This is a genomic window from Bradyrhizobium sp. CCBAU 51765 (assembly GCF_015291725.1).
Classification (GTDB): domain Bacteria; phylum Pseudomonadota; class Alphaproteobacteria; order Rhizobiales; family Xanthobacteraceae; genus Bradyrhizobium; species Bradyrhizobium liaoningense.
Window position 1 is genome coordinate 114,638 of sequence record NZ_CP030038.1, and the last position, 56,589, is coordinate 171,226.

A 56,589-nucleotide genomic window follows, 5' to 3' on the forward strand; every position below is an offset into this window, starting at 1 on the left:
GAGCAACTGTTTGCGGCCGGCTATGCCGCCTGCTTCATCGGCGCGATGAAGTTCGTGGCTTCGCAGGGCGGCCCGAAGGTCCCGGCCGACGCCTCCGTCACCTCCACGGTCGGCATCGGACCGCGCTCCGAGGGCGGCTTCGGCCTCGACATCGATCTGGCCGTCTCGCTGCCGGGCCTTGCCCGCACCGAGGCCGAGGCGCTGGTCGCGAAGGCGCATCAGGTGTGCCCCTACTCCAACGCCACGCGCGGCAATGTCGACGTTCGCCTGACTGTCGTCTGATCGAAAGTGCGAATGGGCTGGCCCCCGGGACCTCCCCGGGCCGGCCCTCGTCGTTTTGCCACGCTGCGGCATTGACGCGCGACGGCGCATGCGGCTCTACGCCGGGAGCCATTGCTGCTCCTGGCAAACCTCGCTAGGCCTGTGACCGAACCTCGACACAGGAGAAGCGAAGGCATGAGTTCTGAAGCCGCCCCAGGTGCCATGAGCGGACTGCGCGTCATCGATCTCACGCGCGTGCTCGGCGGTCCCTATTGCACCCAGATCCTCGCCGACCATGGCGCCGACGTGATCAAGGTCGAGCCGCCTGCGGGCGACGAGGTGCGCGAATGGGGCCCTCCGTTCCACGAGGAGGACGCGGCCTATTTCGTCGGCATCAACCGCAACAAGCGCTCGATCGGCCTCGACCTCGCCTCCGAGGGCGGGCGCGTCGTGCTGCTGAAGATGCTGGAGACCGCCGACGTCCTGATCGAGAATTTCAAGCCGGGCACCCTGGAGAAGTGGGGCATCGGCAACGAGAGCTTGCGCGAAAAATTCCCGCGCCTCGTGCATTGCCGGATCTGCGGTTTCGGTGCCGATGGCCCGCGCGGCGGCAATCCCGGCTATGACGCCATCATCCAGGCCATGACCGGCATGATCGCAGCAACCGGCTCGCCCGAGAGCGGGCCTATGCGGATCGGCGTGCCGCTGGTCGACATCACCACCGGCCTTTATGCGGCGATCGGCATCCTGATGGCGCTGTCGGAGCGGCAGCGCTCCGGCAAGGGCCAGTTCCTGGAGACGACGCTGTACGAGACCGGCCTTGCCATCATGCATCCGCACACCGCGAACTATTTCATGCATGGCAAGCCGCCGTCGCTCACCGGCAACGAGCACCCGAACCTCGTGCCCTACGCGATCTTCCCGACCAAGACCGACAACATCTTCATCGGCGTCGGCAATGACGGCACCTTCCGCAAGCTCGCCAAGGAGATCGGCAAGCCCGAGCTCGGCACCGACCCGCGCTTTGCCCGCAACAAGGACCGTATCGCCAATCGCGAGGCGCTGCGTGCCGAGCTTGCGGCCGTGTTCAGCCAGCACGAGGCCGAGCCGCTGTGCAATCGCCTGCTCGCGGCGGGCCTGCCCGCTGGCCCCGTGCAGAAGATCGACCAGGCATTGACGAACCCGCACACGATCTACCGTGGCGATATTATCGAGAAGGACTGGTACAAGGGCGTGGCGTCACCGATCCGGCTCGATCGCTCAAAGCCGAGCCTGCGCCGCCTGCCGCCGAAATTCAGCCAGCACGCGGCGGAGGTGCTCGGCGAGTTCGGCTACTCCAAGGCCGATATCGACGCGATGGTCGAGATGGGCACGGTCTGCGGCCCCGAGCGCAAGCGCTAGCGTTTCATGGAATAGGCCGCAGCATTGCCGCAAATGCGGTGCGCTCCCCCGCCTGCGGGGAGAGCTGGGGAGAGGGTGCTTCCGCAATGGGACTACCCCAAAGAGGAGAGAGCCCTCACCCGGCGCGCGGGGGACGATGCTTCGCATCGCCCGGAGCGCGCCGACTTCCCCCGCAAGCGGGAGAGGTTAAGGCGCCCGGAGCCGCATCCGTTCTAACCCAACCTCATTCCGCGCTGGCGGCCCCTCTCCTTTTCCTTTTCCGCATCAACCAATGCCGCACTGCGGCGCGTCTACGCATGTGCACCGCGAACGGCCGCGCGCACGTCCTCGCCTATTTTCCGGCTTCCCTTTTCCAGCGCTTGCCGCTTTCGTTTCGGCCGCTTACACAGTCATGTGAACGTCATATGGTGCTGCTAGCGCAAGCGCTTCTTTAGTGACGGGCAAGGGAGGATTCTTGATGGCTCTTCGACATTTTGGTGCGGCTGCCGCATTTGCACTCACGGTCGGCTTGTCGGCTTCGCCGGCGCTGGCTGTGACCGAAATCCAGTGGTGGCACGCGATGACCGGCGCCAACAACGACGTCATCGTCAAGCTCGCCAACGACTTCAACACCGCGCAGAGCGACTACAAGGTGATCCCGACCTACAAGGGCAACTACGCCGATACGATGAACGCCGGCATCGCGGCGTTCCGCGCCGGCAACGCGCCGCACATCATGCAGGTGTTCGAGGTCGGCACCGCCACCATGATGGCCGCGACCGGCGCCGTGAAGCCGGTCTACAAGCTGATGGCCGAGACCGGCGAGAAGTTCGATCCCAAGGCCTATCTGCCCGCGATCACCGGCTATTATTCGACCTCGAAGGGCGAGATGCTGTCCTTCCCCTTCAACTCGTCGTCGACCGTCATGTGGGTCAACCTCGACGAGCTGAAGAAGGCGAATGTCGAGATCCCGAAGACCTGGCCTGAAGTGTTCGACGCCGCCAAGAAGCTGCACGACAACGGCCATCCCACCTGCGGCTTCTCCAACTCCTGGGTCACCTGGGTCAATCTCGAGCAGCTCTCCGCCTGGCACAACGTGCCGCTCGCCAGCAAGGCCAACGGCCTCGACGGTTTCGACACCGTGCTGCAGTTCAACGGGCCGCTCCAGGTCAAGCACCTCGAGAAGCTGGTCGAGCTCCAGAAGGACAAGACCTACGACTATGCCGGCCGCACCAACACCGGCGAAGGCCGCTTCACGTCAGGCGAATGCCCGCTCTACCTGACCTCGTCGGCCTTCTTCGGCAACGTCAAGGCGCAGGCCAAGTTCGCCTTCACCGCGGTGCCGATGCCCTATTATCCCGACGTGAAGGGCGCGCCGCAGAACTCGATCATCGGCGGCGCCTCGCTCTGGATCATGGGCGGCAAGTCGGCGGAAGAATACAAGGGTGTGGCGAAGTTCCTGACGTTCCTCTCCGATACCGATCGCCAAGTCTACATCCACAAGTCCTCGGGCTATCTGCCGATCACCAAGGCGGCCTATGAGAAGGCCAAGGCTGAAGGCTTCTACAAGGACCAGCCCTATCTCGAGACGCCGCTGCTCGAGCTGACCAACAAGGAGCCGACCGAGAACTCGCGCGGCCTGCGCCTCGGCAACATGGTGCAGCTCCGCGACGTCTGGGCCGAAGAGATCGAGCAGGCGCTGGCCGGCAAGAAGACCGCCAAGCAGGCGCTGGATTCGGCCGTCGAGCGCGGCAACACGATGCTGCGGCAGTTCGAAAAGACCGCCGTGAAGTAAGGCGACAAGTGGCAGGCCGGTGAAGCCGGCCTGCCGCTGCTGCGGGCATCATGCAAAAGCAAGCCATTTTCCAATCCAAGCTGTTGCCCTACGCGCTGGTTGCGCCGCAGCTCGCGATCGTCCTGGTTTTCTTCTACTGGCCGGCCTTGCAGGCGGTGATCCAGTCCTTCCTGCTCCAGGACGCCTTCGGCCTCTCGACCAGCTTCGTCTGGTTCGAGAACTATATCGACCTGTTCAAGGAGCCCGCCTATTTCGAGGCGATCCTGCGCACCTTCTTCTTCTCGTTCGCGATCGCGGTGTCGTCGCTGTCGTTTGCGCTGCTGCTCGCCGTGATGGCGGACAAGCCGCTGCGCGGCTCGATGCTCTACCGCACGCTTCTGATCTGGCCCTATGCGGTGGCGCCGCCGGTCGTCGGCGTGCTCTGGATCTTCATGCTGCATCCCTCGCTGGGCGTGCTCTCGCGCTATCTGCGCGCCCTGGGCATCGACTGGAATCCGCTGCTCGACGGCGACCAGGCCGCGGCACTGATCATCCTCGCCGCGGCCTGGAAACAGATCTCCTACAATTTCCTGTTCTTTCTCGCCGGCCTGCAGAGCATTCCCAGAAGCGTGCTCGAGGCCGCCGCGATCGACGGCGCGCGCCCGATGCGGCGGTTCTGGACCGTGACCTTCCCGCTGCTGTCGCCGACCATCTTCTTCCTCCTGGTCGTCAACATCGTCTACGCCTTCTTCGACACGTTCGGCATCATCGACACCATGACCCGGGGCGGCCCCGGCAAGTCGACCGAGACGCTGGTCTACAAAGTCTATACAGACGGCCTGCTCGGCGGAAATCTCGGCAGCTCTGCGGCACAGTCGGTGATCCTGATGTTCATGGTCATCGTGCTGACGGGCATCCAGTTCCGCTTCGTCGAACGCAAGGTGACCTACTGATGGTCGAGGAAGAGGGCTTCCGGCGCTACGTCGCCCACATCATCCTATGGATCGGGATCGCGATCGTCGCCTTCCCGGTCTATCTCGCCTTCATCGCCTCCACCCAGGACAACGCGGTGATCGCCAACGGCCAGATGTCGCTGCTGCCGGGTGGTCATTTCTTCGAGACCTACTACCAGACGATCTTCGTCGGCACGAGCGGCTCGACCCGCGAGCCGGTCGGCAACATGATGCTGAACTCGCTGGTGATGGCGCTCTTGATCGCCGTCGGCAAGATCGCGATCTCGATCATCTCGGCCTATGCGATCGTGTATTTCCGCTTTCCGTTCCGGATGCCGATCTTCTGGCTGATCTTCATCACCCTGATGCTGCCGGTCGAGGTTCGCATCTATCCGACCTACAAGATCGTCGCCGATCTGCACATGCTCGACAGCTATGCCGGCCTGTCGCTGCCGCTGATCGCCTCGGCCACCGCGACGCTGCTGTTCCGCCAGTTCTTCATGACGGTGCCGGACGAGCTGCTGGAGGCCTCACGCATCGACGGCGCAGGTCCCTTCCGCTTCTTCTGGGATACGCTGCTGCCGCTGTCGCGCACCAACATGGCGGCGCTGTTCGTGATCCTGTTCATCCTCGGCTGGAACCAATATCTCTGGCCGCTGCTGATCACCACGCGCGACGACATGCAGACCATCCAGGTCGGCATCCGCAAGATGATCACCACCACCGACGCGCTGACCGAATGGCCGATCGTGATGGCGACCGCCGTGCTGGCCATGCTGCCGCCGGTGTTCGTCGTCGTCGTCATGCAGAAGCTGTTCGTGCGCGGACTGGTCGAGACGGAAAAATGAAGGGGCGAATAGTGAGTAGCGAATGGCGAATGGAAGATAGCGCCTTCGCTTCCTTGCCCTCCCCATTCGCCACCCCCCATTCGCTATTCGCTGGAAAAACCCATGGCTAACGTCACCCTGCGCAACGTCCGCAAGACCTATCCCGGCGGCTTCGAGGCCATCAAGGGCGTCGACGTCGATGTCGGAGACGGGCAGTTCTGCGTGCTGGTCGGACCTAGCGGCTGCGGCAAGTCCACGCTGCTGCGCATGGTCGCGGGGCTGGAGACGGTTACCGGCGGCGAGATCGACATCGGCGGCCGCGTCGTCAACGGAATCGAACCCGCCGACCGCGACATCGCGATGGTGTTCCAGAATTACGCGCTCTATCCGCATATGAGCGTCTACAACAACATGGCCTACGGCCTGCGCAACCGCGGCATGGCGGAAGCCGAGATCAGGACCCGCGTCGACGAGGCCGCGCGCGTGCTCGAGCTCACGTCGATGCTGGAGCGCAAGCCGCGCCAGCTCTCCGGCGGCCAGCGCCAGCGCGTCGCCATGGGCCGCGCCATCGTGCGCCAGCCCAAGGTGTTCCTGTTCGACGAGCCGCTGTCGAACCTCGACGCCAAGCTGCGCATCGCGATGCGGGTCGAGATCCGCAAATTGCAGCGCAGGCTCAACACGACGTCGATCTACGTCACCCACGACCAGCTCGAGGCGATGACGCTCGCCGACATTCTCGTCGTGATGAACGGCGGCCAGGTCGAGCAGGTCGGCAATCCCCTCGCGATCTACGAGAAGCCGGCGACGACCTTCGTCGCCTCCTTCATCGGCGCACCGCCGATGAATTTGATGTCGACGCGGCCCGAGGAGATCCGGTCGCAGCTCGCCGGCAGCGCCGCGGCCGACGCCGGCATCCTCGGCATCCGCCCGGAAGACTTCGTCATCACCGACCAGACCCCGGATGGCGGCGTCGCGCTGCCGCTGACGGTGGAGGCAATCGAGCGCGTCGGTGCCGAAACCTTCGTCTACGGCTCCCGCGAGCAGGAGGAGCAGCGCGTCGCCGCCACCCCCGGCGAGCTGCCGCCCGGCGAGATCATCGTCCGCATTCCCGGAACCGAGGCTCCAGCTATTGGCCAGAAGATCCGCGTCGCGGCAGTGCGCGCCAAGCTGCATCTGTTCAGCGCCGACGGGCGGACGCGGCTCGAGGCCTGAGGGTTCCGCAGAGCCAAACACCAAAGTGCGAAAACAACCCCATGCACAGTAGAACGGGGGTTGTTTTCGTTGGAGAATATTCAGCGACAGAGTCGTCGTGCCAGGAAAAGCCCGGCCGTGACGCTTCGCGACCATCTGAGGGCGCAATGCCCGTCCACAGCCTCCGGCTACGTCCTTGAACCCACAGCAGAACATGCCCATATTGCTGATCAAGGGGTGCCTTGACGGGCCCTGAAACACCAAAGTCGCTTCTGCGAGGACTTTGTAAACTATGTCTCGTGTTCCAACGCTCTCCAGTCCCTTTCTGCTGGGCTTCGACGAGATCGAGCGCGTGCTCGACCGCGTTGTCAAAGGCGCCGACGGCTACCCTCCCTACAATATCGAGAGGTGCAACGGATCGGACGGCCAGCCCGAGCGCTTGCGCATCACGCTGGCGGTTGCCGGATTCACGCGCGACCAACTCGATGTAACCATTGAGGAAAACCAGCTCGTGATCCGCGGGCGGCAGCAGGACGACAAGACCCGGCAATACATCCATCGCGGCATCGCCGCGCGCCACTTCCAGCGCACCTTCGTGCTGGCGGAGGGGATGCTGGTGCTGGGTGCGGATCTGAAGAACGGGCTGTTGTCGATCGATCTGGCCCGGCCAGAACCGGAGAGGATCGTTAAGACAATCGCTATCAATGAGCACGAATAATGGAACGAGTAGCGGACTCGACCGCTTAGTGTTCCAGAGGAGTCGAGACCATGAGTGAAGGTCACGTTGCGTTCGAATACGAAGCCAAGAACGTCTCTCCGGAGACGCTGGCAACCCTGGGCGAAGGCCATATCGCCTATGTGAAGCAGATCCGTTCCGAGGACGTGCCGGACCTGTTCCCCGAGGCGCCGAAGATTGCGCCCGGACTCAAGCTGTTCGCACTCCACGCCGCCGACGGCACGCCGATCATGCTGACCGACAGCCGCGAAGCCGCGGTCGCCAACGCCTGGAGCAACGAGCTGCAAGCGGTGAGCGTGCACTAAAGCGCGCGCGTCGCACGAATAGGGTTTCAAGCGGGCATGCCTTCGCGCGAAGGCGTGCCCGTTTTCATTGAGAGGCGACGTTTTCGCGTCGCCATCGCCAGCCACCGGGAATTCGGCGATGTCCCTGCCCGCGTGCGGGCAGAGCTATCGCATATGATTCGTGGCGACGGTCTGCGCGCGCACCTCGTCCTTCGAGACGGCGCTAACGCGCCTCCTCAGGATGAGGCTAATCAGCGTCAGTGCCCGTTGCTGCCGCACACTCCGACCTCATCCTGAGGAGCCCGCCTCCAGCGGGCGTCTCGAAGGATGGCCGCAGGGAAAACTTTCAAATGCAATTGCCCTGGCGTGCGGGTGTTGATGCTCACACGAGACCGTCATTAATCCGTGATTTGACATTTCTTTCGTGTTTGTCAAATCTGACAAAATGCAGGCCAAGTCCCCTCCCCAGGACCGGATCCTCGACGCCGCCTTGCGCGTATTCCGGCGCCACGGCTTCCGCCGCTCCTCGATCGAGCTGGCGGCGGAGGAGGCCGGGCTGACGCGGCAGGCGCTCTATCATCACTTCGCCTCCAAGGAGGCGCTGTTTCGCGCCGTGCTCGAGCGGATCTACGAGCAGGGGCTCGCCGCCGAAATCGCGGCAGCGACGGCGGCAGAAGACGCAGGCCTCGAGCTTGCCGACATCCTGATCGCCGAGATCGGCGCGCGCATGCAGTCGCTGCTCGCCTCGCTCAAGGACTCACCCCATACCGAGGAGCTGTTTTCCGAGCACCTCGCGCAGGCGCGCGACCTCTACCAGAGCTATTCCAATCGTTTCGCCGACGAGATCGCAACCACGATCGCGCGGGTGTGCCGCAAGCGAAAGCTCACGCTCGAAAGCGGCGTCAGCGTGCGCGAGCTCGCGCGCTGCGTCGACATGGCGATCCACGGCACCAAATCGGCTTTCCCGTCCATGCAACCGCTCGACGCGTTCCTGAAACAGCTCGCGACCATGCTGCGCATGCTGGTCGCCGGCGCGATGGCGCCGTCCGCAAGGAAGTCCCACCGCAAAACGAGAGTTCGCAAATGACCACCACGACCATCAATGGGCGGCCTCTGGTGCTGCCCGACGATCCGGATGCGCTCCTGATCGACGTGATCCGTGATGGCGGCCTCACCGGCACCAAACTCGTCTGCGGTTCCGGCGTCTGCGGCGCCTGCACCGTGCTGCTCGACGGCGCGCCCGTCGTGAGCTGCCTGTTGCCGGCGCAGGCGGCCGCCGGCAAATCGCTGACGACCATCGAGAGCGTCGGAGCAGCCGGATTGCATCCGGTGCAGAAGGCGTTCATGGCGCACGACGCCCTGCAATGCGGCTTCTGCACGCCCGGCTTCGTCGTCGAAGCCACCGCCTTCCACGACAGCTGGCGCGCGACCAAGGGCGCGGCGACACCCTCGCGCGAGGAGATCGCCGCCGCGCTATCGGGACATCTCTGCCGTTGTGGCGCCTACGAAGGCATCTATCGTGCCGTCGCCGAGGCTTGCTCGGGCCGCTTCGACGGCATCGAGCCCATCGCGCCGCGGCTGGAAGCCCGCGACAAGGTGACGGGACTGGCCCGCTACACGGTCGACATCCACCATGACGGCCAGCTCGAAGGCGTCATCCTGCGCGCGCATGTCGCGCATGCGAGGATCACCGGGCTCGACCTGGCGCCGGCGCGCGCCATTACCGGTGTTGCCGCGGTCGTTCCGCTGCTCGACGATGACAACATGGTCCGCTTCGTCGGCGCGCCGATTGCAGCCGTCGCGGCCAAGGATCGTCGCACCGCACTGAAGGCCATCGCCGCGATCCGCTTCAAGCCCGAGCCCTTGCCCGCGGTGATCGGGCTCGATGCAGCGCGACGCGACGATGCGCCAATCGTGTTCGAAAAGAAGGACCGCAAGCGTGCCGGCAACGTGTCCGAAGGCGCCGGCGGCGCTCCGGTGTCGTGGAAGGGCAATGTGCGCGGGCCTTCGGCGCCGTTCTCGCAGAAAGCCAAGCAGGCCAGGAGCTGGCTTGATGAGGCGCGGGCGCAACGCAATCCGCTGCTGGTCGAGGAGACCTTCCGCGTCTCGACGCAACAGCACGCAAGCCTCGAACCACATGCCGCCGTGGCCAGGTTCGATGGCGATCAGCTCATTGTGCACATCTCGACCCAGGCCATTCACGAGAACATGGAGAAGATCGCCAAGCGCTATGGCCTTCCGCACGACAAGGTGCGTGTGATCGCCGATCACGTCGGCGGCGGGTTCGGCTCCAAGGGCAGCGTTGGCCTGGAGACCATCGCCGCGATCGAGCTTGCGCGCGCCGCGAAGGCGCCGGTGCGTGTCGCCTTCGATCGTGAAGAGGAGCTTTCCGTCGCCGGCTATCGTCCGGCCGCCGAGCTGAAGCTGTCCCTGCTGCCCTCGGCGGAAGGCCGCCTCAAGGCTCTATCGCTCACCGCCCATGCCGATACCGGCGCCGCCGTGAACTCGCTGATCGCGGGCCTCGCGCGGCTGATCTATCCGGCCGAGGCAAAGGAGCTCGTCGACTTCGACGTGCTCAGCAATTTGCCACCCGGCGCGCCGTTCCGCGGCCCCGGCGGGCCGCCGATGTCGTTTGCGCTGGAGCAGGCGGTCGACGAAGCGGCGCTGCGCATGAAGATCGATCCGATTCAGCTGCGCAAGCTCTGGGACCCCGATCCCAACCGTCAGCGATTGTACGACTGGGCTTCCGGCCTCGACGTCTGGAAGAACCGCAAGCCGGCGGCATCGCAGACCGGCCGCTACCGGCGCGGCATCGGCGTCGCCACCGGGTACTGGCTCTATCTCTGGCAGACCAACTCCTCGGTCGAACTCGCGGTCGAGGGCGGCCGCATCGTCGCAAGCTGCGCGGTCCAGGATATCGGCACGGGCACGCGCAGCGTGATCGCGAACACCGTCGCCAAGGCGTTCGATCTCGAGCCGCAGGATGTGGACGTGCGCATCGGCCGCTCCAACCTGCCGCGAGGGCCGGGCTCCGGCGGCAGCCGTGTCACCGCCTCGGTGGTTCCGCCGACCTTGCTCGCCATCGACAAGCTGAAAGCGGAAATCACGCGCACCGCGTCCCGCACCCCTGCTCCGGGCTCGAACGCGCCGTGGCGCGAGATGATCGCGGCTTCCCCTGATATCACCGTGTCGGCGAGACGCCAGGAGGACGGCAAGCCGCGGCCCGGCGTCAGGCCCGCGCTGCACGAGGCGGGCATCATGGGCCGCGTGTTCGGCTGGGTGCTGCGTCTGATGAACCACATGGTGGTCGGCGCCGGCGTGCCGAGCTCGGTGCAGGTGATGGAAGTCGAGGTCGATACCTGGCTCGGCCATGTGCGCGTGCTCAACGCCTATACGGGCCTCGCGATCGGCAAGCTCGCGGCGCCGATGCTGGCGCGAAGCCAGGCTGCAGGCGCGGTGATCCAGGGCATCGGCTACGCGCTCTATGAGGCGCGGGAGACCGATCCTTTGAGCGGCCACATCCTGAGCGGCAGCATGGAGGATTACCGCATCCCGGGAATTGCCGACATGCCGAAACTGGACGTGCATTTCGATGAGGCCGGTTTCGAACACGTGCCGGGCGGCAGCGTCGGCATCGGCGAAGTCGCCACCGTGCCGACCTCGCCCGCGATCGCCAACGCCATCCGCGATGCGATCGGCGTGAGACTGACCGAAATTCCGTTCCGGCCCGATCGTCTTGTGGCCGCCCTGAAAGGGAGGGATGCAGCGTGAGTGTCGCCGTCATGACCGCCAGTCTCACGCCTGAATTCCGCGCCGGAGGCACCGATTTCAGCGAACGCCGCCGCAGCGGCGTGTCGCAGGGCATGCTGATCGACATCTCGGCCACCGGCGACAAGATGATCACCTGGGATGCCGACGGAGCCGCCCGGATCGGTGCGCTGACCACCATCGCCACGATCGCGACCGACGCGCGCATCGCCGCTGCCTATCCCGGCATTGCGGCGAGCGCGCAAGGCCTCGCCACGCCGCAGGTGCGCCACGTTGCAACGCTCGGCGGCAATCTCGCGCAGCGATCACGCTGCTGGTATTTCCGCCGGGCCGACATCGATTGCCTGAAAAAGGGCGGCAACACCTGCCCTTCCCGGTCCGGCAATCATCTCTATGGCGTTGCCTTCGATCTCGGCGACTGCGTCGCGCCGCATCCCTCGACCATGGCGGCGGCTCTGCTCGCCTATGATGCGACCATCACCACGGACCGGCGCAGCGGATTGACGGTTGCCGGCCTGCTCGGCGACGGCTCGGTCGCGCACGCCGATCATACGCTCGCAGCCGGCGAGATGATCGAGAGCATTGCGCTTCCTGCCCCGCTCGAGGGCGAGCGCGCTTCCTACAAGCGCGCGATCAGCCGGACCTATGCGGAATGGCCGCTGGTGGAGCTCTGCGCCCGCGTCGTGATCGCCGATGGCAAATTCCAGCTCGTGCGTCTCGCTGCCGGCGGCGTTGCGCCCGTGCCGCTTCGCCTCAGCGCCGTGGAAGCCCAGCTCAGTGGCAAGATTGCCAATGCGGCATCGATCGCAGAAGCGGCGAAAGCGGCGAGCTCGGGTGCCAAACCATTGCCGATGACGGCCTACAAGCTCGACCTTCTGCAAGGGCTGGTGCGCGACATGCTGGAGCGGCTTTCGGGCTAGCCAGTATTTGCGCGTGACGTTTTCCGCCACGTCATTGCGAGGAGCCAGTGACAAGATTGCGGAGCAATTTTGCACTGGTGCGACGAAGCAATCCAGGCTGCTTCCGCGGAGGGAGTCTGGATCGCTTCGCTTCGCTCGCAATGACGGAGTGCGATGCTGCGGCGTGCTCAACTCCCATGTCACGGACGCGCTGCAACGCTCCATAGCGCGTCAAAGACGCGCGTAAACGCGCTTACGGCGTTGCAGCGCAGAGCCGGGGCCCCAGGAAGCCGCGGAACTCGCGAAAGCTTCCTGCTTCACCGCCGCGCCGGAATCAGCGCCCGCAGGATCTCCGGCTTCCAGCTTTGACGCGCGCTGTTGAAGGCCGCGAAATCGTGGTCGAACTGCCAATAGGCCCAGGCCCAGCTGAGCCGCTCCGCATGTCGTGCCATGAACGACAGATATCTGGTGCGAGCTTCGGCGGGGGCGGCTTCGTAGACGCCGAACTCGCCGAGATAGATCGGGCGCTTTTCCCGTTCCGACCAGATGCGCATCTTCTCGAAATCGGCGCGCGCCTTTCGTTCGTCCTCCGGCGTGCCCCAATCGAGCGGCCCCACCCGCGAAAACGTTTCGGACCACGGCGCGCCCTGATGGGTGAAGCGTAGCGGCGCGTAATAGTGAAACGTCACGATCAGGTTCCTGTCGTCCGAGGGCAGCACCAATTCTTCGACCGGCATCTCGTCGACGTTGAGGATGGCGGCAATGACGGTCCGCGTGGGGTTGGTGGCGCGGATGATGCCGAGACACTCGTTCAGCAGGGTGTTCCAGGCGGCGGACGTCATCTGGCCGCCCGGCTCGTTGAGCACCTCGAAGACGAGCGCCGGATATCTTCCGGCATAGCGCTCGGCGATCTGCCTCCAGAAGGCTTTCAGCTTCTCGGCGCATCCGGACACGTCCTGCTGGCAAACATGGGTATCGTGCTCGTCGAGGACGGGGATGAGGTTCCGGGCCAGCACCTCCTCGATCACGGCATCGAGCCGCCTCAAGACGACTTCGTCCAGCAGATTGCCGGGGCCCATGAACTTGAAGCCGAAGAAATTGATCCGGACGTGCGAGAAGCCGGCCTTTCTGATCGCGGTGAGGTTGTCCAGGCGAAACGGCGCGTTCCGGCCTCCCTCCCAGATGCCGTCATAGCCAAGGATGTTGATGCCGCGCCCCAGTTTTGCGGGAGCGGGCGCGGTGCCCTGCCCGGTGGCCTCGGCCTGGGAGCAGATCGCAAGCATGGATATTGCCAGGGCGAGACTGAAAGTTGCCGACCAGCGGGCGCGGATGGCATTCATCCTGCTCCCTCCATCATTGCTGCAGGCGGTGCTGCGAAACCGGCCTGCACACTGCGAAGAAGAATGCGACGAGAAGAACCGACGTGAACATCGTCGAGCGAAGGAACATCGTCTCCGTGAAATTCGATTGAAAGCTCAGGACGACGAATCCGATGATGAGGGCGCAGTGGCGACGATCGATCGACCGGGTGGCGATCAAATACAGGACCTTCTCCGAGAACAGGTAGACGCTCGCGACGAACAGCACGTATCCCAGGAATCCCGTCTCGATCGCCACCGCGATGTAACCGCTGTGATAATTGTCGAGCACCCAGCCATGGTTCTGGTTGAAATAGTCGTAAATCGCAGGACGCGTCCAGAATCCGTTGATGCCGAAGCCCAGCAGCGGCGCATCGTTGAAATGGCTGATGGCGTACTGCCAAATGAAGGTCCGCTCGGTCAAATTGATCGTCGTTTCGCCGAGATGGATGGAATCGTAACCCGTCACGTAGAAATACAGGATCAGCAGGGCGGCCAGGATGCACATGACGAACGGCAGCACCGCGTAGACTCTCATGCAGCGGATCGACCACATCGAGGTAAAGAGCAGTGCTCCCGCGGCAACGGCAACGGCACCGGCGCCACGCGATTCCGAGGCGATGACGCAGGTCGATGCCAATAGGAACATCGCGAGGAAGGCGATCCATCCCTGCCCCGTCATCTTCCGATAGCAGGCAAAGAACATCAGATATGCGCTGATGAATCCGAGCGTCTGCTTCGATTCATAGATTCCTTGCCACTGGCCATTGTGCATCCAGCTCTGGTCCACGCCGATCTCGGGCACGAACACCGCGCACAAGGCCGAGGCCGCGACCAGTATGAAGAGCCCCAGCGCCGTCGACCCGACGATCTCGTCGATGTCGATACGCGTGATGAGGCAGTACGCACCGAAAGTCGTCACCGCGAGTGCCGCGCTCTTCATGAACGCCGCACTGGCGAGGCTGGTCCAGAGAACGGAAACGACGGCAAGAGCATAGAATGCGACCAGCGCGATGAGATCGGGATTGCACTGCACTCTCACACGCGGACGTACGAAGGCACTGGCGTAGATCAGGATGATCCACATCAAGAGCGCTACGGCCTGTTGCAGATAGCTCCACTCTGCGCGAAGCAGCGCGGGATTGAAGACGCCCATCGACGCGATCACGTTGACGGTGATCGAAATGCGGATCACGTTTCTGGCAAGCGTTTCCACGCCGCCCCCGCGCGCTTTCCAGATCGCGCTGTCGTATGCCTCGGAATCCGCCACGGAGTGCAGGCTGGCCATGAGCTGACCTTCCAGAAGCACGGTTAATATTTTGCTTAATGCGGGACGGACTTAGGTTGAAGCGATTGCCACGGGCATGGCTCCGGCGCGGGTGAGGGCTTTCGCCTCCAGGAGATTATCCCATCGGGGAAACACCCTTTCCCCAGCCCTCTCGCAGGCGGGAGAGGGACTGCACCCCCGTCGTTGCAGCAATCAAGCCTCAACTCATCATGTTCAGGCCGCGGTCGCCGGCGGCAGGGCCAGCACCGAATAGATCGCCTCGGCATCGCGCGAGGCGCGGAGCTTCTTGGCAATGTCCTGGTCGCGGAGCAGGCGGGCGATGCGGGCGAGCGCCTTGAGGTGATCGGCGCCGGCGCCTTCGGGGGCAAGCAGCAGGAAGACGAGATCGACCGGCTGGCCGTCCATCGCCTCGAAATCGATCGGGCGGTCGAGGCGCGCGAACAGGCCAAAGATCTTTTCCAGCTTGGGCAGCTTGCCGTGCGGAATGGCGACGCCGTAGCCGACCGCGGTGGTGCCGAGCTTCTCCCGCTGCAGCAGCACCTCGAACACCGAGCGCTCGTTCTGCCCGGTCAGCTCGGCGGCCTTGGCCGCGAGCTCCTGCAAGGCCTGCTTCTTGCTGTTGACCTTCAATGCCGGGAGAATCGCCTCGGGGGCGACCAGATCGGTAATCGGCATGGAGGGTTTCCGAGGTGAATTAAACCGTCAGGTTCCGATTTGGCCAACTTGATAGACCAAGCTGAGCCGGCGTCAATAACATGAAGCAGGAGGCGCACTTAGCCCCGGTCAAGATGTGGGGGGCTTCTACTCCAACGCAATCCCGGTGCCAACTCCCGCGTGTGGCTTTGCCACCGTCAATGTTAAGGGCCGGAATGGTACGGTGCCCAAATCCCGGGCCTAGCCGGGCGATTGGCCGCCCGCTTTCGCTCCCGGCGGGTCAATCCAGCCCACATTGCCGTCCGCCCGGCGGTAAATGATGTTCACCCGGCCTGACGAGCCATGCTGGAATACCATGCAGGGCGCCCCGCTGAGATCGAGTTCCATGACCGCTTCGCTGACCGAGAGCCGCTTCAACGACGTCGTTTGCTCCGCGATAATGACCGGACTGTAGCCGGTGACTTCCTCTTCGCCCTCTCCGGGCGCTTCCAGCACGTAAGCCGTGGCGTCGAGCGCAGCCATCGCTTCGGAGGCGACGTGGGCCTTGCGCGCGGACCGGTCCTTGAGCCGGTTCTTGTAGCGCCGCAGCCGCCTCTCGATCATCAGCAGCGCCTGGTCGGCGCTGGCATAGGCATCCGGTGCGTTCGAATCGGCCTCCAGCGTGATTCCCGAATCGAGATGCAGGGCGCAATCGGTGCGGAAACCGAAGCCGTCCTTGCTCAGCGTGATGTGGCCGGAATAGTTGCCGTCGAAATACTTGCGCAGCACCTCGTCGGTGCGGTCGGCAACGCGGCCGCGCAGGGCCTCGCCGACGCTGATGCTCTTTCCCGAAATCCGGAGAGTCATTGGATGCCTCGCTTGCTTTGTTGCCTCAGTTGCGATGACGAATCATCGCAGCTGAAGTCGCTCCCTGCGCACGATCTTCGCGCAAACGCGTTCCGCGTATGTCGCGAGGAGAACCGCTGCACATTTTTCCGGATCATGCGCATGCCTGGATCGGTCTCGAAGGGAGGACGAGAGTAGCGCGATTCCGCGCCGGCGCAATCAGGCCGGCTCTGGGTTGCGGGAGCGATCGGACAATGCGGTGGAGAGAACGTTACCAAGAGCGCTCTGCTTGTCGCGGCGGCGTTGCACCGAGGAGGGTATGCGCATGGCTTCGCGGTACTTCGCGACCGTGCGGCGGGCAATATCAATGCCCGAAGCGCGCAAGCGTTCCACGATGGTGTCATCCGACAGGATCGCGGAGGGCTCCTCCGAATCGATCAGCTGCTTGATGTGGTGGCGCACGGCTTCGGCCGAATGCGCCTCGCCGCCGTCGGCCGAGGCGATCGAGGCCGTGAAGAAATATTTCAACTCGAACGTGCCGCGATTGGTCGCCATGTACTTGTTGGCGGTGACGCGCGACACCGTGGATTCGTGCATCTGGATGGCATCGGCGACGGCCTTCAGATTGAGCGGCCGCAGGTGCGCCACGCCATGTGTGAAGAAGCCGTCCTGCTGGCGCACGATCTCGGTTGCAACTTTCAGGATGGTGCGGGCGCGCTGGTCGAGCGCGCGCACGAGCCAGGTCGCGTTCTGCAGCGCGTCGGTGAAATAGGACTTGTCGCCGTCCTTGCCGACCTTCTTCGACAGCTCGGAATAATAGGTCTGGTTGACCAGCACGCGCGGCAAGGTGTCGCTGTTGAGCTCGACATGCCAGCCGCCGTCGGGACCCGGACGGACATAGACATCGGGCACCATGGTCTGCAGGCGCGCCGAGCCGAACTTCATGCCGGGCTTGGGATTGAGGCGGCGGATCTCGCCGATCATGTCGGCGATGTCCTCGTCGTCGACACCGCAGATCTTGCGCAAGGCAACGATGTCGCGCTTGGCAAGCAGATCGAGATGCTCGACCAGGGCCTGCATCGCGGGGTCGTAGCGGTCGAGCTCGCGGAGCTGGATCGCCAGGCACTCGCTCAAATTGCGCGCGAAGACGCCGGGCGGATCGAATTTCTGCAGCACGGCGAGGACGCCCTCGACGTCGGCTTGCGATGCGCCAAGACGCTCGGCGGCCTGGCCGAGATCGGCCGGCAGATAGCCGGCCTCGTCGACCAGGTCGATCAGGTACTGGCCGATCATGCGCTGGGCGGGGGCGGCGAAGGCGACCGCGAGCTGCTCGGCGAGATGGTCCGACAACGTTGTCTCGGCCGCGACAAAAGCTTCGAGATTGTAGTCTTCGGTCCCAGAGGCACCGCCGCCCCATTCCGTATAGGTGGTCGGCGCGGCGTCCTGGGCGGTGCGCGCCGCAGCCTCGGCGGGCTCCTCGGAGAAGACGTTGTCCAGGCCCGTATCCAGGGTCTGCTCGATCTCGGCGCGGCTGCCGAGATCCTTGCTCATCCATTCTTCCTGGCCCGGCTCGAAACCCTCGGCGCCGCCGCCGAAGCCGTCCTCGCCCTGGCCATCGCCTTGACCGTCGGAATCGCCGTAGCTCCCGGCCTCGGCCGGAGCCTCCCCCACCGGGCCCTCGTCACTGGCCCGTTCCAGCAGCGGATTGCGTTCGAGCTCCTCTTCCACGAACGTCGTGAGATCGAGATTGGACAATTGCAGCAGCTTGATCGCCTGCATCAGCTGCGGCGTCATGACCAGCGACTGCGACTGCCGGAACTCTAGTCTCTGCGTGAGCGCCATGAAGCAAGAACCGTTCCCAAAATTGGTCCGATTTTTGCTTATCCTAGTCCGAGCCCGATGTACACGTCTTGACGAAACGCAAAAACGGGCTAGAGGCGGAATTCCTCGCCAAGGTAAAGGCGGCGCACATCCGGATCGGCAACGATCTCATCCGGAGTTCCCTCGGTCAAGATTTCCCCGGCATAGACGATATAGGCACGATCGGTGAGGCCGAGCGTCTCACGCACATTGTGGTCGGTGATGAGCACGCCGATGCCGCGATTGGTGAGATGGCGGACGAGGTCCTGGATGTCGCCGACCGCGATCGGGTCGATGCCGGCGAAAGGCTCGTCGAGCAGCATGTAGTTCGGCCGCGTCGCCAGCGCGCGCGCGATCTCGACGCGGCGGCGCTCGCCGCCGGACAGCGCGATCGACGGCGATTTGCGCAGGCGCGTGATGTTGAATTCGTCGAGCAGCGAATCGAGCTGCTGCTCGCGCTTCTTGCGCGAGGGCTCGACCACTTCGAGCACGGCGCGGATGTTCTGCTCGACGGTGAGGCCTCGGAAGATCGAGGCTTCCTGCGGCAGATAGCCGATGCCGAGCCGCGCGCGCTGATACATCGGGAGCTTGGTGACGTCGTGGCCGTCGAGCTCGATCGCGCCGCGGTCGGCCTTGATCAGGCCGGTGATCATGTAGAACACGGTGGTCTTGCCGGCGCCGTTCGGCCCGAGAAGGCCGACCGCTTCGCCCCGGCGCACATAGATGCTGACGCCGCGCACGACCTGGCGGCTGCCGAAACTCTTTTCCACGCTATGCACAGCCAGGAAGCCGGGCCGCTTCAGCAGCTGAGGGCCGCCCGCGCCGTTGGGGCTCGCGGCGGCCCTGACCGGGTGAACGGCCTGCGGACGCGGCGGCTCGACTTGATAGTCGGCCTGGTAGTCACCCCGGAACTGGTCCGGCGCGCGCATCGGCTGGTCGCGGGCGACCGGCGGCGCGTCCCTGATGGGACTGGGCACGAGGCCGCCGACGCTGTCACCGAGCGCGGTGATGTCCTGACGCGCAAATCCTGGCCGGCCGCGCTTGGCGGGGCGCCGACGGAACATGCTGAAGAGATCGACCATCCCCGCCTTCTAGCCTTTTCGCGACGATCCTGCGCAAATTCGCGCGATCTGCCGCACCGGCCTTTCAATTCGCCGAGGCAGCATGAGTGAAGGGATGTCTCATGCCCAGTGAAACACGCCCGAAAAGCGGCGGATCCCGCTTCGAAAGCCCTGCGCGCTAGATACAGTCTCGCCGGGCAAGCTTCAACCTCGGATCGCGAGGATCCGAGACAAGTGATTGAATTTACTTTTGTTTACTTGCGCCGGGCAATTGCAGGGGCGGCGCCGCGCCGGGTTTGGCCCCTTGTCCCCCCTGGCCGCAATCATTGCTGCCGCCCTGCGGCAGCAGCGCCTGCACCCGGCCGTTGTCGGATTCGACACGGGACACACCGGTCGTCATGTCGACCATCAGGCGGTCGCCGCGCAGCACGTTCTTGCACTGGGTTAGAACCACCTGGCCGCCCGCGCCGCCGAGCATGGTGATGAGGTTGGTCCGGGTGTCGAATACGGCGGTCTCACCGGTCACCACCTGGTCCTTCTGGGTGACCACGACATTGCCGCGCGCCTCCAGCCGCTTGATCGAGGAACTGCCGCCCGGACCCGGCGTCGCCGACTGCATCGGCGCCGATTTCGTTCCCTTCGCCGCGGGCGGCGGCGTGGCCGGCTTGTCGCCGCCGGACTCGTAGAACACCACCAGCGTCTTCGAGGTCATGGTGGTGTCACCCTGCACGACCTTCACATTGCCGGCGAAGGTCGCCTCCTTCTTCTTGTCGCGCATCTCCAGGGAGGCGGCCTCGATCTGGATCGGCTGATCGCGATTCTGCGAAAAACCCTGCATCGCGTTGGGCACGCCTTGCATTGTGCTCTGTGCAAGGGCCGCACCCGTGACGAGCAGCGCGAGACCGACGGCGAGCGCGGCCTTGCTGGCGACAGCGTCGCGCGGAAAACAGTTCATCATGAAAATCATCTTGAATTGGCAGACTTGTTCTGAGGCGTACGCGTCTTCGCAGGCGGCGCCGGCTCGGGCGGCGCAGGCTGGGCGGCGGGCTGCGCGGGCTGCTCGTCCAGCTTGTCCAGGTGCATCACCACATTGCCTTCGAAGCGGATGACCTCACCACCTTCGGTAATTCGCAGGCGATCCGCACTCAGCGTGCCGTTGGTCAGCGTGACGTCGACGCGCTCGTCCGAGGTGACCGTGCCCTTGCCCATGTCGACGAAGGCCGAGTTCAGCCGCGCCTCGTAGCCGGTCGAGGTGCGCAGGAAGATATCCTTGTGCAGCTCGAGCTGCTGCTGCTTGTTGTCGAAGCGGCCGGTGCGGGCATCGAGGAAAAGCGTCGATCGATCCTCCATCAGCACCTTCGCGCGCAGGTCCGACAGATCGACATGATCGGGGTCGGTGATGTCCTGCGTTGCGGTCTTGGCCCAGAGCTCATAGGGCCGCTGGTCCGGCGTGAAGCCGGCGAGGTGCGGCGATTCCATCGTGATCTTGGTGCCCGACACCACCATGTTTCCGGAATCGAGCGGCAGCTTCGGCATCAGCATGCGGAACGGATTGAAGACGGAGACGCCGACGATGGCGGCCATGGACAACAGCACCGCACCCGGAACCGCGATGCGCAGAATCCGCACCAGGCGGCTGTGGCGCGCCGCGCTGGCGAACTTCGCCGCAAGCGCGGCGTCGTAGGTGGGATTCTGGGCCGAATTCACCTGGGCTCCTGAAGTCCTGGGCTCCTGAAATATCGCTCGCCTCGTCCGGTTGAGGGCGCCCCATTGTATCCGGCGCCGCCCAAATATGCAGCCGGCGACAGGCCGTTACGAAAGTGTCCGAAACGGGGCGGCAACCTCAGGGTAACCGCCGCACGGGGCCTTTAGGAATGCGCGAAAATGTCCTCTTCGGCCCAGCCCTGGAGGTCGAGAAGAGCGCGGGTCGGCAGGAAGTCGAAACAGGCCTGTGCCAGCTGGCTGCGGCCTTCCCGGACCAGCATGGCATCGAGCCGTTCGCGCAAGGCGTGCAGATGCAGCACGTCGGAGGCGGCGTAGGCGAGCTGCGGCTCGGTCAGGCTGTCGGAACCCCAGTCGCTGGATTGCTGCTGCTTGGAGAGGTCGATGTTGAGCACCTCGCGCACGAGGTCCTTGAGGCCATGGCGGTCGGTGTAGGTGCGGGTCAGGCGGGAGGCGATCTTGGTGCAATAGATCGGCCCGGTCATGACGCCGAAGGTCTGGTACAGCACCGCGATGTCGAACCGCGCGAAGTGGAAGATCTTCGTGACGGCCGGATTGGCCAGGAGCGCCTTCAGGTTCGGCGCGTCGGTGTGCCCCCTGGGGATCTGCACCACGTCGGCGCTGCCGTCGCCGGGCGAGAGCTGCACCACGCAGAGCCGGTCGCGGTGCGGGTTCAGCCCCATGGTCTCGGTGTCGATCGCCACCGCTCCGGTGTAGCGGGACAGGTCGGGCAGGTCGCCGCGGTGCAGACGTACGGTCATGGCGTGTCAAAACCTCGGGTCGAATCGGTGCGTCGATATCATAGGGTAAACGGATGGACCGCGATGTAGCCACTGGCGAGAGGTCACGCAAGCGGCGGCCGTGGCCTGACGGGCGGTCAGATCGCGGCGACGGCGTTCAGATCGGCGATCCTTTAGTCGGGATTGGAGGGATCGGCTGGTCCTGCACGCTCGCGCATGCGCGGCGCGCGGAAATGATGGGCCGCCGCCCTTTTCCGGCAGAGCAGGTTTTCAGGCCGGCCCGCTGCAATCCGCCCCGGCGCACCCTATCTGTTGCCGGCCTCTCCGCCCTCGCCCGCTCACGACGAATGAAGTGCCGATGACCGAACAGACGCTCGCCGCGCCGATCGACGACCACGGGAAACGCCAGCGCGGCTTCTCGCGCTACCAGGCGCTCCTCATCGCGCTGCTGGCATTCACGCAGTTCACGATCATTCTCGACTTCATCATCATGTCGCCGCTCGGCGCCATCCTGATGCCCTCGCTCGGCATCACGGCCGGACAATTCGGCGTCGCGGTGTCGGCCTACGCGTTCAGTGCGGGACTATCGGGCATCCTCGCCGCCGGCTTCGCCGATCGCTTCGATCGCAAGCGCCTGCTGCTGTTCTTCTATGTCGGCTTCACGCTCGGTACCGCGCTCTGCGCGGCCGCGCAGACCTATCATGTGCTGTTGCTCGGCCGGATCGTGACCGGATTGTTCGGGGGCGTGATCGGCGCGGTCGTGCTCGCCATCGTCACCGACCTGTTTCCACTGCACCTGCGCGGCCGCGTCATGGGCTTCCTCCAGACGGCGTTCGCCGCGAGCCAGGTGCTCGGCATTCCGGCCGGACTGTTTCTCGCCAATCACTGGAATTGGCATGTCTGCTTCGCGGCGATCGTCGTGGTGTCGATCGCAGCGATCGCAATCATCGCCCTCGTGATGGAGCCGGTCGATGCGCATCTGAAGCTGAAGCAGGACAAGAACCCGTTCCACCATCTGATCGCGACGCTCGGAGAGCCACGCTATACGCTGGCCTTCGCCGTCACGACGCTGCTGGCAACGGGCGGCTACATGCTGATGCCGTTCTCCAGCGCCTACACCGTGCACAATCTCGGCATCGACATCACGCATCTGCCGACGATCTATCTCGTCTCCGGCCTGTTCAGCATCGTCACGGGACCGCTGGTCGGACGTGCCAGCGATGCGTTCGGCAAATATCCGACCTTCGTGTTCGGCTGCGCGATGACCGTGGTCATGGTGCTGATCTACACGCATCTCGGCCACGTCTCGCTCGCAACCGCGATCCTCGTCAACGTCCTGATGTTCGTCGGCATCTTCTCGCGGATGATCCCGTCGCAGGCGCTGATGTCGGCGATCCCCGACGCGAGCCAGCGCGGCTCCTTCAGCGCGGTCAGCGCCTCGCTGCAGCAGCTCTCCGGCGGACTCGGCTCGGTGCTCGCCGGCGCGATCATCGCGCAGGCGCCCGACGGCTCGCTGATCCATTTCGACCGGATCGGCTACGTCGTCGTCGCGACGACGATCGTCACGCTGGTGATGATGTACTTCGTGCAGAAGGCGGTGGCACAGCGGATGGGGAAGCAGGTGGTGTGATCAGCCGCCGCCGAACTTGGATGGATCGTCATAAGCGGGAGGGTCGTCGTGGTCGGTCCGCAGACCGCCGGGAACGGAGTCGTCGCGATAGATGCGCACACCATTCGGAGTGACATAGACCGGAGCCGTGGCCTGGCCCGGCCGAACGGTGACATGTCGCGACTTGTGATGCCCTCTTGCGGCCGCGTTCGCAGAAGCACACGCACCGATCAAGAGGCACAAGCCCAAAGCACACGATCCCAAGACACAGCGCATTGCACTTTCTCGGCTCATGGCCCAATGCCAACGCAGCACTCTGAAAGGGCTTATCTATCTGGATTTGTTTGCGATCCAGAATCGTATGGTGCCCAGGAAAGGACTCGAACCTTCACGGCCGTTAAGCCACTGGCACCTGAAGCCAGCGCGTCTACCAATTCCACCACCTGGGCATGCCGTTTGGGGCACGGAGGCGGTTACTACGGTTCGGTGACGCCGTTGTCAATTCATGCGTGAGGCCCGGTTCGGGATGCCGATTGCGCATCGCAAACCGGCTCGATAAAAGCCTGACAAGACGCACTCTTTTCCGCAGGAACGGACACCCCCATGGCATCGAATCTGGACACGCTCGTCACGGTTTTCGGCGGATCGGGGTTTTTGGGCCGGAATGTCGTCCGGGCCCTGTGCAAGCGGGATTACCGGGTCCGGGTTGCGGTACGGCGGCCGGAACTTGCCGGGTACCTGCAGCCCTCCGGCAAGGTCGGACAGGTCCACACCGTGCAGGCGAATCTGCGCTATCCGGCCTCGGTCGAGGCGGCGCTGCGTGATTCGCATATCGCGATCAACCTCGTCGGCGTCCTCACCGAAGGCGGCGCGCAGACTTTTGACGCCGTCCAGGCCAAGGGCGCCGAAACCGTCGCCAAGGCGGCGGCCGCGGCCGATGCCGGCCTGGTGCATGTCTCGGCGATCGGCGCCGACGCGGAATCGCCCTCGCGCTATGCCCGGGCCAAGGCGGCGGGCGAAGCTGCGGTCCTGGCCGCGGTTCCCTCCGCCACGATCTTCCGTCCCTCCGTGATGTTCGGCCCCGAGGACCAGTTCACCAACCGCTTTGCCGCGCTGGCCCGGATGTCGCCGGTGCTGCCGCTGATCGGCGAGACGACCCGGATGCAGCCGGTCTATGTCGGCGACGTCGCCACCGCGATCGCGGATGCCGTCGACGGCAAGGCCAAGGCGGGCGCGACCTACGAGCTCGGCGGGCCGGAAGTGCTGACCATGCGTGAGATCATCGAGACCATCCTGGAGATCACCGACCGCAAGCGGATGCTGATCCCGCTGCCGTTCGGCCTCGCCCGCTTCCAGGCCGCCTTGCTGCAATTCGCGCCGGGCGCGTTCAAGCTGACACCGGACCAGGTCACGCTGCTCGAGCGCGACAACGTCGTCTCGGAGGCGGCGAAGGCGGCCGGCCTGACGCTGGAAGGCCTCGGCATCACGCCCGATTCGCTGGAAGCGATCGCCCCGCAATATCTCTGGCGCTTCCGCGCCGCCGGTCAGTTCCAGCGCATGAGCGTGTGAGGCTGGTCGGCTTCTTGCGCTTGCGGGCGAGGGAGCGCACCAAGCGAGTTGCTGCTCTAAAGCGCGATGCGATCAGGATGAAGCGTCATCGCGCTTTAGGTTGTTGTTTAAGCATGATCTTTTCGGAAAGCCGCTGCGCGCTTTTCCGGATCATGCTTCAATGGCCCAGCGCCAGCGCGATCAGGCCGAGCGTGCCGACGATGACGCGCCACCAGGCGAACACCACGAAGCCGTGGCGGGTGACGTAGGTCAGGAACGTCTTCACCACGATGATGGCGGTGATGAACGACACCACGAAGCCGATCGCGACGATGCCCATGTGGTCCATCGTCATCTCGGCGCGGCTCTTGTAGAAATCGTAGGCGAACGCGCCGATCATGGTGGGAATCGCCAGGAAGAACGAGAACTCCGCCGCCGCACGCTTGTCGGCCCCGAGCAGCATCGCCGCGACGATGCTGGCGCCGGAGCGTGACACGCCGGGGATCATCGCCACGCACTGCGCGATGCCGATATAGAGATACATCAGCAGCGGAAACCTGGTGGCGTCATGCTCGCGCGGCTTGAGATCGAGCTTGTCGACCCAAAGCAGGATGGCGCCGCCGACGATCAGCGTGAAGCAGATGACCCAGGGATTGAACAGCAGGCTCTTGATGTACTTGCCGGCGACGAGGCCGACGACCACGGCCGGCAGGAACGCCACCAGCACGCCGATCACGAAGCGCCGCGCATCGGCATCGCCCGTGAACAGGCCGATCACGACGTCCCACAGCTTCCTGAAATACAGCCCGACGATCGCGAGGATCGCGCCCAGCTGGATCAGAACGGTAAACGAATCCCAGAAGGCGCCTTCGCCGAGATGAAAGAAGCGCTCCGCGAGCAGGAGGTGACCGGTCGAGGATACGGGAAGGAACTCGGTCACACCCTCGATGATGCCGAGGATCACTGCCCGTATTGCGTCTGACATATTTACGGTCCATTTCGGCTGGAAAAGCGGGGCTCTTCTCGCCTATTCGTTCCCATGCCGCAATCGCAAAATGCGAGATCACGATCTTGCCTCGCGGTTTTGAGGGACTAGTGTGGCGCCGCACAAACATTGATGGATTCTTAAGCACCATCAAATAGTCAAAGGCTTCATGTTTACGCTGTTTCATCATCCCTTCTGCCCGCATTCGCGCTTCATCCGCCTGATCGCGGGCGAATACGGGCTCGATCTGAAGCTGATCGAGGAGCGCAGCTGGGAGCGGCGCGAGGCGTTTCTGCTTCTCAATGCGGCCGGCACCACGCCGGTGTTGGTGGATGAGGAACAGCCGCCGATTCCAGGCGCGGCCATCATCGCCGAATATGTCGACGAGGCCTATGGTGCCGAGATGGGCCCGAAACGGCTGATGCCGCAGACGATCGGCGAACGCGTCGAGGTGCGCCGGCTGATGGCCTGGTTCAACGAGAAGTTCTTCGAGGAAGTCTCGCACCCGCTCGTCACCGAGCGCATCTACAAGCGCTTCATGAGCGAGGAGAATGGCGGCGGCCCGCCTTCGGCCGACGTGATGCGCGCGGCGAAGGCCAATGTGCGCTATCATCTGGCCTATATCGGCTGGCTGGCGCAGACGCGCAATTTCCTCGCCGGCGACCGGCTCACCTACGCGGATCTCGCCGCCGCGGCGCATCTCTCGGCGATCGACTATCTGGGCGACGTGCCATGGAGCGAGGACGACGCAGCAAAGGCGTGGTACGCGCGGGTGAAATCCCGCCCGTCGTTCCGTCCGCTGCTCAGCGAATGGCTGGCCGGCGTGCCGGCGTCGCGGACCTACGTGGACCTGGATTTCTGAAAAGGATCGTCATGCCCGGGCTCGTCCCGCCTGCGCGGCCGAAGCCGCTTCGGCGAGGCGAAGGCCCGGGCATCCACGTTCCTCCTTTTATCATGAGCACGACGCAAAGACGTGGATGGCCGGGACAGGCCCGGCCATGACGAGCGTGGATCCGACGGCGATCAAATCTGCCCCCGGCATGGATGGGCTGCGTTCCGCACTCGAGGAGCAGGCGCGCGCGCTCGGCTTCGACTGCATCGGCATCACCGCGCCGGGCACGATCGAGAGCGCCGGAAAACACTTCCTCGAATTCATCGCATCGGGCGGCCATGGCGACATGGACTGGCTCGCCGCAAGCCCCGAGCGCCGTGTCGATCCGCGCGGGCTGTGGCCCGACGTACGTAGCGTGATCATGCTCGGCGTCAATTACGGTCCCGCCTCCGATCCGCTGGCGATCCTCGAGCAGCCGACGCGCGCGGCGATCTCGGTCTATGCGCAGGGCGACGACTATCACGACCTCATCAAGAAGCGCCTGAAGTCGCTGGCGCGCTGGCTGGTCGCGACCGCGCCGTCGGACGTGAAAGTCTTCGTCGACACCGCGGCGGTGATGGAGAAGCCGCTGGCGCAGGCGGCGCATCTGGGCTGGCAGGGCAAGCACACCAACCTCGTCTCGCGCGAGTTCGGCTCATGGCTTTTTCTCGGCGCGATCTACACCACGCTGGAGCTGCCGCGCGATGCCGCCGAGATCGATCATTGCGGCTCGTGCCGGGCCTGTCTCGACATCTGCCCGACCGCGGCGTTCCCCGCGCCCTACAAGCTCGATGCGCGACGCTGCATCTCGTATCTCACCATCGAGAACAAGGGACCGATCCCGCGCGAATTTCGCAAAGCCATCGGCAATCGCATCTATGGCTGCGACGATTGCCTCGCCGCGTGCCCCTGGAACAAGTTCGCGCAGGAAGGGCGCGAGGCCAGGCTCGCGGCGCGCGACGAATTGCGCGCGCCTGCGCTCGCCGACTTGGCACGGCTCGACGACGCGGCGTTTCGCACGCTGTTCACGAAGTCGCCGCTCAAGCGCATCGGCCGCGACCGCTTCTTGCGCAACGTGCTGATTGCGATCGGCAACTCGGGCGAGGCGGCGCTGGCGGAGGAGGCGCGGCGCTTGCTGGACGACGAGAGCCCGCTGGTGCGCGGGGCTGCGGTGTGGGCATTGGGGCAGCTGCTGGAGCGCGGAGAGTTTGAGGCGATGAAAAGCGCGGCGCTGGGCGGAGAGTTCGACGACAGCGTGCGTGAGGAGTGGCGGGCTGCTATCCGACCCTCATCCTGAGGAGCGCGCCCGAAGCGCGCGTCTCGAAGGATAGAGGCCGAGATGCAGCAGCGGGGCCTGCATCCTTCGAGACGGCGCTTCGCGCCTCCTCAGGATGAGGATCGTGGACCTTGATTTCCCCACCCATTCCCGCAATCTCGCGCGCATGACAAACATGCCTTTCTTCACCCGCGACGGCGAGACATTCCACCCGACGGAAGTTGCCAATGGTCCCTGGGATCCGAAGTCGCTGCACGGGCGCGTCATCATCGGCCTGCTCGGCTTCGCCATCGAGGAGCGCCATTCCGGGCCCGAGTTCGTGCCGGCGAGGCTCACAGTCGACATGTTTCGGCTGCCGACCATCGACAAGCCGATTGAAGTGACGACGCGTCTGGTGCGCGATGGACTACGCATCCGCGTGGTGGAAGCGGAGTTCTTCTCCGGCGGCGTCAGCATGGCGCGCGCCTCGTGCCAGCTGCTGCGCAAGACGCAGAATCCTGATGGCAATGTCTGGTCGCCGCCGAATTGGGACGCGCCGAAGCCGGCCGGCATTCCCAAGCCCACGGATCCCAGGCTCGGCATGAACGGCAAATGGGCGACGCGGCCGATCGTCGGCCAGATGGGCTCGCTCGGGCCGCGCCGGCTGTGGATGAGCGAGGTGCGCGAGCTCGTTGCGGGCGTGCCGATGACGCCGTTCGTCCATGTCGCAACCGGTGCCGATTTCGCCAGCCCGTTTGCCAATGCCGGCGACAAGGGGCTCGGCTACATCAACAGCGACGTCACGATCTATCTGCACCGCCTGCCGGTCACGGAATGGATCGGCTTCGAAGTCGTGAACCACCACGCCACCGACGGCGTCGCGATCGGCGAATGCTGGCTCTATGACGAGCAGGGCCCGATCGGCACCGCGACCGTGGCGGCGCTGGCGCAGCGCAAGCCGATGGCGAATCCGTCGAAGCGGTAGGGGCGCGCGCCTCTCTCCGGTCGTCATTCCGGGATGCGCCGTCAGGCGCAGACCCGGAATCCATTGGACCGCAGGGCCAAAAGGCGAAATGGATTCCGGGTTCGCGCTTCGCGCCCCCGGAATGACGGTCAGGTGAGATGCCGCTGCATCTCCGGCCGCGCCTTGAGCTCGGCGCCCTGCTTTGCGACGATCTTCGCAATTCTTTCCGGCGCGAACTTCAGATCGACGAATGCCGGCGCGGTGTTGGCGACCTCGTGATAGCTCGCGATCTTTCCATCCTGCAGCGTCATGATCGCGACGCCCTCGAACATCGCCCGCACGCCGTTGGCGTCCGGCAGGGTCGATTTGTAGCTGAAGGTGTAGCGCGCATAGAGCGTGGTGCCGTCAGACACCGGATCATGCATGTCCCAGCGGAAATTAGTCGCCGTGCGATAGAACCAGTCGTCGATCATCGCCGCGATCCTCTCGCGTCCTTCGAAGGCGCCGTAGAACACGTCGTGATAGACGCCGTCCTCGGTGAACAGCTCGGCAAAGGCGCGACCGTTGCGCTGCTCGACCGCATCGCAAAAGGCGCGCAGCATGGCGGTGGTGGTCATTGGCGTTGCTCCTTCCCCGTTCTCTGTCATGCCCCGGCTCGACCGGGGTATCCAGTACGCCGTGACTTCTCGGCTCTATCTCTGCCGTTTCTGGAATACTGGATTGCCCGCCTTCGCGGGCAATGACAGCGAGTATTACAACTTCACCCGATCTCGGCCACCGCGGCAAGAATGCGCGCGATGTCCTGCGGGCGGGAGAGGCGGTGGTCGCCGTCCTGGATCATGGTCAGCACGACGTCATCGGCCGGCAGGCGGTGGGTCAGCGCGAACGCGTGCTGCCATGGCACGTCAGGATCTTTCGCACCTTGCAGGATGCGCACGGGGCAGCCGAGATCGATGGCGCTGCCGAGCACGAGATGGTTGCGGCCCTCCTCGATCAGGTTCCGCGTGATCGGATAGGGTGAGCCGTCGCCGTAATCCGACGGCCGCATCCAGACACCCTTGGTCTCGATCTCTTTCTTCACCGCGGGCGAAAAATTCTTCCACATCAGCTCCTCGGTGAAGTCGGGCGCGGGCGCGATCAGGACGAGGCCGGCCAGCGACGCCTTGCCAGGACGCTTCTTGATCTCGCGCGCGAGCAGCAGCGCGATCCAGCCACCCATGGATGAGCCGATCAGGACTTGCGGGCCGTCGCAAAACCGCTCGAACACCGCAACGCTCTCCTCCAGCCAGCGCCCGATGGTTCCGTCGGTGAAGTCGCCGCCGGACTCGCCGTGGCCGGAATAGTCGAACCGGACCATTGCGCGGCTGTGATCCCGGGCGAAGGCGTCCAGCGCCAGGGCCTTGCTGCCCTGCATGTCCGAGTTGAACCCGCCCAGCCAGACCAGTCCCGGTCCCTGTCCACGCCGGCTGCGTACCGCGATCCGGCGTGCGGACAGGCCCTCACCCACATCGATGAAGTCGAGCGTGGCATCAGGAATTATATCGGTCATGGAACATTTACTCTGGCTGTGCGGTTTGAGCTGTCCGGGCGCGTCCCGCGATGCGACCCGATGGCTGCATTGGCCGCCCTTTGGGACGCTTGCGGAACAGAAGCAAGGTGTCTATGTCGTCTGCGTGCTCAGGCGTGACCAAAATGCCTCGCATTTGAGGGTTTTTCGCACGCCGCATGAGCGACTTGCTTGCCGGCAAACGCATCTTCCTTCAAGATAGCCGCTTCTTTCACAACTTTGGAGAACCACCCATTCGCCGTCCTAATAAAGCTCCGCCCGCTGCCAGCAAAGACGGGCCGCGCATCAATGATGATATCCGCAATGCGCAGATCCAGCTGATCGACCAGACCGGTGACAACAAGGGCACGGTCGAGACAGTCGTCGCCATCCGGATGGCTCAGGAAGCCGGCATGGATCTGGTCGAGATTTCGCCGAATGCCAGCCCTCCCGTCTGCAAGATCATGGACTACGGGAAGTACAAGTATTCCGCTCAGAAGAAGGCCGCGGAAGCCCGCAAGCGGCAGAAGACCGTCGAGATCAAGGAGATCAAGCTCCGCCCGATGATCGACGACCATGATTACGACGTGAAGATGCGCGCGATGCAGCGGTTCTTCGAAGAGGGCGACAAGGTCAAGATCACGTTGCGCTATCGTGGCCGCGAAATGGCGCACCAGGAGATCGGCACCAAGCTGCTGGACAAGATCAAGACCGACGTCGCCGAGCTCGCCAAGGTCGAGCAGGACGCGCGGTTCGAAGGTCGCCAGGTCGTCATGGTGCTGGCGCCGCGCTGACGCGAAGCGCTTTGGCTCAGGACTGAGTTTTCAACGGCCCGTCCGGATTTCCGGCGGGCCGTTTTGTTGTGTGCGCGTTGCTGGGGATATCTCTCGCCACGAACTCGCTGCACCTCTCCTGCCTCCGGGAGAGGTCGACGCGCAAAGCGCGGCGGGTGAGGGCTCTCGCCTCTTGGGGATCCTCGCTTGCGGAAGCAGCCCTCTCCCCGACCCTCCCCCGCAGGCGGGGGACGGAGCGCATCGCCGTCGTGGCGATGGTTTGCCCTTCAGGTCCGCGTCGCCTGCCAGGTGCCGCTGCACTGGTCGCCGGAGATGACACCTCTCCACGAGCCGGCACCGTTCACGCCGGCGAGCCGGCCGCCGCCGCTGGCATGGGAGGCGCCGACCGAGACCTGGACAGCCACAGCGCCGGAGCGGTTGATCCTGCCCGAAACCCGGCCGCCGCCGGCGGACGAGACGCGGCTGCCCGTCACGGTGAAGGGAACGCTGTAGCCCGAGCTGCAACTGCCCCTCGTGGTGGCGAAGGTGACGTTCCAGATGCCGTCATAGCCGCCGACGCGGGCATCGGCAGTCGACGGCAGCATGACGGCCGCGAGCAGGACGAACAGCGCCAGATGACGCGGGCGGACGAAACCAGTCAAAGACGAAGGCGATTGGGACAAATGGGCCATTTTGGTCCTGCTCCGGGCGGCACGGCTGGGGACATGAGGGTGGCAACACCGGATAGTCTCCGGGCCTATTCCGCCGGTTCATCGTTGCCATTTGGCTCCCGCTCTGTCATAAGCCCAGCCTTCATCGCCCGGCTGATTAAGGGCTGCCGTGGCGGTGTTTCGTGCGGGTTTCGCGCTCGTTCGCAAAACCTGAGCACAATCAACGCTCTAACGAGCAATTTAGACGGCCAGCCGCCTTCACGGGCGGATTTCTGTTGTGGCCATAGGAGAGCCAAATGCCCAAGCTGAAGACCAAATCGGGCGCTAAAAAGCGCTTCAAGGTGACTGCCACCGGCAAAGTGATGCACGCCCAGCGCGGCAAGCGTCACGGCATGATCAAGCGGACGAAGAAGCAGATCCGTCAGCTCCGCGGCACCCGCGTGCTGTTCAAGACCGACGGCGACAACGTCAAGAAGTACTTCTTGCCGAACGCCTGATCGCGTCCACGATCACTGCCACCTCGCGCCGCCTTCGCGCGGCGATCCGAAAACCAAGTCATCTCTGAAGGAATTTTGTCATGTCTCGCGTCAAACGCGGTGTGACCGCCCACGCCAAGCACAAGAAAGTCTACAAGGCCGCCAAGGGCTTCTATGGCCGCCGCAAGAACACCATCCGCGCCGCCAAGCCGGCCGTGGAGAAGGCGATGCAATACGCCTTCCGCGACCGCAAGCGCAAGAAGCGGACGTTCCGCGCGCTCTGGATCCAGCGCATCAACGCTGCCGTCCGTCCGTTCGGCCTGACCTACAGCCGATTTATCGACGGCATGGCCAAGTCCGGGATCACCGTGGACCGCAAGGTGCTGTCGGATCTCGCGATCAGCGAGCCCGCCGCGTTCCAGGCGATCGCCGAGAAGGCCAAGGCTGCGCTGGCCGCCTGAGGCCTGCGCTAGCGGGCCTTTTGGCCCGCAGCCTTCAAAGCTTTTTGCGAGTAGCGCTGGGCGACCTCCGCCCGGCAGAATGCTGTCGCCGAAATATACATGGTGCCGGACTTGTTCCGGTACTTGCGATCGCACGCCTGCAACTCGCGCTGATAGCTGAGCTTTTGCGGCGGCTTCTGCTGGCCGACGAAATCAGCTTCGCATTTCTTCTCGACCACTTCACCGAACTGCACGTCGCCGCTGGCGCCATATGCGCAGGCCTCGAACAGCTTCATGGCAGGGCCGCAGCCAGGCGCCGCATTGAGGACTGCGATGACGTCGTCCATCGACGTCGATTTGGCCGGGCATTCCTCGGCGTAGGCCGCGCCCCCCAAAGCACCTTCCAATACAAGCAGGGCCAGACCGACCAGACAGGATCTCGAAAGCATCGCAGGACTCTCCTCATACCCCCATTGGTGCCGGGTCCCCGCGCAGCGTTCAACCCGGCCGGCCGCAAGCCCGAAATGACCGGCTTTTTGCTTGACGTTACGGCCTTCGGGCGGCGACAACCCAGCCGAATTTGGAGCCAAGGATTTGACTGTGTCCGACCTCGCAACGCTCGAAACGTCCATCCTCGACCAGATCGCCGCCGCCGGCGATGAAGTCGCTCTTGAAGCCGTGCGCGTCGCCGCGCTCGGCAAGAAGGGCTCGATCTCGGCGCTGCTCGCCACGCTCGGCAAGATGTCGCCTGATGAGCGCAAGACGCAAGGCGCCGCGATCAACCAGGCCAAGGACAAGGTCACCGAGGCGCTCGCCGCCCGGCGCGACCTGCTGAAGTCCGCGGCGCTCGATGCGCGGCTCGCCTCCGAGACCATCGACGTCACCCTGCCGCTGCGCGATGCACCGGTCGAGGCCGGCCGCATCCATCCGCTGAGCCAGGTCTGGGACGAACTGACCACGATCTTCGCCGACATGGGCTTCTCGGTCGCCGAGGGTCCCGACATCGAGACCGACGACTACAACTTCACCAAGCTGAATTTCCCGGAAGGCCATCCCGCGCGCGAGATGCACGACACCTTCTTCTTCCATCCGAAGGAGGACGGCTCGCGCATGCTGCTCAGAACCCACACCTCGCCGGTGCAGGTGCGCACGATGCTGAGCCAGAAGCCGCCGATCCGCGTGATCTGCCCGGGCCGCACCTACCGCATCGATTCGGACGCGACCCACACGCCGCAATTCCACCAGGTCGAAGGCCTCGTCATCGACAAGACCTCGCATCTCGGCCACCTCAAATGGATCCTGCATGAGTTCTGCAAGGCGTTCTTCGAGGTCGACCACATCAACATGCGCTTCCGTCCCTCGTTCTTCCCGTTCACCGAGCCGTCGCTGGAAGTCGACATCCAGTGCCGCCGCGACAAGGGCGAGATCCGCTTCGGCGAGGGCGAGGACTGGCTCGAGATTCTCGGCTGCGGCATGGTGCACCCGAACGTGCTGCGCGCCTGTGGCATCGATCCCGACGAGTACCAGGGCTTCGCCTGGGGCATGGGCATCGACCGCATCGCCATGCTGAAATACGGCATCGCCGACCTGCGCCAGCTGTTCGACAGCGACGTCCGCTGGCTGAGCCACTACGGCTTCAAGCCGCTGGAGGTGCCGACGCTTGCGGGGGGATTGAGCTCGTGAGGGTTGTGAGTAGCCGTACAAAAACTCTCTCCGTTCCCTCCCCCCTTGTGGGGGAGGGTCGGGGAGGGGGGTAGCCACGGATGCCGCACGCAGTTGTAAGCGAGCGACAGCGCAGCCGGGCGAAACAGCTTCGCCGAGCGATGACGCGCGCCGAAACACTGCTGTGGCGGCACCTGAAGGCTAACCGCATGGACGGTGTTGGCATCCGTGGCCAATCGCCAATCGGAAACTACATTGCTGACTTCGTGTGCTTCTCCTCAAAGCTCATCATCGAGCTCGATGGGGAATCCCATGATTTCGAGGAACGTCAAAAAAAAGATGAGCGTCGCGACGCTTTCTTCACAGCCGAGGGTTTTCAGGTTCTGCGCTTCACCAACGAGCAGGTGATGACGAACCTTGAGGGAGTTGTTGAGACAATTCGCCAGGCAACTTCTGTCAGAGCCCGCGGCTTACCCCCCTCCCTGACCCTCCCCCACAAGGGGGGAGGGAACGCCGACACCGACCGAGATCAATTCGTTAACACCGACAAGAACCGAGGCACACAGCCATGAAATTCACCCTCTCCTGGCTGAAGGATCATCTCGACACCGACGAGCCGCTGGACAGGCTCGCCGAGAAGCTCACCATGATCGGGCTCGAGGTCGAGAACATCGAGGACAAGGCGAAGGCGCTGAAGCCGTTCACCATTGCGAAGGTGATCTCGGCCGAGCAGCATCCGAATGCGGATCGCTTGCGCGTCTGCATGGTCGACACCGGTGACGGCGGCGCGCCGGTGCAGGTGGTGTGCGGCGCGCCGAATGCGCGCGCGGGGCTCGTCAGCGTGTTCTCTCCGCCGGGCACCTACATTCCCGGCAAGGACATCACGCTCGGCATCGGCACCATCCGCGGCGTCGAGAGCCGCGGCATGCTCTGCTCGGCGGCCGAGCTGCAGATCTCCAACGACCATGACGGCATTATGGAATTGCCGGCGGACGCGCCTATTGGCGCGACCTACGCCGAATGGGCCGGGCTCGGCGATCCCGTGGTCGAGATCAACCTCACGCCGAACCGGCAGGACTGCACCGGCGTGCACGGCATCGCGCGCGACCTCGCCGCCGCCGACATGGGCAAGTTCAAGGACCCGACCATCAAGCCGATCAAGGGCGAATTCCCCTGCCCGGTGAAGGTCACGGTCGAGGATTCCTCGCTGTGTCCCGGCTTCGCGCTTCGCCTCGTGCGCGGCGTCAAGAACGGACCGTCGCCGGAATGGCTGCAGAAGCGGCTGACCGCGATCGGACTGCGCCCGATCAACGCGCTGGTCGACATCACCAACTTCATGACGTTCGACCGCGCGCGGCCGCTGCATGTGTTCGACGCCAAGAAGGTGAAGGGTGATCTCGTCGTGCGTCGCGCCCGCGAGGGCGAGAGCCTGCTGGCGCTCGACGGCCGCACCTACAATCTCGATCCCGCGATTTGCGTCATCGCGGACGAGCACGGCGTCGAATCGCTCGCCGGCATCATGGGCGGCGAGGCCTCCGGCTGCGATGAGAACACCACCGACGTGCTGATCGAATCGGCGCTGTGGAACGAGATCAACATCGCCCAGACCGGCCGCAAGCTCGGCATCAATTCCGACGCGCGCTACCGCTTCGAGCGCGGCGTCGATCCCGCCTTCATGGTGCCGGGGCTGGAGCTTGCAACCAGGCTGGTGATGGAGATGTGCGGCGGCACGCCGTCCGAAACCGTCGTGGTCGGCAAGGCTTTTGCCGACGATCACCTGATCGAATTCCCGATCACCGAGGTCAAGCGCCTGTCGGGCATCGAGGTGCCGCAAGCCGAGATGAAGCGCATCCTGACCCATCTCGGCTTCATGATGGCAGGCCCCGGCCCGGTGGTGAAGGTCGCGGTGCCGTCCTGGCGTTCCGACGTGCACGGCAAGGCCGACATCGTCGAGGAGGTCGTGCGCATTTTCGGCGTCGACAAGGTGCCGATGACGCCGTTCGAACGAGGCGACGAGCCGCGCAAGCCGGTGCTGACGCCGCTGCAGCTGCGCACCCGCCGCGCCCGGCGCGCGCTGGCGAGCCGCGGCATGGTCGAGGCCGTGACATGGTCCTTCATTGCCAAGCCCGCGGCCGAATTGTTCGGCGGCGGCCAGCGGGAGCTCGAAGTGGCCAACCCGATCGCGTCCGATTTGTCGGACATGCGCCCGACCTTGCTTGCGGGCCTGATCGCGGCTGCGCAGGCCAACGCCGATCGCGGCTTTGGCGATGTCGCGCTATTCGAGGTCGGCCAGATATTCAAAGGCGATCGCCCGCAGGACCAGTTCATGGCGGCAAGCGGCGTGCGCCGCGGCTTTGCTTCCTCCGAAGGCCTCGGACGGCACTGGACCGGCTCGACGCAGGCGGACGTGTTCGACGCGAAAGCCGACGCGCTGGCGGTGCTCGCTGCGGCCGGTGCGCCGATGCAGGCGCTTCAGGTCGTGGCGGGTGGTCCCGGCTGGCTGCATCCGGGACGTTCCGCCACGATCCAGATCGGCCCGCAGAACGTGCTCGGCCATTTCGGCGAGATGCATCCGCGCGCGCTCGAGGCGCTCGGCGTCGACGGTCCCTTGATGGTGTTCGAGGTGATCCTGGACCGCATCCCCGAGGCGAAGAAGAAGCCGACCCGCGCCAAGCCGCTGATCGAGCTCTCCGCCTTCCAGCCTGTTACGCGCGACTTCGCCTTCATCGTCGACCGCGCCGTGAAGGCCGGCGACATCGTCCGCGCTGCGCAGGGCGTCGACAAGAAGCTGATCACCGGCGTCAACGTTTTCGACGTCTATGAGGGCAAGGGCATCGATGGCGGCAAGAAGTCGATCGCGATCGCGGTGACGATCCAGCCGCGCGAGAAGACCCTGACCGACCAGGAGATCGAGGCCGTCGGCGCCAAGATCGTGGCCGAAGTCACGAAGAAGACCGGCGGCACTCTGAGAGCATGATGCCGAAAAGTGTGAAGCGGTTTTCGGACGACATCATGCTCGAGGATCGACGAGCGTGAGTCTCGCCGACTTTCTCCCGAAGGATGTCAGCCTCACCATTGCGATGGCGCTCTGCGCCGTCGCTTTCGTTTCGGGCACCGCGCGCGGCTTCTCCGGCTTCGGCTCGGCGCTGATCTTCATGCCGCTGGCGAGCAGCATCGCAGCGCCGCGGCTCGTTGCGGCCCTGCTGCTCGTCATCGATTTCGTCGCGGCCGCGCCGCTCCTGCCTGACGCCTGGCGGAAGGCCGACCGCGGGGCCACCGCCGTGATCGTGCTCGGCGCGCTGGTCGGCGTGCCGGTCGGCACGTATTTTCTGAGCGTGCTGGAGCCCGTCACCACGCGCTGGATCATCTCCTGCTTCGTCGCCGCCCTCCTGCTTCTGCTGCTGTCGGGCTGGCGCTATCGCGGCAAGGACCACGCCTGGCTCTCGGTCGGCATCGGCGGTATCTCGGGCTTCTGCAGTGGCCTCGCGCAGACCGGGGGCCCGCCGATCGTCGGCTACTGGCTCGGCCGCCCGATCGCACCGATCGTCGCACGCGCCAACATCGTGCTGTTCTTCGGCGCGTCGGACTTTTTCTCGATGGTCAGTTACGCGGCCACGGGCCTGATTTCGCGCGAATCGCTGGTGCTCTCGCTGGTCGTCGGGCCGGTCTATGCGATCGGCGTCGCCTTCGGCGCCTCGCTGTTCGGCCGCGCCAGCGAGAAAGTGTTTCGCGGGATCTGCTATGTGCTGATCGCGGTCGCGGTGATTGCCGGGCTGCCGGTGCTGGATGGGATTTTGCGGTAACTCTCTCCACGAGCCGTCCCCGCCTGGCGCGCAATTGCGTACGGGGCGCGGAGACCCATACCGCGTGATCTACCGATTGTAGCCGGTAGAGGTCCCGAACTACGAATCTTCGCCAAACCACGCCCTGCGGTTCTGGGTCCCGAATCGGCGCGCGCCTCGGGGCGCGCTTGTCCGGGACGACAGCGGAGATTGTTGGGGCTTGATGGCCCTACTGCCGCGGTGCCCGCCGCCTCTTCGTCGATTGCGTCGGCACGTCGGCCGGCTCGGCCTTGAGCGCGCCGATCTTGCGCAAGGCGGCATCCGCGGCGCGCTCGCCGCTTTCCCAGGCGCCGTCGACGGTGCCCCAGAGCGTCTCGTGCGTCGCTTCGCCGGCGAGGAACATGTTGCCAATCGGCTCGCCCAGGGTTTTTCGCGATAGCTGGCCGCCGGGCGCGGATGCCGACATTGCGCCCAACACGTAGGGCGCCGCATTCCAGCGTGTGGCACTGGTTTTCTGCACGGCTGACGCGGCCTCGCTGCCGAACAGTTTTGTGATCCACTCCTTCGCGAAGGCGGCCATGGCCTTCTCGCCCTGCTCGGAGAGATCGCGGCCGAAGGAGCCGCCGACATCGATCGAGCACAACGAGGAGCCGCCGATATTGGCGAACATGAGCGCCGTGCGCGTCGAATTGCTCTGCTCGATGAGGATATCGTCGCGCGACAATCCAAGCGGATTGCCCGGCAGTTGCAGCACGATGCGATCGTAGCTGCCCAGGGTGAGCTTCGAGGCCGCGTCCAAGGTGCGCTTGGGGATGTCGGGTGCGAACTTGATCGCGCCCGACGTCAGCACATTGGTCGAAACCGTGAGGATGGCGGCGCGTGCGGCGATCTTGCCGGCTTGCGTCTCCACACCGACGTCGCGGTTGCTCCAGACGATCCGGCTCGCCGGCGTCGACAGCACCACCGGCACCTGCTCGCCGAGCTTGGCGATCAGAGTGCCGAGGCCCTGGCGGCAGGCAATCGCCGCATTGCGCTCCTGCGCGCGTCCCTTGTCGATCGCGGACAGTTCCTTCAGGTCCTTGCCGGCGAAGCTCGGGCCCAGCATGAACTCGGCCGCGCCCGCCCAGTCGCCGAGATCCTTCGGCAGCACGGACGCGCAGGAGGTATCCAGCTTGCCGCGCGCGGCCTCGTCGATGGCCCGGTTGGCGCGCACCAGCGCCGCCAGGAACTGCTCGGTCTCGCCCGCGCGCGCGTTGCGGCGGCCGATGCGCATCTTCTGGCCCGATGGCGCCGGCAGCGCGTCCAGCCCGACACTGCGCGCCAGCCGGATCATCGGATTGGTGTCGGGATTGTACATCCAGCGCGCGCCGCGGTCGAACGGCGTATCGAAGGTCGTGCGATCGGTGATGCAGCGGCCGCCAATTTGCGTTGCCGCTTCCACTACGATGACCTTGCGGCCGGTCGCCATGATGCGCCGCGCCGCGGCGATTCCGGCAGCTCCCGCCCCGATCACGACGATGTCGGCCTCGCGCGGCAGGGGCGCGGCGGATGCGCGCAGGACCGGCATCGCCGCAAGGGCCGCCGACGCCGAAAGGAAGCCGCGGCGCGTGATTGTCATGTCATGGTTTCCGGGGACTTGCGGCGTATGGGAACAGCCGGCGAACCTTGCTGCATCTGATGTTGCACGGCAACCATCATGGTGAATCAATCGTGCTTGATCTCACAGAGTGATGAACCGAATTGCAACACGTTTCGACCATGATAGAGAAGGGAAAAAGACGGCCGGAAAAGGCCGTGGGGGGAGTTTGACATGGGGACGGTCCTGGATTCGGTCGGCAAGCTGATTGCCGCGTACCTCTCGAAGGAGGTGCCGGGCTACGAGCCGTTCACGCCGAGCGACCCGGAGCATCTGCGCGGCGTCATCGAGCCCGGCGACGTGCTGCTGGTCGAGGGCAACAACCGCATCTCCGGCATCATCAAATATCTGACGCAGTCGACCTGGTCGCATGCGGCGCTCTATGTCGGCCCGGTCGCGGGTGCGGAGGAGCCTGACGGCGAGCCGCATGTGCTGATCGAGGCCAATATCGGCGAAGGCGTCACCTCGGCGCCGCTGTCGAAATATTTCCCCTACCACACGCGCCTCTGCCGCCCGGTCGGACTGTCCTATGAAGACCGCACCACGGTCTGTCGCTACGCCATCAATCGCATCGGCTTCGGCTACGACACCAAGAACATCGTCGACTTGATGCGTTATCTGTTCCCGATGCCGATACCACAGCGCTGGCGCCGGCGCATGATCGCAATCGGCTCCGGCGACCCGACCAAGATCATCTGCTCGGCGCTGATCGCGCAGGCCTTCGATGCCGTGCGCTATCCGATCCTGCCGAAGATCACCAAGGCCGGCAGCCGTGCCGCGCGCCGCGAGATCCTGCACATCCGCGATTCCTCGCTCTACATGCCCCGCGACTTCGACATCTCGCCCTATTTCGAAGTCGTCAAACCCACCATCGTGCACGGGTTCGACTACACAGCCCTGCACTGGGCCGACAAGCAGAAGCCGCTCGAGGAGGTAGCAGGCTCATTCAGTGTGTTTCCAGAAACGGTCCTGGCGCCGCCGCTCATTCCTGAGGCGATTGACGAAGAGGCGCCGGCTGAGATTCCGGCTGAAGAAGTGAGCGCGCAGGCCGCGGCGATGGCTGACGGCGTTCCCGTCTTCGCGCATGTCCAGTTTCTGAAGAAGTTTGCAATGTACCGCCCGAGGCAGCGGCGTGCGAGAGAGATTGCGGCGTAACCGCTGTCGTCCCTGCGAACGCAGGGACCCATGCCGCGTGATCTATCGAGTCCGAACGGTAGAAGTACCGAACAACCAGCCTTCGTCAAACCCCTCCCTGGGATTATGGGTCCCTGCGTTCGCAGGGACGACAGCTGTGAGTGTGGCGCGACCTCTCCACACAGCAACAGTCATTGCGAGCGCAGCGATTCTGGATTGCTTCGTCGCTACGCTCCTCGCGATGACGAGAATTACCGCTCGGCCCGTCCGATCACCGCCATCAGCTCCGCGATCTTCTCGCGCTGGTCGGCCTTGTCGCCGCTCGCAATAGCGTGCTCGACGCAATGGGCGACGTGGTCCTTCAGGACCTCCTCCTCGACCCGGCGCAGTGCCGCACGCACGGCCGAGATCTGCGTCACGATGTCGATGCAGTAGCGGTCTTCCTCTACCATTTTCGAGAGGCCGCGAACCTGGCCCTCGATCCGGCCGAGACGTTTTCCGACAGATGCCTTGATGTCCTTGCGCATGGGGTCTATATACCCCTACCGGGTATAGGTTGCAAGACCAGGGACAGGACCGGAGCATGACAATGAACAGCAGCGAGCATCGTCACGACGCGGAAACACATTCCGGCTGCGGCTGTTCCACGAAAGCTGTACCGCCGGCGGCGAAGCCCGCGACATCCTCATGCTGCGGCGGCCACGGCGATCATTCCGGCCACGACCATGCTGATTCCGCGACCAAGGTGAAGGACCCCGTCTGCGGCATGACGGTCGATCCCGCGACCTCGAAGCACCACTTCACACATCACGGCGAGACCTTCCATTTCTGCTCGGCCGGCTGCCGCACCAAGTTCGCCGCCGATCCCGCCAAATATCTTGCCAAGGAGAAGGCGCCCGAGCCCGAGATGCCCGCGGGCACCATCTACACCTGTCCGATGCATCCGGAGATCCGCCAGGTCGGCCCGGGCAGCTGCCCGATCTGCGGCATGGCGCTGGAGCCCGAGGTCGCAAGCCTGGAGACCGGACCCAACCCTGAACTCGCCGACATGACACGTCGGTTCTGGATCGGCGGCGTGCTGTCGCTGCCGCCGGTAGTGCTGGAGATGGGCGGCCATCTCGCAGGCCCCCACAGCTGGATCGATCCGACGCTGTCGAACTGGATCCAGCTCGTCTTCGCAACGCCCGTGGTGCTGTGGGCGGGCTGGCCGTTCTTCGTTCGCGGCTGGCAGTCGCTGCTGACGCGCAACCTCAACATGTTCACGCTGATCGCGATGGGCACCGGGGTGGCCTATGTCTACAGCGTCCTCGGCACCGTCACGCCGCAGATTTTCCCCGCCACCTTCCGCGGCCATGAAGGCGCGGTCGCGGTCTATTTCGAGGCGGCTGCCGTCATCACCGTGCTGGTGCTGCTCGGCCAGGTGCTGGAACTGCGCGCCCGCGACGCGACCTCGGGTGCGATCAAGGCGCTGCTCCAGCTTGCGCCGAAGACGGCGCGCCGCGTCGACGCTGACGGCGGCGAGCACGAGGTCGAGATCGACACGCTTCATGCCGGCGACCACTTGCGCGTTCGTCCCGGCGAGAAGGTGCCGGTTGACGGCATCATTCTGGAGGGGCGCTCCTCGCTCGACGAATCCCTGGTCACCGGCGAATCCATGCCGGTGACCAAGGAGACCGGCGCGAAGGTCATTGCCGGCACGCTGAACCAGTCGGGCAGTTTCGTGATGCGCGCGGACAAGGTCGGGCGCGAGACGCTGCTGTCGCAGATCGTGCAGATGGTCGCGGACGCGCAGCGCTCGCGCGCGCCGATCCAGCGCCTGGCCGACCAGGTCGCCGGCTGGTTCGTCCCAATGGTGATCGTCGTCGCCCTCGCGGCCTTCGGCGCCTGGGCCTGGTTCGGACCGGAGCCGCGGCTGGCCTTCGGCCTCGTTGCAGCCGTCAGCGTGCTGATCATCGCCTGCCCCTGCGCGCTTGGACTTGCGACACCGATGTCAATCATGGTCGGCGTCGGCCGCGGCGCGCAGGGAGGCGTGCTGATCAAGAACGCCGAGGCGCTGGAGCGGATGGAGAAGATCGACACGCTGGTGGTCGACAAGACCGGCACGCTGACCGAGGGCAAGCCCAAGGTGGTCGCGATCGTGCCGACGGCCGGCTTTGCGGACGACGACATCCTTCGGCTCGCGGCCAGCGTCGAGCGCGCCAGCGAGCATCCCCTGGCTGACGCCATCTTGCGCGCAGCCAGGGAGAAGCAGCTCACGCTTGACCAGGTCGAGCAATTCGATTCGCCGACGGGCAAGGGCGCAACCGGCAAGGTCGACGGCAGGACCATCGTGCTCGGCAATGCAAAATACCTGACGTCGATCGGCATCGAGACCAGGACGCTCGACACCGAGGCCGAACGGCTGCGTGGCGACGGCGCGACCGTGATCAACATGGCCGTCGACGGCCGGCTGGCCGGCCTGTTCGCGATCGCCGATCCGGTCAAGGCCTCGACCCCGGAGGCGCTGAAGGCGCTCGCGGCCGAAGGCATCAGGGTCATCATGCTGACCGGCGACAACCGCACGACGGCAGAGGCCGTGGCCCGCCGGCTCGGCATCGCCGAGGTCGAGGCCGAGGTGCTGCCGGACCAGAAGAGCGCGGTGGTCACCAAGCTGCAGAAGGCCGGCCGCAGCGTCGCGATGGCCGGCGACGGCGTCAACGACGCGCCGGCGCTGGCGGCGGCCGAGGTCGGCATCGCGATGGGCACCGGCACCGACGTGGCGATGGAGAGCGCCGGCGTCACCCTGCTCAAGGGCGACCTCGTCGGCATCGTGCGGGCGCGCAAACTGTCGCAGGCGACGATGAGCAACATCCGCCAGAACCTGTTCTTCGCTTTCATCTACAACGCCGCCGGCATTCCGATCGCGGCCGGGGTGCTCTACCCCGCCTTTGGCGTGCTGCTGTCGCCGATCATCGCCGCAGCGGCGATGGCGCTGTCCTCGGTGAGCGTGGTCGGCAATGCGCTGCGCCTGCGCACGACGCGGCTGTGAGCTACCGGCACACTCCCTCGCCTCCCTTCGGAGGAAAGGCTACATAAGCCCGGTAGCCCGATGGAGAGGACCCGATGCAGCGGATAACGATCACGATCGAGGACGATCTCCTGGCGGAGATCGACGCCGCGGCGGAGGCGCGCGGTTATCAGAACCGCTCCGAGATCATCCGCGATCTCGCCCGCGCCGGCCTGCAACAGAGCACCGAGGGCACGGCACAGACCGGCCAATGCGTGGCCGGTCTCGTCTATGTCTACGACCACGCCGCGCGCGATCTCTCAAAGCGCCTGGTGCAGGAATTCCACGGCCATCACGACCTCGCGCTGGCGACGCTGCACGTCCATCTCGACGACGACAATTGCATGGAGATGACGGCGCTGCGCGGCAACGCCTCCGAAGTCAGGCACTTCGCCGACCACATCATCGCCGAACGCGGCGTGCGCTACGGCCGCGTGGTGATGATCCCGACGGGCGATGGCAAGCCGGCGAAGGCGCGCAAGCACGGGCACAGGCATGAGTGAGATCAGGCTGCACGGGCAGTGCGGACCCCTCTCCCCTTGTGGGAGAGGGTGACTCGCCGCGGAGCGGCGAGAAGGGTGAAGGGTCTCTCTCCGCGAGTCCAACCCTCATTTGCGATTGCGGAGGCAACCCCTCATCCGGCGCTTCGCGCCACCTTCTCCCACAAGGGGAGAAGGGAAGCCGCCCACCCGCCCTTGCCGAAGCCGCATTCGGTCTCTACCTCTCGCGAAGTGTTGACCTCAGAGGATCTCCCATGCTGGATGCCGCCATCAAGGCGCTGTCGCAAATGCTCTCGCCGCCGATGCGCTCGATCCTGTGGCGATCGGTCGGCTTGGCGCTGGTGCTGATCACCGTGCTGGCGATCGGCCTGCAGCGGCTCCTCAGCTGGTTTGCGACCAATGGCGAGGTCTGGCTGGAAGGCCTGCTCGGACCGGGCTGGCATTCATCGATCGAAGTCCTGTCCTGGATCGTCTCGATTGCGGCGGGCCTCGGCGTCGTGTTCGGCGGCATCTTCCTGATGCCCGCGATCACCTCGCTGGTGGCGAGCCTGTTCGTCGACGACGTCGCCGACATCGTCGAGCGCGAGCATTATCCGGCTGAGCGGCCCGGCGTGGCGCTGCCGTTCAGCCGGGCGATCCTCGAGGGCATCAAGACCGCCCTCTTGACGATCCTGGTCTATCTCGCCGCGTTGCCGCTGGTGCTGTTCGCCGGCGCGGGATTCCTGATCTTCTTCATCGCCGCGGCCTGGCTGCTTGGCCGCGAATATTTCGAGCTCGCGGCGATGCGCTTCCGCCCGCCGGAGGAAGCCAAGGCGATGCGGCGTGACAACGCCGCCACGATCTTCACGGCCGGGCTCTTCATCGCCGCCTTCGTCTCGATCCCGATCGTCAATCTGGCGACGCCGATCTTCGCCATGGCCTTCATGCTCCACATGCACAAGCGCCTGTCGGGCCCGCGGCCCGAGCTGATCGAGCCGGCGCGGCAGGTGCGGTGATTATGCTCTCCCGCCTGCGCTTGCGGGAGAGGTGACCACCCGCCTCGCGCGAGCGAACGAACCAACCACCACGCCGTTCAGGCGGCCCGCACACCACACTTTCGCAGCAGCATCCTGGCGAAGCCGAACGGCGCCGGCGTGAAGGGACCCGTCGGCGCGCGCGTGACCAGCGCGACGACTGCCAGCGCGGCTATCGCGAGCCAGAAGCAGAGCCAGAAGCCGTCGATATAGGCGAGCACATTGGCCTCGCGCTGCACGATGCCCGCGAGCGTGCCGACCGCGCGCGGCTGTGCCGATCCTGTGCCATGGGCGGCGAAGTGATCGGCGAGCTGCTTCAGCCTCTGCACCACGTCGGCATCGCCGACCGCAAGGTTCTGGCCGAGATAGAAGGAATGGACCTGCTCGCGCACGCGCAGCCAGGTGCCCATCAGCGCCACGCCGATCTCGGCGCCGCCGAGCCGCATGACCTGGATATAGGCGGCAAAGGAGGTGGCGCGGCTCGGGTCGGCGTTGGAGAGCAGCGTGATGATCAGCGGCAGCAGGGTCAGCGACTGCCCAATCGCCTGGAGCAGCACGATGCCGGCGAAGTCCTCGCGCGCCCAGTCGTGGCTGAGTTGCGTGCCCCAGAGATTGGCCGCGGCGAAGCAGGCAAAGCCCACGACGATCACCGTCCGCGTATCGAAATGCCGCAGCAGCCAGATCGAGACCGGCACCAGCACGAACATCGGCAAGGCACCAAAGGTGAGCAGCAGCATGCCGCTCTGCTCCGGCCTGAGCAGTGCGATGGTGGCGAGGAAGTTCGGCACCAGCGACGCATTGGACAGGCTGGTCAGCGTGTAGAGCAGGATCAGGACCAGTCCCAGGCCGATGTTGCGCGAGAACAGCACGTTGACATGTGCCCAGGGCTGCCGCACCAGGGACTCGTTGAGGAGGAAGGCCAGAAACAGCACCGCGCCCGCGGCGAGCAGTGCCATCACCGTGCCGGAGCCGAGCCAGTCCAGCCGGTTGCCCTGGTCAAGCCCCGCATAGATCATCGACACCGAGGCGCCGAGCAGCAGCATGCCGCCCCAATCGGCCTCGCGCAGCAGCGCGCGGTTCACCGGCTCGTTCGGCGTGCCCAGATAGACCATCAGGCCCATCAAGGGCGCGATCACGACGCCCTGCCAGTACATCCATTGCCAGCCGAGATGGTCGACATAGAAGCCGACCAGCGAGGTCGAGGTGTCCAACGCGAAGCCGACGCGGATCGCATAGATCGAGATCGCCGGCAGCCACCAGCGGATCGGCAGATTGCGGAACACGATCATCAGCGTCGCCGGCACGAAGGTGCCGAGCAGGAGACCATGCACGACGCTGAGCGCGAGCAATGTCGGATAGTCGTGCACGAACGGAATGATGAACGAGACGGCGGCATAGATGAGGCTGGGGATGCCGAGCACGCGGCGCAGGCCGAACACCGTGGCAAGCCAGGCCACCGCAGGCGCGATGAAGATCTGCGAGCCGATGCCGGCGGTCGAGAGCCAGGCGCCCTCGTCGAAGCCGAGCGAGAACGCGCCGCGCAGGTCCGGCAGGCCGACCGTGGTCAGCCGGCTGTCGAAATTGGCAAGGAACGAGCCGAGCAGCACCGCCGCGACGGCGAACAGGGGCTGCGGCGCGACGCCGCCGCGCGAGAGCGGTTCGCGGCTGGCATCGTCATTTTCGGCCATTCGCGGCCTTCGTATCGATGCTGGTGACCACCGACATGCCCGGCACCAGCCGCGCCAGCAGCGGCTGGTCGTCATCGAACTGAATGCGCACGGGAATGCGCTGCACCACCTTCGTGAAATTGCCTGTTGCGTTGTCGGGCGGCAGCAGCGCCACCTGTGCACCCGTCGCCGGCGCAATGCGCTCGACCCGGCCGCGCAGCTTCTCGCGCGGAAAACTGTCGACGGTGATCTCGACCGGCTGGCCCGGCGCCACGTGCGTGAGCTGGGTCTCCTTGTAGTTCGCGATCACATAGACCTTGGGCAGCGGCACCACGTTGATGAGGTTGGTGCCGATATTGACGTAATCGCCGGGCTGCACCTGGCGCTCGCCGACAACGCCGTCGAACGGCGCGGTGATCTTCGTGTATCCAAGCTTGAGCTTCGTACCCGCCAGCGTCGCCTTGGCCGCCTCGACATCGGCGGCGCGCTGCTTCCTGGTGCCTTGCAGGACTTCGAGTTGGTGCTGCTGGGCCGCGATCACGGCGCGGCTCGCGCGCACGTCGGCCTGTGCCTTGGCGTAGGCGGCGACCGCCTGCTCGAGGCGCTGGCGCGTGCCGGACTCGGTCTGCGACAGCGATTGCTGGCGCTCCTGCTCCTGCCGCGCCTCGACCTCCATGGCCTCCGCAGACAGCCGCGCGGCCTGCGCCTGCGCGATCGTCGCATATTGCAGCTCGATCTGGTTGGCGAGATTGTCGAGCGCGGCTTGCGCCGCGGCGACCGCAGCTTCGGCCTGCGCGACTTGCGCCTCGTAATCGGCGGGATCGATCTGGATCAGGAGGTCGCCGGCCTTGACGCGCTGGAAATCGGTGACCCCCACGCTGAGCACCTCGCCCGAGACGCGGCTCGACAGCCGCGTCAGCTCGGCGCGTACATAGGCGTCATTGGTGGTCTGGATCACGGCATTGCCGACCCATTCGTCGAAGCGCAGCGTCGCCAGCGCGACGAAGGCGAGCGCGACGATGACCGCAAACAGCGGGATCGCGAGCCGGCTCCAGAGCGGCGTGGCCGGCCGCTGCGTCGGCTTCGGCGGTGGGGCCGGTGATGCGGGTGGTGCGTTCTGTTCTTGTTGACTCACGAGATCACCTCAACCCGGCGCTGCCAAAACACAAATCCCGCCTTATCATTAGATCACACCGTCTTCTCCGGCCACCGGCAGAGATCGTTGATCAGGCACACCTCGCAGCGCGGCTTGCGCGCAAGGCAGGTATAGCGCCCGTGCAGGATCAACCAATGATGGGCATGCAGCATGAACTCTGCCGGGATGACCTTTTCGAGACCGAGCTCGACCTCGAGAGGCGTCTTGCCGGGCGCAAGTCCGGTGCGGTTACCGACGCGGAAGACATGCGTGTCGACTGCCATGGTGTGCTCGCCGAAGGCCATGTTGAGCACGACGTTCGCAGTCTTGCGCCCGGCGCCGGGCAGCGATTCGATCTCGGCACGCGTGCGCGGCACCTGGCCGCCGAATTCGCTGAGCAGCTTCGCCGACAGCGCGATCACGTTCTTCGCCTTGGTGCGGTAGAGGCCGATGGTCTTGATGTAATCGCGCAGACGCTCCTCGCCGAGATCGAGCATCTTCTGCGGGGTGTCGGCGACCTCGAACAAGGCGCGCGTCGCCTTGTTGACGCCGGCGTCGGTCGCCTGCGCCGACAGCACCACCGCGACCAGCAGCGTGAACGGATTGACGTGCTCGAGCTCGCCCTTCGGCTCCGGATTGGCCTTGCGGAAACGGCTGAAGACCTCATGGACCTCGGCCGGCGTCCAGGGCTTCATGGCTTTGAGCGATTTCTTCGCGGGCGCCTTCGGTTTGGTCGCGACCGGCTTTGCCTTTTTCTTCGGCACCGCCGCTTTGCGCGGAGCCGGCTTGCGGGTGATTTTCGCCATGATCAGGATATACTGATGGACGATGAGCACAGGCAACGAAATTGAGCGCGCACGATCTGAAAGCGAGGATGAGCCTCAGATTTTCTCCGCGCTGCTGACGCCGCACCGCTCGCTGAACCGCACCGGCTTCCTCGCCGTGATGCTGTTCCTGAGCGTCGTCAGCTTCGTCACCGGCCTCGCCTTCCTGATGATGGGCGCCTGGCCGGTGTTCGGCTTTTTCGGTCTCGACGTGCTGGTGATCTGGTGGGCCTTCAAGGTCAATTTCCGCGCGGCGCGGGCCAGCGAGGAGATCGTGGTGACACCGTCGGAACTGCGCGTGCGTCGCGTCAGCCATCGTGGCCAGGTTGCCGAATGGACCTTCAACCCGCTCTGGGTCCGGCTCGACCAGGAGGTCGACGAGGAATACGGCATCGAGCACCTCTATCTGATCTCGCGCGGCCGCCGGCTGCTCATCGCCGGGTTTCTCGGGCCTGAGGAAAAAGCAAGCTTTTACAATGCGTTGGTTGGAGCCCTGAACGCCGCCCGGCGTGGCCCGACCTATAATCCGGTGACCTGAGCACAGTCGGAAATCGGGTGGTTTCGAGCCACTCCTTCTCCTACATTTCCGGCCATGATGACCCTCGCGATACATGACCAGCGCCTGGCCAAGCCGGGCACCCAGAACGCGGCGTTGCGCGACTATGATTCGGTGCGCCGGGCGATCGCCTTCATCTCGGCGAACTGGCGCGCGCAGCCGACCATCGAGGCAATGGCGGATGCCGCCGGCGTCACGCCGGACGAGCTGCACCATCTGTTCCGCCGCTGGGCTTCGATCACACCGAAGGCCTTCATGCAGGCGCTCACTCTCGACCACGCCAAGAACCTGCTCAGGGATTCCGCCAGCATCCTCGACGCGGCGCTCGACTCCGGCCTGTCGGGCCCGGGCCGGCTGCACGATCTCTTCGTCACCCACGAAGCGATGTCGCCGGGCGAATGGAAGAACGGCGGTGCCGGTCTCACCCTGCGCTACGGCTTCCATTCCTCGCCATTCGGCACCGCGATCGTGATCGCCACCGATCGCGGCCTGTCAGGACTTGCCTTCGCCGATCACGGCGAGGAGAAGATCGCACTCGCCGACATGACGCGGCGCTGGCCGAACGCCACCTATGTGGAAGATCACGAAGGCACCGCGCCGCTCGCAGCGCGCGTGTTCGACCCCAAGCTGTGGCGACCGGACCAGCCGCTGCGCGTGGTCCTGATCGGCACCGATTTCGAGGTACGGGTGTGGGAGACGCTGTTGAAAATTCCGATGGGACGCGCGGTGTCCTATTCCGACATCGCCTGCAACATCAAGAGTCCGAAGGCCTCGCGCGCCGTCGGTGCTGCCGTCGGCAAGAACCCGGTCTCCTTTGTCGTGCCCTGCCACCGTGCACTCGGCAAGAGCGGCACGCTCACCGGCTATCATTGGGGCATCACGCGGAAACAAGCGATGCTGGGCTGGGAAGCCGGGCAGCTGGGGATGCAGTAGGCAAGACTTCGCAGGGTGGGCAAAGTGAAGCGTGCCCACCATTCTCACTGATTGCGGAAGAAAGGTGGGCACGGCGCTATGCGCCTTTGCCCACCCCACGAGACCTTCGTCAGCCCGCCAGGTCCAGCTTCGAGGCCACCGTCGAATCCGCATTGAGCCGGTAGATGATCGGCACGCCGGTGGCGAGCTCGCGCTTCAAAATGCCCTCGGGCGAGAGCTTCTCCAGCACCATGATCAGCGCGCGCAGCGAGTTGCCGTGGGCGGCAACCAGGGTGCGCTTGCCGTTGAGCACGGCGGGCAGGATCTCCTGCACGTAATAGGGCAGCGCGCGAGCGAGCGTGTCCTTCAGGCTTTCGCCGCCGGGCGGCGGCACGTCGTAGGAGCGGCGCCAGATCAGCACCTGCTCCTCGCCCCATTTCTTGCGCGCATCGTCCTTGTTGAGACCGGAGAGATCGCCGTAATCGCGCTCGTTCAACGCGAGGTTCTTCGAGGTCGGCAGACCGGTCTGACCGAGCTCGGCGAGGATGAGATCCAGCGTGTGCTGCGCGCGCGTCAGGACCGAGGTGAAGGCGACGTCGAACACCAGACCCTGTGCCTTCAGCTTGCGGCCGGCTTCCCTGGCTTCGTTCACACCGAGCTCGGTGAGATCGGGGTCCTTCCAGCCCGTGAACAGGTTCTTCAGATTCCATTCGCTCTGGCCGTGGCGCACGAGCACGAGAAGACGTTCGCTCATTGACTGCTTTCCGTTTGCTCAATCAGAAATCGGCGAGGCCGAGCACGTCGGCCATCGAGTAATGCCCCGGCTTCTTGCCGTGCGCCCATAGCGCCGCCTTCAGCGCGCCATGGGCGAACAGCATGCGGTCCTCGGCCTGATGCGACAGCGTCAGCCGCTCGAACGGGCCGAGGAAGGTGACGCTGTGGTCGCCGGCGACGGTCCCGCCGCGCAGGGAGGCGAAACCGATATTGCCCGGCTTGCGCGCGCCGGTGATGCCGTCGCGCCCGCGCTCGGAATGGTCGTCGAGGGTGACGCCGCGGCCGCCGGCTGCGGCCTGGCCCAGCATCAGCGCCGTGCCCGAGGGCGCGTCGACCTTCATGCGGTGATGGGTTTCGACGATCTCGATGTCGAAGCTCTGGTCGAGCGCCTTGGCCACGCGCTTGACCACGGCGGCGAGCAGGTTGACGCCGAGGCTCATATTGCCCGACTGCACCACGACGGCGCGATTGGTGACGCTCTTGATCACGGCATTGTCTGAGGCCGACAGCCCGGTCGTGCCGATGACGTGGACGATGCCGCGCTCGGCGGCGATCGCGACATTGGCGATGGTCGCGGCAGGCACGGTGAAATCGAGGATGCCGTCGGCCTCCTTGCACATCGCCCAGAGATCGGCGGACAGCTTGATGCCGTTGGCCGGCAGGCCGGCGAGCACGCCGGCATCCTTGCCGAGCAGCTCCGAGCCCGGCGCCTCCAGCGCGCCCGCCAGCACCGCGCCATCGCTTTCGGCAATCGCCCGCACCAGCGCCCGGCCCATCCGGCCGCCGGCTCCTGCAACAATCAAGCGCATGTCGGACATGGTGTGTTCCTTTCCATGGCCCTATACCGGTCGCCGGCGGTTTGGGCAACCGATGGAACTGTCGGGATGCGCGGACGAGGAGGTCTTAACAGCGGATGGGCAATCGCGGGCTCTCCGCAGAGCAATGGAAAAACGTCCTAGATCAATGCGATTGAAGCGGGAGTTCCCAGAACTCTCTCAGCACGACTTGGCCAGCGTGCTCAACAGTATATTCCGCTTGGTAGGTGCCCGGATCCCAGCCATTGGCAGGGCGCTTTCGACCCGTGAATAGAAAAGCCTGAGCCTTATTGTGCTCGACGGGCGCAGCGTTGTTTTCGGCAATTACCTTGCCAGAGGGACTGCTGACGACAAGCCGCTGAAGGTCGCCCGATTTCAAACCGATGATCCGGACAAAAGCGACAATTGCCGACGAGGTCGCCGAAGGCAATTCCGCGTCCACTCCTCCATCTTCGATGGATTCCATCGTCACCGGGGCAGTCGCAAAACCCGTGTTCAGAACGGCCCGTTCCTGATAGCGGAGCGGCGCCTGTAGTGCGGGATCCCAGAGCATCTCTCCTGCGCCGCAGGAATCCGAGCCGTAGGCGAAGGGATCTATGATCGAACCGTTGTGTCGGACCGTGAAGTGGAGGTGAGGATACTCGGTCAAACCCGATAGGCCTACTCGGCCGAGCGGCTGCCCTCGTGTTACGGAGTCGCCGAGCTTCACCCGAAGGCTGCCCGTTGCCAAATGACAATATTGCGTTTCCCAATGGTCTTCGTGTTCGACTAAGACTCCATTGCCACATTCGACATCACGAACAGCATCACGCGCGGCTTTCTGAAACGCACCGTCCGGCAGATTTTCACGAGTTCGAACGACGCGTCCCTTGGCGGCCGCGAGAACGTCGACGCCAACCCGTTGCGCCTGCAGCGAGGGGAGCCGAAAGTCAGTTCCGTTGTGTCCATCGTATGTCAGCGTGCCACACTTGTAGTCCCTTGCTGCCGGGGACGGGTCCCGATCCGTATAGTTCTGAATGTAGCACGTCCTGCCGGGCTCGCAGGCGATCGGAATCCCCAATTGGATGCGCTCGGCAAGGGCATTTCCGGGGCCTGCGAGCACAAGAGCCACAATCACGGGCGAAATAGGGGAAGAGATTGCTGCGAGCGGACGAGTTGGTGTCATCTTGAACGCCCAGAACATCGATCTTGAAGCCGTCGATCAAGCCCTTCCAATATTGCACCTATTCGCTCAACCGAGAGGCGGACGCAAGGCGGCAGACCGACTTCTCGCGCAGGCTCGAGCCGAACGGCGATTGCGTGAGATGATGAAGCACGAAGAACTCGGATTGCCGGTTGATACCCAATTTGAGCATTATGCGCTTGGTGTAGGTTCTCACTGTCGCTTCGGTTAGCCGGAGCTCAGCACCGACCTTTCGCGGACACTTGCCTTGAAGGATCCGAGTGACAATCCGCTCTTCCGCGAAATTCAAGCCGAAAGCCGCGGCAATACGGCGCGCTCCCGATACCTCGTCGAATTGCGGCACGATGACAAGCGCTTTTCGGGGATCAAAAGGCGGCGGCGCAGCTCCGATTCTGGCAAAGGCAAACCGCTCGCGCTCGGTTGAAAGAGCCACGGTTGTATCCAGCCACTCCCGATCGGGGCGTGAACTCAGGGATTCGCGTATCGCCTCCCTCAAAGCGGCCGTCACCGAACTGTTATGCCCGGCCAACTTGTCTCCATTCACCTTGAGGAGTTCGCCCTTGGCCATCAGCGATTGCGCGCTGCCGTTGATCTCGTGAACGCGAAGCCCTTCGTCAACGATGAGGGCAGGAAATGCCAAGACTCCAAGCCAGGCCGCCGCATCTTGTTGGCGTTGCTGCGATCGCGCCAGATCGTGCGCAGTCTCCCAGATCGCACGCACCGCGCGCACCAGGCATGGAACCTCAGCCCGGGTGAGTCCCGCTTGACGCCATCCCGCGACAAAGACGACGGTTACGCCGTCGCAAGCGGCGAACCTCCCTATCACAGAATGACCTTTCAAATCCGGCTCGGGTCCGATCAGCTTTCGCACGAAAGTCGTACGCAGATGGACGGGTTCGAGCAGCGTACAACCTGTACTAGCGCCCTTGCGAGCAATTCGCGCTACCATGGCCGCACACGAATGATCGATGGTCGCTTGCCCGATCCGCGCCTGTAGCAGTTGCTGACCGGAAGCTCGATGCGTCGCCGCTGCAACATAGCAGCTGCGGCATTCGAGGAGCTTTGCAATCCCCCGACCAAAATACTCCATCGTAAGGTGGCCGACGCTCTGGTCGGCAGGCTTCGCAAATTGCTCGACCAGACCCTCGGCATCGATCGTCGAGCGTGTGCTGTCGGTGCGGTAGAAACTAACTTTGTTCTGCCAGTGGGGCAGTACCTTGCCATCCTCGTGCAAGCACTCCTCCCGCAATATCGATGCAGCCGGCTTTGCGCCAGCAGCCTAACTCTCTCTGAAAGCGCGGTGGATGCGCAGCACCATAGGCTGCAGCAAGTACTCCGCAAAGGTTCTTTCTCCCGTCTCGACGAACACCTCGACGGGCATTCCGGGCAATAACGACGAAAGGTAGTATGCTGTCTGCGTTGTGGTACCTAGCTCGAGTTCCGCCATGTAGGTGGCCGCGCCCGTCTTCGGGTCATTCAGAGCATCTGCGGCAACTGCAACGACCTTCGCATCCAGCATCGGTATTCGCCGGATGTTCAACGCGAGGACACGCACACGTGCGCTCTGCCCCACGTAAACCTCTTGCCGATCCGTCGGCTTCAGCGTTGCCTCGATGACAAGCCGATCTTGGAGGGGGACGATTTCCAGAAGAGTTTCTCTAGGTGCAAGCACGGCACTGAGGTCCCTGCTGTTGAGGCCGACGACCTTTCCACTTTCAGGTGCACGCAACTCGGATCGAACACGCTGATCGCGCAACGCGGCAATTCGATGTCGAAGATCGCCAATCTCTTCGCTGGTGGCATGCAACTGCTTGGCGATGTCCCGCTTCTGATTCAACTCCAACTGCCGACGCCTATCGTCCAATTCGGCAATCTTTGTTCGTGCCTGCGAGATTGATGCTGCATTGCGGGCAATTTGCCCTTCCGTTTCAGCCTGACTTCGTTGCAGAGCCAGTAAACGCGGCTTGCGCGCGAGGCCCTTCGCGAGCAAGGCGCTCGTGTCCGCGATTTCTTCCTTCAGAAGGGCAAGTTGCTGCTCTGCCCCATTCGTGTCGCCCTGCAGGCCACGAATAGTATCCTCCGATTGCAGCATCTGCTGATTGATCTGCTTTCGCTCACCCTCGATCGCGGTCAACCGCGCCGCAAATTCCGCTTGCTGGGTTTGGACGGCAACGCCCGCGGCCGCAGCAGAGCTCGTACGCAGTTCGTCCGGAAATCGTATTGCTTTTCTGCCGGCCTGTTCAGCGGTCAATCGCGCTTCCATCGCTAGGTCCGCGAATAACTTCGTTTCAAGCGAGCCGAGCATCGCCTCGATCTGCGTGGTGTCGAGCCGCGCAATAACTTGACCAGCCTGGACATGATCATTTTCTCTGACCAGGATGGACTTTATGATACCTCCCTCGAGATGCTGCACAGCTTTGCGCTTCGAGTGCACTTTGATGAAGCCGGACGCCACGACCGCGCTGCGGAGCGGAACGGTGGTCGCCCAGACGCCGATGCAGCAGAACTGCAGAATGAGCAACACACACCCCCACGTCACGATGCGCCGCATGTCGGAGCGTGGTTCGCTGAATGCTGCCCACCGATCGCCGGTCACCACTTGGCGGGGCATTACGACGTTGCGACCATGGTCTTGCGACGTCATCGGCCTGCTCCTCCGGTTCTAAGCACGCGGGACTCTGCTTCGCGGTGGACGTCGTTCGGCTTTGGGATCGGTGTGACGTCAGATAGACGGAGCGGCAGAACCGTGCCGGGCGGACCAAACGCGAGCTGCATGCCATCTCTGAGCAGCAGTACGGCATCTGCGATCGTCAGGAGGCGGGGCCTGTGGGTCACGATGACCAGCGTTGCGCCTCGCGCCTTGACTTGCAAAGCCGCAGAGCAGAGCGCTTCCTCGCCCTCCGGGTCGAGGTTGGCATTCGGCTCGTCCAGCAGCATCAACTTGCGGTCGCCGTAGAAGGCTCGCGCAAGACCAATCCGCTGGCGCTGGCCACCCGAGAGCTTGCTGCCGTCGCGCCCGATCTCGGTCTGATAGCCAGATTGCAGGGACAGGATCATGTCATGCGCTTGCGCGAGCATCGCTGCCGCGGTGATGTCTTCGTCGCGCGCGCTTTCGTCAAATCCGGCGATCGCTTCTGCCACGGTGCCGCCAACGAGCTGCACGTCCTGGGGAAGATATCCGACGAACTTGCCGAGTTGATCGGAATCCCAATTGTGGAGTGCGGCGCGATC

Annotated in this window: 54 protein-coding genes and 1 tRNA gene (2 of these 55 only partly in view); 29 read left to right on the forward strand and 26 right to left on the reverse strand. The window is 64.6% G+C overall.

The annotated features are described in order from the left end of the window. The 11 genes from XH96_RS00500 to XH96_RS00550 all read left to right on the forward strand — a co-directional run. Window positions 1–282, forward strand: partial view of an organic hydroperoxide resistance protein gene (locus tag XH96_RS00500; protein ID WP_194390598.1) — the 3' portion only. The gene continues 144 nt to the left of window position 1, outside the view; only the last 282 of its 426 coding nucleotides appear in the window; its start codon lies off the left edge, out of view; the stop codon is at window positions 280–282. A 174-nt stretch (window positions 283–456) separates the two neighbouring features. Beyond that, window positions 457–1,662, forward strand: a complete 1,206-nt coding sequence (locus XH96_RS00505) for a CaiB/BaiF CoA-transferase family protein (RefSeq protein WP_194390599.1) — start codon at window positions 457–459, stop codon at window positions 1,660–1,662. Between the two features lie 457 nt (window positions 1,663–2,119). Next, complete coding sequence (ugpB, locus tag XH96_RS00510; protein WP_194390600.1) at window positions 2,120–3,436, forward strand: sn-glycerol-3-phosphate ABC transporter substrate-binding protein UgpB; 1,317 nt, start codon at window positions 2,120–2,122, stop codon at window positions 3,434–3,436. A 50-nt stretch (window positions 3,437–3,486) separates the two neighbouring features. After that, complete coding sequence (gene ugpA, locus XH96_RS00515; protein WP_194390601.1) at window positions 3,487–4,368, forward strand: sn-glycerol-3-phosphate ABC transporter permease UgpA; 882 nt, start codon at window positions 3,487–3,489, stop codon at window positions 4,366–4,368. Continuing rightward, window positions 4,368–5,216: a sn-glycerol-3-phosphate ABC transporter permease UgpE gene (gene ugpE / locus XH96_RS00520; RefSeq protein WP_194390602.1), complete on the forward strand. Its 849-nt coding sequence runs from the start codon at window positions 4,368–4,370 to the stop codon at window positions 5,214–5,216. Before ugpA ends, ugpE begins: the two co-directional genes overlap by 1 nt. Window positions 5,217–5,318: 102 nt before the next feature. Continuing rightward, window positions 5,319–6,407 (forward strand): sn-glycerol-3-phosphate import ATP-binding protein UgpC, encoded by a 1,089-nt coding sequence (locus tag XH96_RS00525; protein WP_194390603.1) that lies wholly within the window; start codon window positions 5,319–5,321, stop codon window positions 6,405–6,407. Between the two features lie 271 nt (window positions 6,408–6,678). Then, window positions 6,679–7,104: an Hsp20 family protein gene (locus XH96_RS00530; RefSeq protein WP_194390604.1), complete on the forward strand. Its 426-nt coding sequence runs from the start codon at window positions 6,679–6,681 to the stop codon at window positions 7,102–7,104. Window positions 7,105–7,154: 50 nt separating this feature from the next. Then, window positions 7,155–7,427 (forward strand): DUF1150 domain-containing protein, encoded by a 273-nt coding sequence (locus XH96_RS00535; RefSeq protein ID WP_018645064.1) that lies wholly within the window; start codon window positions 7,155–7,157, stop codon window positions 7,425–7,427. Between the two features lie 424 nt (window positions 7,428–7,851). Then, on the forward strand, window positions 7,852–8,493 hold the full coding sequence (locus tag XH96_RS00540; protein ID WP_194390605.1) for a TetR/AcrR family transcriptional regulator: 642 nt from the start codon (window positions 7,852–7,854) through the stop codon (window positions 8,491–8,493). Beyond that, a complete protein-coding gene (locus tag XH96_RS00545) occupies window positions 8,490–11,177 on the forward strand; it encodes a molybdopterin-dependent oxidoreductase (RefSeq protein ID WP_194390606.1) in 2,688 nt (895 codons plus the stop codon). The genes XH96_RS00540 and XH96_RS00545 overlap by 4 nt, the downstream gene beginning before the upstream one ends. Next, window positions 11,174–12,094, forward strand: coding sequence for a xanthine dehydrogenase family protein subunit M (locus XH96_RS00550; protein WP_194390607.1), 921 nt, complete (start codon window positions 11,174–11,176; stop codon window positions 12,092–12,094). Before XH96_RS00545 ends, XH96_RS00550 begins: the two co-directional genes overlap by 4 nt. A 296-nt stretch (window positions 12,095–12,390) precedes the next feature. Here XH96_RS00550 and XH96_RS00555 read toward each other — a convergent pair whose 3' ends face one another. The 9 genes from XH96_RS00555 to XH96_RS00595 all read right to left on the reverse strand — a co-directional run bounded on the left by XH96_RS00555 (window position 12,391) and on the right by XH96_RS00595 (window position 21,602). Continuing rightward, window positions 12,391–13,413: a glycoside hydrolase family 5 protein gene (locus tag XH96_RS00555; protein WP_194390608.1), complete on the reverse strand. Its 1,023-nt coding sequence runs from the start codon at window positions 13,411–13,413 to the stop codon at window positions 12,391–12,393. Window positions 13,414–13,426: 13 nt separating this feature from the next. Beyond that, a complete protein-coding gene (locus tag XH96_RS00560; protein WP_194390609.1) occupies window positions 13,427–14,719 on the reverse strand; it encodes an O-antigen ligase family protein in 1,293 nt (430 codons plus the stop codon). 213 nt (window positions 14,720–14,932) lie between these two features. After that, the gene (gene ptsN / locus XH96_RS00565; RefSeq protein WP_028179145.1) at window positions 14,933–15,394 is read right to left on the reverse strand and encodes a PTS IIA-like nitrogen regulatory protein PtsN; all 462 of its coding nucleotides are present in this window, start codon (window positions 15,392–15,394) and stop codon (window positions 14,933–14,935) included. 219 nt (window positions 15,395–15,613) lie between these two features. Next, entirely contained in the window at window positions 15,614–16,219 is a 606-nt protein-coding gene (gene hpf / locus XH96_RS00570) for a ribosome hibernation-promoting factor, HPF/YfiA family (RefSeq protein ID WP_194390610.1), read from the reverse strand. 198 nt (window positions 16,220–16,417) lie between these two features. Beyond that, window positions 16,418–18,040 (reverse strand): RNA polymerase factor sigma-54, encoded by a 1,623-nt coding sequence (gene rpoN / locus XH96_RS00575; protein ID WP_194390611.1) that lies wholly within the window; start codon window positions 18,038–18,040, stop codon window positions 16,418–16,420. 89 nt (window positions 18,041–18,129) lie between these two features. Further along, window positions 18,130–19,140, reverse strand: coding sequence for an LPS export ABC transporter ATP-binding protein (lptB, locus tag XH96_RS00580; RefSeq protein ID WP_194390612.1), 1,011 nt, complete (start codon window positions 19,138–19,140; stop codon window positions 18,130–18,132). Between the two features lie 223 nt (window positions 19,141–19,363). After that, a complete protein-coding gene (locus XH96_RS00585; protein ID WP_194390613.1) occupies window positions 19,364–20,086 on the reverse strand; it encodes an LptA/OstA family protein in 723 nt (240 codons plus the stop codon). Beyond that, window positions 20,083–20,826 (reverse strand): LPS export ABC transporter periplasmic protein LptC, encoded by a 744-nt coding sequence (lptC, locus tag XH96_RS00590; RefSeq protein ID WP_194390614.1) that lies wholly within the window; start codon window positions 20,824–20,826, stop codon window positions 20,083–20,085. Before lptC ends, XH96_RS00585 begins: the two co-directional genes overlap by 4 nt. 161 nt (window positions 20,827–20,987) lie before the next feature. Then, window positions 20,988–21,602: a ribonuclease D gene (locus XH96_RS00595; RefSeq protein ID WP_194390615.1), complete on the reverse strand. Its 615-nt coding sequence runs from the start codon at window positions 21,600–21,602 to the stop codon at window positions 20,988–20,990. Window positions 21,603–21,939: 337 nt separating this feature from the next. On the opposite strand from XH96_RS00595, the gene XH96_RS00600 reads away from it, so the two are divergent. Further along, window positions 21,940–23,211 carry an MFS transporter gene (locus tag XH96_RS00600; protein WP_194390616.1) on the forward strand — a complete coding sequence of 424 codons (1,272 nt, stop codon included), beginning with the start codon at window positions 21,940–21,942 and terminating at the stop codon, window positions 23,209–23,211. 341 nt (window positions 23,212–23,552) lie between these two features. On the opposite strand, the gene XH96_RS00605 is transcribed toward XH96_RS00600, so the two are convergent. Further along, window positions 23,553–23,639: transfer RNA gene (locus XH96_RS00605), tRNA-Leu, on the reverse strand. A 154-nt stretch (window positions 23,640–23,793) separates the two neighbouring features. Here XH96_RS00605 and XH96_RS00610 point away from each other — a divergent pair. Then, window positions 23,794–24,759: a complex I NDUFA9 subunit family protein gene (locus XH96_RS00610; RefSeq protein WP_194390617.1), complete on the forward strand. Its 966-nt coding sequence runs from the start codon at window positions 23,794–23,796 to the stop codon at window positions 24,757–24,759. Between the two features lie 157 nt (window positions 24,760–24,916). Here XH96_RS00610 and XH96_RS00615 read toward each other — a convergent pair whose 3' ends face one another. Then, complete coding sequence (locus tag XH96_RS00615) at window positions 24,917–25,723, reverse strand: undecaprenyl-diphosphate phosphatase (RefSeq protein WP_194390618.1); 807 nt, start codon at window positions 25,721–25,723, stop codon at window positions 24,917–24,919. Between the two features lie 169 nt (window positions 25,724–25,892). On the opposite strand from XH96_RS00615, the gene XH96_RS00620 reads away from it, so the two are divergent. From XH96_RS00620 to XH96_RS00630, 3 genes are all read left to right on the forward strand, one after another. Then, window positions 25,893–26,585, forward strand: coding sequence for a glutathione S-transferase family protein (locus XH96_RS00620; protein WP_028179134.1), 693 nt, complete (start codon window positions 25,893–25,895; stop codon window positions 26,583–26,585). Window positions 26,586–26,721: 136 nt separating this feature from the next. Further along, the gene (gene queG / locus XH96_RS00625) at window positions 26,722–27,891 is read left to right on the forward strand and encodes a tRNA epoxyqueuosine(34) reductase QueG (RefSeq protein ID WP_246789899.1); all 1,170 of its coding nucleotides are present in this window, start codon (window positions 26,722–26,724) and stop codon (window positions 27,889–27,891) included. A gap of 145 nt (window positions 27,892–28,036) precedes the next feature. Continuing rightward, a complete protein-coding gene (locus XH96_RS00630) occupies window positions 28,037–28,834 on the forward strand; it encodes an acyl-CoA thioesterase domain-containing protein (RefSeq protein WP_194393979.1) in 798 nt (265 codons plus the stop codon). 128 nt (window positions 28,835–28,962) lie between these two features. On the opposite strand, the gene XH96_RS00635 is transcribed toward XH96_RS00630, so the two are convergent. Together XH96_RS00635 and XH96_RS00640 are read right to left on the reverse strand one after the other, a co-directional pair. Next, entirely contained in the window at window positions 28,963–29,430 is a 468-nt protein-coding gene (locus XH96_RS00635) for a nuclear transport factor 2 family protein (RefSeq protein WP_194390619.1), read from the reverse strand. Window positions 29,431–29,573: 143 nt separating this feature from the next. Further along, window positions 29,574–30,362 (reverse strand): carboxylesterase, encoded by a 789-nt coding sequence (locus tag XH96_RS00640; RefSeq protein ID WP_194390620.1) that lies wholly within the window; start codon window positions 30,360–30,362, stop codon window positions 29,574–29,576. A gap of 251 nt (window positions 30,363–30,613) precedes the next feature. On the opposite strand from XH96_RS00640, the gene infC reads away from it, so the two are divergent. Further along, window positions 30,614–31,153 (forward strand): translation initiation factor IF-3, encoded by a 540-nt coding sequence (gene infC, locus XH96_RS00645; RefSeq protein WP_080659921.1) that lies wholly within the window; start codon window positions 30,614–30,616, stop codon window positions 31,151–31,153. Between the two features lie 266 nt (window positions 31,154–31,419). Here the strand turns inward: infC and XH96_RS00650 are convergent, their stop codons facing one another. Continuing rightward, window positions 31,420–31,824, reverse strand: a complete 405-nt coding sequence (locus XH96_RS00650; protein ID WP_194390621.1) for a hypothetical protein — start codon at window positions 31,822–31,824, stop codon at window positions 31,420–31,422. 275 nt (window positions 31,825–32,099) lie between these two features. On the opposite strand from XH96_RS00650, the gene rpmI reads away from it, so the two are divergent. Then, the gene (gene rpmI, locus XH96_RS00655; protein WP_008539890.1) at window positions 32,100–32,300 is read left to right on the forward strand and encodes a 50S ribosomal protein L35; all 201 of its coding nucleotides are present in this window, start codon (window positions 32,100–32,102) and stop codon (window positions 32,298–32,300) included. A gap of 80 nt (window positions 32,301–32,380) precedes the next feature. Further along, on the forward strand, window positions 32,381–32,740 hold the full coding sequence (gene rplT, locus XH96_RS00660; protein WP_028179126.1) for a 50S ribosomal protein L20: 360 nt from the start codon (window positions 32,381–32,383) through the stop codon (window positions 32,738–32,740). Window positions 32,741–32,748: 8 nt separating this feature from the next. Here rplT and XH96_RS00665 read toward each other — a convergent pair whose 3' ends face one another. Further along, window positions 32,749–33,288 carry a hypothetical protein gene (locus XH96_RS00665; protein WP_371739926.1) on the reverse strand — a complete coding sequence of 180 codons (540 nt, stop codon included), beginning with the start codon at window positions 33,286–33,288 and terminating at the stop codon, window positions 32,749–32,751. Between the two features lie 31 nt (window positions 33,289–33,319). Between XH96_RS00665 and pheS the strand changes: the two genes are divergently transcribed. From pheS to XH96_RS00685, 4 genes are all read left to right on the forward strand, one after another. After that, on the forward strand, window positions 33,320–34,402 hold the full coding sequence (gene pheS / locus XH96_RS00670; RefSeq protein ID WP_194390622.1) for a phenylalanine--tRNA ligase subunit alpha: 1,083 nt from the start codon (window positions 33,320–33,322) through the stop codon (window positions 34,400–34,402). A gap of 80 nt (window positions 34,403–34,482) precedes the next feature. Continuing rightward, entirely contained in the window at window positions 34,483–34,953 is a 471-nt protein-coding gene (locus tag XH96_RS00675; RefSeq protein WP_194390623.1) for an endonuclease domain-containing protein, read from the forward strand. Further along, window positions 34,950–37,358, forward strand: coding sequence for a phenylalanine--tRNA ligase subunit beta (gene pheT / locus XH96_RS00680; RefSeq protein WP_194390624.1), 2,409 nt, complete (start codon window positions 34,950–34,952; stop codon window positions 37,356–37,358). Before XH96_RS00675 ends, pheT begins: the two co-directional genes overlap by 4 nt. Window positions 37,359–37,413: 55 nt before the next feature. After that, window positions 37,414–38,184 (forward strand): sulfite exporter TauE/SafE family protein, encoded by a 771-nt coding sequence (locus tag XH96_RS00685; protein ID WP_194390625.1) that lies wholly within the window; start codon window positions 37,414–37,416, stop codon window positions 38,182–38,184. Window positions 38,185–38,392: 208 nt separating this feature from the next. Here the strand turns inward: XH96_RS00685 and XH96_RS00690 are convergent, their stop codons facing one another. Next, on the reverse strand, window positions 38,393–39,781 hold the full coding sequence (locus XH96_RS00690; RefSeq protein ID WP_194390626.1) for an NAD(P)/FAD-dependent oxidoreductase: 1,389 nt from the start codon (window positions 39,779–39,781) through the stop codon (window positions 38,393–38,395). A 192-nt stretch (window positions 39,782–39,973) separates the two neighbouring features. Here XH96_RS00690 and XH96_RS00695 point away from each other — a divergent pair, with 192 nt between their 5' ends. Continuing rightward, window positions 39,974–40,954: a YiiX/YebB-like N1pC/P60 family cysteine hydrolase gene (locus XH96_RS00695; RefSeq protein ID WP_194390627.1), complete on the forward strand. Its 981-nt coding sequence runs from the start codon at window positions 39,974–39,976 to the stop codon at window positions 40,952–40,954. 230 nt (window positions 40,955–41,184) lie between these two features. Here XH96_RS00695 and XH96_RS00700 read toward each other — a convergent pair whose 3' ends face one another. Further along, a complete protein-coding gene (locus tag XH96_RS00700) occupies window positions 41,185–41,460 on the reverse strand; it encodes a metal-sensitive transcriptional regulator (protein ID WP_007598521.1) in 276 nt (91 codons plus the stop codon). Window positions 41,461–41,522: 62 nt separating this feature from the next. On the opposite strand from XH96_RS00700, the gene XH96_RS00705 reads away from it, so the two are divergent. The 3 genes from XH96_RS00705 (at window position 41,523) to XH96_RS00715 (ending at window position 45,474) form a co-directional block, all read left to right on the forward strand. After that, entirely contained in the window at window positions 41,523–43,961 is a 2,439-nt protein-coding gene (locus XH96_RS00705) for a heavy metal translocating P-type ATPase (protein ID WP_194393981.1), read from the forward strand. Window positions 43,962–44,035: 74 nt separating this feature from the next. After that, window positions 44,036–44,482 carry a nickel-responsive transcriptional regulator NikR gene (gene nikR, locus XH96_RS00710; protein ID WP_194390628.1) on the forward strand — a complete coding sequence of 149 codons (447 nt, stop codon included), beginning with the start codon at window positions 44,036–44,038 and terminating at the stop codon, window positions 44,480–44,482. A 251-nt stretch (window positions 44,483–44,733) separates the two neighbouring features. Next, a complete protein-coding gene (locus XH96_RS00715) occupies window positions 44,734–45,474 on the forward strand; it encodes a sulfate transporter family protein (protein ID WP_194390629.1) in 741 nt (246 codons plus the stop codon). A 77-nt stretch (window positions 45,475–45,551) separates the two neighbouring features. On the opposite strand, the gene XH96_RS00720 is transcribed toward XH96_RS00715, so the two are convergent. From XH96_RS00720 to nth, 3 genes are read right to left on the reverse strand one after another with little or no spacing between them, the layout of a single operon-like run. Beyond that, window positions 45,552–47,180, reverse strand: coding sequence for an MFS transporter (locus XH96_RS00720; protein WP_194390630.1), 1,629 nt, complete (start codon window positions 47,178–47,180; stop codon window positions 45,552–45,554). Continuing rightward, window positions 47,167–48,294, reverse strand: a complete 1,128-nt coding sequence (locus XH96_RS00725; protein WP_194390631.1) for an HlyD family secretion protein — start codon at window positions 48,292–48,294, stop codon at window positions 47,167–47,169. Before XH96_RS00725 ends, XH96_RS00720 begins: the two co-directional genes overlap by 14 nt. 53 nt (window positions 48,295–48,347) lie before the next feature. Further along, the gene (gene nth, locus XH96_RS00730) at window positions 48,348–49,100 is read right to left on the reverse strand and encodes an endonuclease III (RefSeq protein ID WP_194390632.1); all 753 of its coding nucleotides are present in this window, start codon (window positions 49,098–49,100) and stop codon (window positions 48,348–48,350) included. A 22-nt stretch (window positions 49,101–49,122) separates the two neighbouring features. On the opposite strand from nth, the gene XH96_RS00735 reads away from it, so the two are divergent. Then, window positions 49,123–49,656: a DUF2244 domain-containing protein gene (locus XH96_RS00735; protein ID WP_194390633.1), complete on the forward strand. Its 534-nt coding sequence runs from the start codon at window positions 49,123–49,125 to the stop codon at window positions 49,654–49,656. 54 nt (window positions 49,657–49,710) lie between these two features. After that, on the forward strand, window positions 49,711–50,607 hold the full coding sequence (locus XH96_RS00740) for a bifunctional helix-turn-helix domain-containing protein/methylated-DNA--[protein]-cysteine S-methyltransferase (RefSeq protein WP_194390634.1): 897 nt from the start codon (window positions 49,711–49,713) through the stop codon (window positions 50,605–50,607). A 109-nt stretch (window positions 50,608–50,716) separates the two neighbouring features. On the opposite strand, the gene XH96_RS00745 is transcribed toward XH96_RS00740, so the two are convergent. The 6 genes from XH96_RS00745 to XH96_RS00770 all read right to left on the reverse strand — a co-directional run. Then, window positions 50,717–51,340 carry a 2,3-bisphosphoglycerate-dependent phosphoglycerate mutase gene (locus XH96_RS00745; protein ID WP_194390635.1) on the reverse strand — a complete coding sequence of 208 codons (624 nt, stop codon included), beginning with the start codon at window positions 51,338–51,340 and terminating at the stop codon, window positions 50,717–50,719. Window positions 51,341–51,362: 22 nt separating this feature from the next. Continuing rightward, the gene (gene dapB, locus XH96_RS00750; protein WP_194390636.1) at window positions 51,363–52,178 is read right to left on the reverse strand and encodes a 4-hydroxy-tetrahydrodipicolinate reductase; all 816 of its coding nucleotides are present in this window, start codon (window positions 52,176–52,178) and stop codon (window positions 51,363–51,365) included. Between the two features lie 142 nt (window positions 52,179–52,320). Further along, complete coding sequence (locus XH96_RS00755) at window positions 52,321–53,358, reverse strand: M23 family metallopeptidase (protein WP_246789901.1); 1,038 nt, start codon at window positions 53,356–53,358, stop codon at window positions 52,321–52,323. A 40-nt stretch (window positions 53,359–53,398) separates the two neighbouring features. Further along, window positions 53,399–54,592, reverse strand: coding sequence for a helix-turn-helix transcriptional regulator (locus XH96_RS00760; protein ID WP_194390637.1), 1,194 nt, complete (start codon window positions 54,590–54,592; stop codon window positions 53,399–53,401). A 45-nt stretch (window positions 54,593–54,637) separates the two neighbouring features. Beyond that, a complete protein-coding gene (locus XH96_RS00765; RefSeq protein ID WP_246789902.1) occupies window positions 54,638–56,002 on the reverse strand; it encodes an HlyD family type I secretion periplasmic adaptor subunit in 1,365 nt (454 codons plus the stop codon). Continuing rightward, a protein-coding gene (locus XH96_RS00770; RefSeq protein WP_246789903.1) for a type I secretion system permease/ATPase crosses the window boundary here: on the reverse strand, window positions 55,999–56,589 show its end. 1,095 nt of this gene lie beyond the right edge of the window; only the last 591 of its 1,686 coding nucleotides appear in the window; its start codon lies beyond the right edge, outside the window; its stop codon occupies window positions 55,999–56,001. Before XH96_RS00770 ends, XH96_RS00765 begins: the two co-directional genes overlap by 4 nt.

Coding starts and splice junctions, on each gene's coding strand:
- XH96_RS00505 (WP_194390599.1), top strand. CDS start 457: ATGAGTTCTGAAGCCGCCCCAGGTGCCATGAGCGGACTGCGCGTCATC.
- ugpB (WP_194390600.1), top strand. CDS start 2,120: ATGGCTCTTCGACATTTTGGTGCGGCTGCCGCATTTGCACTCACGGTC.
- ugpA (WP_194390601.1), top strand. CDS start 3,487: ATGCAAAAGCAAGCCATTTTCCAATCCAAGCTGTTGCCCTACGCGCTG.
- ugpE (WP_194390602.1), top strand. CDS start 4,368: ATGGTCGAGGAAGAGGGCTTCCGGCGCTACGTCGCCCACATCATCCTA.
- XH96_RS00525 (WP_194390603.1), top strand. CDS start 5,319: ATGGCTAACGTCACCCTGCGCAACGTCCGCAAGACCTATCCCGGCGGC.
- XH96_RS00530 (WP_194390604.1), top strand. CDS start 6,679: ATGTCTCGTGTTCCAACGCTCTCCAGTCCCTTTCTGCTGGGCTTCGAC.
- XH96_RS00535 (WP_018645064.1), top strand. CDS start 7,155: ATGAGTGAAGGTCACGTTGCGTTCGAATACGAAGCCAAGAACGTCTCT.
- XH96_RS00540 (WP_194390605.1), top strand. CDS start 7,852: ATGCAGGCCAAGTCCCCTCCCCAGGACCGGATCCTCGACGCCGCCTTG.
- XH96_RS00545 (WP_194390606.1), top strand. CDS start 8,490: ATGACCACCACGACCATCAATGGGCGGCCTCTGGTGCTGCCCGACGAT.
- XH96_RS00555 (WP_194390608.1), bottom strand. CDS start 13,413: ATGAATGCCATCCGCGCCCGCTGGTCGGCAACTTTCAGTCTCGCCCTG.
- XH96_RS00560 (WP_194390609.1), bottom strand. CDS start 14,719: ATGGCCAGCCTGCACTCCGTGGCGGATTCCGAGGCATACGACAGCGCG.
- ptsN (WP_028179145.1), bottom strand. CDS start 15,394: ATGCCGATTACCGATCTGGTCGCCCCCGAGGCGATTCTCCCGGCATTG.
- hpf (WP_194390610.1), bottom strand. CDS start 16,219: ATGACTCTCCGGATTTCGGGAAAGAGCATCAGCGTCGGCGAGGCCCTG.
- rpoN (WP_194390611.1), bottom strand. CDS start 18,040: ATGGCGCTCACGCAGAGACTAGAGTTCCGGCAGTCGCAGTCGCTGGTC.
- lptB (WP_194390612.1), bottom strand. CDS start 19,140: ATGGTCGATCTCTTCAGCATGTTCCGTCGGCGCCCCGCCAAGCGCGGC.
- XH96_RS00585 (WP_194390613.1), bottom strand. CDS start 20,086: ATGATTTTCATGATGAACTGTTTTCCGCGCGACGCTGTCGCCAGCAAG.
- XH96_RS00595 (WP_194390615.1), bottom strand. CDS start 21,602: ATGACCGTACGTCTGCACCGCGGCGACCTGCCCGACCTGTCCCGCTAC.
- XH96_RS00600 (WP_194390616.1), top strand. CDS start 21,940: ATGACCGAACAGACGCTCGCCGCGCCGATCGACGACCACGGGAAACGC.
- XH96_RS00610 (WP_194390617.1), top strand. CDS start 23,794: ATGGCATCGAATCTGGACACGCTCGTCACGGTTTTCGGCGGATCGGGG.
- XH96_RS00615 (WP_194390618.1), bottom strand. CDS start 25,723: ATGTCAGACGCAATACGGGCAGTGATCCTCGGCATCATCGAGGGTGTG.
- XH96_RS00620 (WP_028179134.1), top strand. CDS start 25,893: ATGTTTACGCTGTTTCATCATCCCTTCTGCCCGCATTCGCGCTTCATC.
- queG (WP_246789899.1), top strand. CDS start 26,722: ATGACGAGCGTGGATCCGACGGCGATCAAATCTGCCCCCGGCATGGAT.
- XH96_RS00630 (WP_194393979.1), top strand. CDS start 28,037: ATGACAAACATGCCTTTCTTCACCCGCGACGGCGAGACATTCCACCCG.
- XH96_RS00635 (WP_194390619.1), bottom strand. CDS start 29,430: ATGACCACCACCGCCATGCTGCGCGCCTTTTGCGATGCGGTCGAGCAG.
- XH96_RS00640 (WP_194390620.1), bottom strand. CDS start 30,362: ATGACCGATATAATTCCTGATGCCACGCTCGACTTCATCGATGTGGGT.
- XH96_RS00650 (WP_194390621.1), bottom strand. CDS start 31,824: ATGGCCCATTTGTCCCAATCGCCTTCGTCTTTGACTGGTTTCGTCCGC.
- rpmI (WP_008539890.1), top strand. CDS start 32,100: ATGCCCAAGCTGAAGACCAAATCGGGCGCTAAAAAGCGCTTCAAGGTG.
- rplT (WP_028179126.1), top strand. CDS start 32,381: ATGTCTCGCGTCAAACGCGGTGTGACCGCCCACGCCAAGCACAAGAAA.
- XH96_RS00675 (WP_194390623.1), top strand. CDS start 34,483: ATGCCGCACGCAGTTGTAAGCGAGCGACAGCGCAGCCGGGCGAAACAG.
- pheT (WP_194390624.1), top strand. CDS start 34,950: ATGAAATTCACCCTCTCCTGGCTGAAGGATCATCTCGACACCGACGAG.
- XH96_RS00690 (WP_194390626.1), bottom strand. CDS start 39,781: ATGACAATCACGCGCCGCGGCTTCCTTTCGGCGTCGGCGGCCCTTGCG.
- XH96_RS00695 (WP_194390627.1), top strand. CDS start 39,974: ATGGGGACGGTCCTGGATTCGGTCGGCAAGCTGATTGCCGCGTACCTC.
- XH96_RS00700 (WP_007598521.1), bottom strand. CDS start 41,460: ATGCGCAAGGACATCAAGGCATCTGTCGGAAAACGTCTCGGCCGGATC.
- XH96_RS00705 (WP_194393981.1), top strand. CDS start 41,523: ATGAACAGCAGCGAGCATCGTCACGACGCGGAAACACATTCCGGCTGC.
- nikR (WP_194390628.1), top strand. CDS start 44,036: ATGCAGCGGATAACGATCACGATCGAGGACGATCTCCTGGCGGAGATC.
- XH96_RS00715 (WP_194390629.1), top strand. CDS start 44,734: ATGCTGGATGCCGCCATCAAGGCGCTGTCGCAAATGCTCTCGCCGCCG.
- XH96_RS00720 (WP_194390630.1), bottom strand. CDS start 47,180: ATGGCCGAAAATGACGATGCCAGCCGCGAACCGCTCTCGCGCGGCGGC.
- nth (WP_194390632.1), bottom strand. CDS start 49,100: ATGGCGAAAATCACCCGCAAGCCGGCTCCGCGCAAAGCGGCGGTGCCG.
- XH96_RS00735 (WP_194390633.1), top strand. CDS start 49,123: ATGAGCACAGGCAACGAAATTGAGCGCGCACGATCTGAAAGCGAGGAT.
- XH96_RS00740 (WP_194390634.1), top strand. CDS start 49,711: ATGATGACCCTCGCGATACATGACCAGCGCCTGGCCAAGCCGGGCACC.
- XH96_RS00745 (WP_194390635.1), bottom strand. CDS start 51,340: ATGAGCGAACGTCTTCTCGTGCTCGTGCGCCACGGCCAGAGCGAATGG.
- dapB (WP_194390636.1), bottom strand. CDS start 52,178: ATGTCCGACATGCGCTTGATTGTTGCAGGAGCCGGCGGCCGGATGGGC.
- XH96_RS00755 (WP_246789901.1), bottom strand. CDS start 53,358: ATGTTCTGGGCGTTCAAGATGACACCAACTCGTCCGCTCGCAGCAATC.
- XH96_RS00765 (WP_246789902.1), bottom strand. CDS start 56,002: ATGACGTCGCAAGACCATGGTCGCAACGTCGTAATGCCCCGCCAAGTG.